Below are 55,604 nucleotides of genomic sequence, written 5' to 3'. Positions count from 1 at the left end.
ATCCTCACGGCATCCCGGGTTCTTGCTGCCTTCGCTGCGTGACGCAGTTGCCTCGGACCCTGCCCCCAGCGGGCTGGCCCTAGCCGAGGCATTCTGGTGCCGGATGTGTGCAGGCAGGCGCGAGGATGGGTCTGAAATTGCGCCAAACGACCCCCATTGGGACACTCTTCAGCACATCGCGCTGGCGTCCAGAGATGATCCGAAACTGTGGATCGAGCAGGATCAATATTACGGCGAGATTGGCCGTGATACCCGCTTTGGTCAGGACTTTTCTTTTTGGCTGACCAAGATCTGGAGACATGGCAGCCGCGCTGCGATAGCAGACTACGTCGCGCAGACGTCCACGTCAGAGTAACCGGTCAAAACACATGGAGATCAGTCGCGGGCCAAGACCGCGCAGTTCCGTGACGTATCACGTGCAAACGCGGCGCAGGGGTTCTGACACTGCAAATTGGCGCGCACCCATAAAAATTGTAGGTGTTCTCATAACGCTGCATCGCCGCCATTGATTTCACTCACAAAAATTGAAGACTTTTGCGCATAAATTTGCACGATTTGCCCATAACATTGCGCGGTTCGAGAAACGCGCTCAATTGATGGTAGTCACCAAACATCTTCTTCAACTAAAGCCGGGCGTTTCTCAATCAAGAGTAAATTCTTATTGGAAATATTCGACCCTGATCATAGGGAAGCAGTTCTTTCGAGGGCTTGTGATAGATCCTCGCTTCAAGAATGGATATTCCCGTAATTGCCAAGTGAGCGCGTCCAAACCGACGCGCTCACTTTGCTTGGTATTGCTTGTCACTACGGAGTTAAGAGCGATGTATCACTCTGCGGCAACAGCTTTCTCTTCCAGTACCGGGTAGTCGGTGTACCCTTTTTCATTGCCGCCGTAGAGCGTGGTTGGATCGAGCTCATTCAGAGCGGCGCCTTTCTCCAACCGGTTGACAAGATCAGGGTTGGAAATAAACGGCCGGCCAAAGGCCACCAGATCGACGGCTCCGGTTTCAACCGCTTCAACCGCCATTTCCCGGTCATAAGCGTTGTTGCCCATTTTCGCACCGTCAAACAACTCATAGAGCGCCTTCAGATCGCCACCTTCCGGAATTTCGCGGGGGCCGCCGGTCTGCCCCTCCACAAGATGGAGATAGGCCAGCCCATACCCATTCAGCAATTTGACCGCATGAGTGAATGTCGCCTGCGGGTCGCTGTCGGAGATGTTGTTGGCGTCCGAGAACGGGCTTAGGCGGACACCAACACGGTCGGCGCCCCACACGTCAACAACTGCGTCCATGACCTCTTTCAGAAACCGTGCTCTGTTCTCGACAGGACCGCCGTATTCGTCTTCACGCTTGTTGGATTCGTCCCGCAGGAACTGATCGATAAGGTATCCGTTGGCTGCATGGACCTCGACACCGTCGAAACCGGCCTCCTTGGCGTTTTCCGCGGCCCTCCGGTAGTCAGCAACAATGCCAGCAATTTCTTCGACGGCCAGAGCCCGCGGCTCGGATGTTTCGACGAACTGCTCACCATCAAAGGTCTTGGCCTTAGCGCCGATCGCAGATGGCGCAACAGGGGCACCACCATCCGGCTGTAAGCTGGTATGCGAAATCCGGCCCACATGCCAAAGCTGGATCACGATCTTGCCGCCCTCAGCATGGACGGCCTCAGTCACTTTTCTCCAGCCGTCAATCTGTGCTTCGGAATAAATGCCAGGTGTCCAGGCATAGCCTTTGCCTTGGGGCGAGATTTGCGAAGCTTCCGTGATGATCAATCCAGCACCCGCCCGTTGCACGTAGTACTTGGTCTGCAATTCATGGACGCTGTCATCTTCGGCTCTTGCCCGGTTGCGGGTCAGTGGCGCCATGACAACGCGGTTTTTCAGCTCGATTGCACCAGCTTTGATGCCGGAGAACAGTTTTTCATCAGCCATTGCTGCTTCCTTCTTTGGTAAACTTCGTTCAGATATTATTGGACCAATTAGTCCAATATTAGGATCACTGTCTCTTGTTTGAGTTTGTGTTACGTTTCATACCCTTATTTTTAGGGGAGGCCTTATGGCGAAATCACCAACCGGGCTTGTTTCAGGGTTTGTGATATCTGATCCGCGGGAACACCCGCTTTGCGCAAGGCTAGTGTGCCGATTGCAAGGGAGGCAAAGGCGCGTGCCTTGTTGAGTACCTGTCCCGGATCCGAAGGCTCAAGCGCTCTTGCAATAATCTCGTCAATACTCTCCAAATGCTGTCGCCCGAGAGCCGCCACTTCATTGTCATGCGGGGCAAGTTCCGTAAGGCAATTGATCAGCATGCAGCCGTCACGACCGCCTTGCGGGTTCGCCAAAGCTTCCATAATCGCACCAACGGGGTCATTTCCGCCCGCATCTGCAACGTCACGCAGATTTTTCAAACCACGCCTTGAATAGTGCCTGAGGGCTTTGTGAAACAAAGTCTGCTTGTTGACGAACGTTCCATAGAAGCTGGACCGGCTCAAACCCATGGCCTTGGTCAGATCATCCACAGATGCGGTCTCGTAGCCCTTGTGCCAAAAAACGCACAAGGCTTTTTCCAAAGCCTCAGCTTCGTCAAAGGCGCGAGGCCTACCCGGGCCTGCGGGTGATTTGATGTCGCCAACTGCGAGAGTTTCTTTGCTCATGAGCAAGATGTGGAATGGTTGGCCCAGAAATTCAAGGTGGCGGTAGGGAATTTTTGGAATGGTCAGTCCGTATTGTGACCAGAGAAAGGAATTTAGGTCCGTGGAAATGCAAAACCTCCCCGGCGCGCTTGGTGTCACGCTAATCTTAGGATCAGGACTGTTAGTCTTCTTGCGGGAGTGTCAGACGAAGAGGATCGTGTTCGTAGAAAAGAGAGGCCACGCTCGGTACTCGTTTCCAACACTGGACAGAGTGACTGGCGGCTTTGTCCAATACGTAGATGTTGATCACTCACAAACCAGAGATTGGTTCGGTAGATCCATGGCCAATGCCCTCAAATTGTGAGGATTACTACCCCAACGAGTAACAAAGCCACGAATTCAGAACTGGTTTTATGAGCATCAGTACGGCGGGCCGTTGTAAGCAAACCAACAATAATTTCAGCGCGCTAGGTTAAAATAGCGAGGTTAGCTGAAGTTTAATTCGCCCAATGTGAACTTCTTAACTTTGGCTAGAACGATTTTTTGTCAGTATCGTTTCATGAGTTGTTAGTGAGTTCGGTGAGTAAGTAGATGTATTTGCATAGTTTCGAGGGACATTGTAGCGCAGTCAATGACATCCGGATGGATGATTTTGCGCTTGAGTATCCGTTGTTGGACGATGCCGGCGTGCACGCACAATGGCAAAATGGCTCCTGGCAAATCACGCGGATAGCCGATATCTGGACAAGAACCGGGAAGGTACTTTCTTTGCCTTACAAAGGGGCCAACGCCTATCCATCTTTCCAGTTTGCTGAGGATGGAACCCCGCTTCCTTTGATGGAAAAAGTGTTGAAAGCCCTGCCACGTGAAATGACGCCGTGGCAATGCGCGTTCTGGTTAACCTCACCCAAATTGGAACTCGGAGGGGAAAGTCCGGCAATTCGCATTCAGACCGGCGATGACTGCATAGTCGATATCGCAGGCGAAGCTGGTTGTCTGATGGCAGCTTAGTTTTAGCTTTTGGTCACTCATACGTCGTACAACATCTGGCAAATTCGTGACTCCCCTGCTTTTTCTGCCACCGGCAAGAAAAGCAAGATCAGGGCACTCAACGCAGCACTCTTTAGCGTACTTAACTGAGTGTCTGACGTCAGCGCCAATGGGACAGTTTAGGTTGATTTGATAAGAGAGGGTTTCTGGCTCATCGTAACCGCCAAGGAGTGGAGATGGGAAAGAAACCCGGAACCAAGCAGAGCCACGGCGAGAAGGTTGTTAAAGACATCCGCCGCGCGACGCACAAACAGTATTCTGCCGAAGAGAAGTTCAGGGTCGTTCTGGATGGCCTGAAGGGCGAGGACAGCATTGCAGAGCTATGTCGTCGCGAAGGCATTGCTCAGAGCCTGTATTTCAGCTGGTCCAAGGAGTTCCCGGAAGCCGGAAAGAAACGTTTGGCTGGCGACACGGCACGTGCTGCGACATCAACCGAGGTCAAGGATCTGCGCCGTGAGGCGCGCGATCTGAAGGAGGTTGTTGTTGAACAGGCCCTTGAGCTGCGGCTTCTCAAAAAAAGCATGATCGCGGATGGGGACGACGACGAATGAGATACCCCGCATCTGAGAAGCTGGAGATCATCCAGCTGGTCGAACAATCCCATCTGCCGACCAAACGCACTTTGGAAAAGCTGGGTATCCCGATGACTACATTCTAACGCTGGTACGACCAATATCTTTCCGGTGGTCCTGAGGCGCTTGAAGACCGCTGCCCCCGGCCGTCACGGGTCTGGAACCGCATTCCCACGCCAGTGCGCGAGAAGATCAGGGATCTGGCCCTGAAGGAAAGTGAGCTTTCCCCGCGTGAGTTGGCTGTTCGCTTCGACGGGCCGCGCTGCACCATTCCGATAGAAGGGTGAATGTCCGGTAAGGGCCGGAAACACCAGTTCGGCAGATTGCCACGAACGGCAGAAAAGTCTGCATCTCGGAAACTGCAAAGACTAGTTTTGGATGTCCGCTTCGGGCTAGTAGCGGCTATCCGAAAATCTTCCCCGGTACTACGACTATGCTGCGAAACCAGCCAAGAATGAGACCCGAAGATATCGAACCTCAAACCAAAAAAGTTGTAGGTTAATGCGCCCAAGGTTTTGGACGAGTTGCAAAGCTATGGGCGCACAAAAAAAATTGTAGGGACGCGCATAACGCTGCGCTTCTGCTATTGATTTCAATCATTAAATTCAGATGTTCTTGCCCATAACTTTGCGTGGTATTTGCGCATAATTTTGCACGATTTACCCAAAAGTTTGCACACTCTCCCTATCTGTGTCCAACTACATCCTTCCGAAAGCCTCTTTGAGTTCTGCGACTTGTTCTACATCCAACATCCGGGTTCGCATACCCTGCAGTGCCACGAGCAGCTTGGCTGTTTCTTCCAACTCTTCCGCTGCACAGACCGCTGAAAAGAGATCCTCTCCTGATACGACGGGACCGTGGTTGGCCAGCAGAACAGCACTATACTTGCCGCCCAGTTCGCGGATCAAATCACCGGATTTTGGATCACCCGGCTTAATGTATGGAACCAGTTTAACCGTGCCTACGCGCATGACCACGTATGGTGTAAGCGGCGGAATACAGTCATTGGGATCGGTGTCTTCCAGACACGACAGCGCGGTCGCCCAGGTCGAGTGCAGATGAACCACGGCGCCCACTTCAGGTCGCGTCTCATAGAAGGCTTGGTGCAGAAAGATCTCCTTGGTCGGCTTGTCACCGGACAGGTGGTTGCCATCCAAATCAATCTTGGCAATTCGCTCGGGGTCAACATTGCCCAAAGTCGAATTCGTTGGCGTCATGAGAATCCCGTCCGGTAAACGCGCAGAGACATTGCCCGCGGTGCCAACGGAAAAGCCACGCACAAACAGCGAGGCGCACAGCTCGGACATCTGCCGTCGCAGTGCCTGTTCTTCAGAACTCATTTGCCTGCCTCCATCATTCTCAGTGCCTTCGAGAAGAAATCTGGAGCGCCAAAGTTGCCGGATTTCAAAGCCATTGCAATGGGTTCAGTTTTTCCAACGCTCAGGACAGGTACGCCCGGGTCAATCTCTGGCCCGATTGACATAGCCGGTGACCCCAGTGCCTCAGAGACAGCCTGGGCGACAGCTCCCGACGTCTCACCTCCAGCTACAACCAACCGCTTGTAGCCCTTTTGGACAAGTTCTCGCGCGGTATCTTCAAAGAGATTGTCCAGCTTTTCCGCTACGGCTTCCTGACCAAACTGACCTTGGATCGCACGCACATCATCCGGGCTCCCCGATGAATACGCGAGCGGCGCCTGACCCGAATGCTCTTCAAAGAAATCCAGAAGCGTTTGCGTGGTCACATCCCCGAACATAACACCCGAAACATCAATTGCGAAAGTCGGATGGGACTTCGCGTGAATTTCAATCTGCCTGCGGGTCGCACCTGAACAAGAACCCGCAAGGATCGCGGCAGGCCCTGCGATACCAGTGAACACAGTGCCAGCACTTTTGGATGAAGTCTCTCTCAGGAAGTTTCTTGGTAGTCCCAGTGCTATACCCGATCCCCCAGTAATGAGCTTGGCATCCTTTAGAGCTTCTCCCCAGGCCAACAAATCTTCATCCGAAATCGCATCGCCAATTACAAATCGTTCGCCGGCCTTCTGCAAAGCATCACCAATCGCCTCTGATCCTTGCTCCACGGCGTCAATTGACACCAACCCGACCGCTTCTTGGGTCTGATACTGCAACCATCGCCTGATGTTAGCATCCGTCATCGGAGTAAGAGGGTGATTTTCCATCCCCGACTCGTGCAACAGCTTACCTTGCACAAATAGGTGACCGTGATAGACGGTGCGCCCGGTTGTCGGAAAGGCCGGGCAGAAAACCACCTTTTGCGCGTCCAGCTCGTCGGCAAGCGCTTTCGCAACTGGGCCGATATTTCCTTCCGTCGTGGAATCGAAGGTCGAACAATACTTGAAGATGAACTGCTGGCATCCTTGATCCGCGAGCCACCGCAAAGCACTCAGACTGTCTGCAATGGCTTCTTCAACCGGTGCAGTGCGGCTTTTGAGTGAGATCACACCCGCTTCGATCTCTTCGTCGACCGGGATATTAGGAACACCCGGAAACTGCGCGGTTCGTATCCCACCTTCTGGCTCCATGCCCTTCGCCAAGGTGTTCGCAATATCACTCGCTCCAGTAAAATCATCCGCTATGACACCTATTTTCATAGTTCGATGTCCCTCGTCGGCCCTGGGTCTAGCCTATAGATATGCGGCGCTGCACCGACTGGAAAAACCTCACGCACAAGTGGATCATGGCCGGGCACGATAAGTCGAGGATGCGAGGCCAACCTCTCGAGTGTCTCGAAACCATCCATCATGTCCTGTAGGTCGACGACAATGGGAAAGGCTTTGCGCGCCATGAAATTCTCATAGTAATGCGAGGCATCAGAGGCGAGCACCATCCACCCGGCTTCCGTCCTTACGCGAACGCATTGCAACCCTCGCGAATGCCCACCAATGCAGTGCACCGTGACCCCATCTATAATCTCGGCTTCTCCATCGTAGAACACGACGTTCCCTGAATAGAGACGCTTTACGACCTCGCAAATATGGCTAGCCGTGAAAGGTGCGCGCAGATGGTCGTGGCACATGCAGGGGCCTGTGGCGAAGGCCATCTCCGCCGATTGCATATGCAACTTCGCGTTCGGGAACATATGCAGCCCCCCCGCGTGATCATAATGAAGATGGGTCACGATAACCTCGGTTACCGCTTCCGGTGAAATGCCTAGGGGCCGCAGAGCCTCGCGAGGATCCATCGCAATGGGACGACCACGGGCGGCGGCCTCATCGGAGTCGTAGCCAGTATCGACCAGAATGACTTTGTTGCCGCGTTTGAGCACCCAAACGAAGTAATCCATCGCATGAGGCGCGCTGTGATTATCATCGATGATGAAACTATCTGCTCGCGTCCGCGCATTTCGATCCGCGTATTTCACGGCGTGGATTTCCCAATCGTTCATCGGATGACCTCGGAGTACTGGTGAACTACCTTGGTGGCGATCATATCAGCCACTGCCGTATCGAAGGCCTGAAAATGCGCGCTTTCCAGGTGGGCGGAGAACGCCGCGCTGTCATCATAAACCTCATAGAGAAAAACTGTATCGGGATTGCCGCCGAGGCAAACGTCAAACTGCTGGCATCCGGCTTCTTCACACAAAGAGGTCGAAGCGTTTTCGACCATCAGCGGCAAAAAGGTGTCTCTCGTACCGGGCTTGAGAGTGAAGGTGACAGTAACCACAAACATCAGACGGAAAGTCCTTTCAGACGTGAGAAAGCGCGCTTCGCAACGGGCAGTTGGCTGAGGATCAGGCCAATGTTGAGCACCAGCAGAATGGCCGCACCCGGGCGTGAAAAGAAGACCGAAAGATCCCCGTCCGACAAGAACAGCGACCGGCGGAAGGTTTCGTCAAACAGACTGCCCAGAATAACCCCGATAACCAATGGCGCGATTGGGTATTTCATCAGGTTCATGAAATAGGCAACGGCGCCGACGCCAAGCATCAGGTAAAGATCATTGATGCCACCACCGACGCTGAAAGACCCAATTGTTGTTAGAACCATCACAACCGGCAAGAAGATAGTCTGCGGGATGGCGAGTATTCTGATGAAAACCCGAGCAGTGAACAGGCCCATCAGGAACATTGTCAGGGAGGCCAACACAAGTATTGCAACCACGCGCAGAATGATCTCGGGGTCTATCGTCGGACCTGGGATCACGTTGTTGATCTTGAAAGCCCCCATCAAAGCCGCGGCGGGTGGTGAACCGGGAATGCCCAACACCAAAAGCGGGATTAGTGCGCCCCCAATGCAGGCGTTGTTTGCCGTTTCAGAACACAGCAGACCTTCCAATGACCCTTTTCCAAACTTATCGCCCTCAGCAGATAAGGTCTTACCGACACCGTAGCTGACCCAACCGGCGACATCTTCGCCGACGCCGGGAAGTGCTCCTACCCCTGTCCCGATCACCCCTGACCGGCCAATGGTGGGCAGGTAGCGTCGGATGGAGCGTAGATTCGGAAGGATGCGACCTTTCAGGGCCAGAGCTTTCCCGGCCTCAACGTGCCTTAAACCGTCGATGATTTGGGGAATGGCAAATGCCCCCATCAAAACCGGCACGACCTGAAACCCGCTCATCAAGTAAGACCAGCCGAAGGTATAGCGCGGTTCAGACAACAGAGGGTCAAGCCCCACCATGGACATCGCAAGGCCGATCAGACCGGCGATCCATCCCTTGATCACCAGGTCTTCGCTCATCAAAGTGCCAGAAAGCAGAATGCCGAACAGGGCCAGCAGTGCTTTCTCCGGGCTTGCGATGTTTTTTGAAACCAAAAGCAACGCCCAGACAAAGATCAAAAGCGTGATGGTCCCGATAACTGTACCAATGAAACTGGCCGTTGTGGTCAGCCCTAGTGCTTCGCCCCCTCGACCCGCTTTAGCCAGAGGGTATCCATCCATGGCCGTCGCCGCACTGGCCGCCGTGCCCGGAATGTTCAGCAGGATTGACGGATAAGAGCCACCGTAAATCGCGCCGACATAGGCCCCGAGCAAAGCGATCAGCGAATAGTCCAATGGGATCTTGTTGCCGAAGAAACCCGTCAGGATCGTCACTGCCAGCGTTGCGGTCAGGCCGGGCAATGCGCCAAACGTTATACCCAGGAACACGGATGCAATCAAATACAGATAGGTCAGCGGGTCTACTGCCAGGCCCACGAATGTGGTCCCAAATCCAGCCAGTTGCGAAAGGATAAAGTCCATCCGGTCAATCTTTCCATAGCGGACGAAGCGTCACGTAGTAGTGGTACTCGATTTGCTTGAAGATCAGCCCGCCGCGCGCGGGCACGTTCTGTCGGAAAACAAAGGCCATCGCACAAACGAGGATGAGCGGGGCAAGTATTGCCACCAACGGAACGAACCGCAAAACGTGTTCGGAAGCCGCCTTGCTCAACACCAAAAGTGTAAGCGAGACCCATAGAGCCAGTGTAAACCAATCATCACTGAGTGCGTTCCAGTCCGCCTGCGCGGGGAAAACAGCAAACGCAAATAGCCCGGCAGAGACAACCGCGCTACAGGCCACCAAAGCACGCCGCGCATGACCCCCGTAGTAGCCGTAAGTCAAAGCTGTAATCAGCAACCCAGAACACAGAATGAAGTCCACTCTGGGAACCAGTCCGACGACATATGCAAGAAGGATCAGGCCTATTGTTGAAGCTCGATAGGCTTCCGACTTATCCCATCCGATGCCCAAAGCACTAAGCGCGTTTTGGGCACCACCTGAGCGGATTGAAATAGCAAGCAAAACGAAGGACAAGCCAAGCAATCCACCGAAGATGAACAGCGGTACAATTGCAGCCGAGTTGTACCAATCCGATCCACTTACACCTGCGCGGTTTTCGCCCCAAAGTGGAATGTCCGATGTCTTCCAAAGAAAAAAGACGGACACTGTTATAAGAACAATTGCTGCCCAAAAGTCGCGCGACCGCATGACCAGTGTTTCGTCAGGTTTGTTCATTGCCTGCCTCCTGAGGGAAAGGGCGCGATCAAGCGCGCCCCTTCAAAATTGATCGGATTAGGGCTGCTCGATACCCAGCGAGGCCGGATCCACTGTGGCAGCGCCAAGGTCTTGCAAGGTATAGGCAAAAGTAGCCTCGAGGTTCGCAAACAGTTCTTGAGCTTCTTCACCGTGTTGACCACCGACATCATAATTGTTTGCAAAGGCCCATTCGGCGACGGTGTCGGAGGCAATAGCTTGCTCGAAGGCATCACCAAGCGCGGCCTTTACATCGTCCCCGGCTGAACTGTGAACTGCAAACCCGATGGCCTGTTTGAGCGGCAAATACTGATCAAGACCGTCATAGATGCCAAAGGCAGAAGGCACTGTTGCCCCTGCAATCTGCGCATCTTCGGGCGTCAACATCGCGAGCGGTTTAAGTTGACCGCCTTCAATCAATGGAGCCTGTTCAGCCAGTGACGTCACAACCAACGCGACTTCGCCCGCTATCGCAGCTTCCTGACCGGGCGCTGAGCCTTTGTATGGAACAAACTTGAATTCTGCACCGGCCCCTTTTTCGATGGCTAGAAGATTCAAGTGGTGGATCGAACCCGCGCCGGAAGCCGCGGCTGGAATAGTGCCAGGAGCAGCTTTCGCAGCGTCAACCAATTCTTCCAGCGTATTGTAAGGGCTGTCCGCCGGGACCGAGATCAGATCAGGTGATCCACCAACAATGAACGGATACCAAAAATCAAATTTCTTATCCCAACCACCCTGCACAGCAGCGGTGACGTTCGACTCTGACAGACCAACCAATGTATAACCATCGTCTGGTTGGTTCATGACATAGACCATCCCGTTGGAGCCTGCGACACCACCTGTTTGATTGATCACATTGATCGAGACCGGAAGGTGTTTTTCCATCTCGGCCATGATCATTCGGTTGATCGTGTCCGTGCCGCCACCGGCCCCCCAGACCACAGCTGTAGTAATGTCACGATAGGGATAATCCTGCGCAATAGCTGCCCCCGTAATCCCGGTCGCCACCACGGCTGCGGCCGCCAACCGCCCTAGCTTTAGTTTCATTTCCAAGTCCTCCCAAACAACTTTGCGTTTATTATTGCATTTATTTGCGTATACATTAAAGAATGCGTTGTCAACGGACTGTAGTGAGAGCTGAAATCGCGCTATGAATGCGAAACGGGAAGGAAGCGGGCTAAGATGAAGAAAAATTATGATGTGGCAGTGTTCCAAGGGGACGGAATCGGCCCGGAAATCATGGCCCCTACGCTTGAAATTCTGCGCCAGCTTTCGCGCGGCAGTCCTTCCTACGAACTGGCGTTTACAGACGCACCAGCAGGCGCAGGCCACTACGCCAAAACTGGAGAATCGTTTCCGGCTGGGTCACTCGAAACTGCACGCAACGCCGACGCGATTCTGCTATCTGCAATGGGTTTGCCGGATGTGCGATATCCTGACGGAACCGAAATTTCACCGCAAATTGATCTGCGAAAGCAACTGGGACTTTTCGCTGGTGTGCGTCCTGTAAAAGTAAGCAGCGGACAAATGACCCCCTTGACGCTGCCCCCCGGAAAAGAGATCGACTTTGTCTTGATACGCGAAAGCACAGAAGGACTGTTCTTCACCCAAGGCGCTGGCGAAGTTACGGAACACGAAGCACGTGAAACTCTGCTGATCACTCGTGAGGTGTCCGAAAAACTGTTCCGTTTCGCGTTTGAACTCGCCAAGAACCGCAAGGCATCCGGTCGCGGCCAAGGACGGGTTACATGTGTCGACAAAGCCAATGTTTTCAGGGCCTTTGCATTCTTCAGATCTATCTTTGACTTGGAGGCCGCACGCCATCCCGATTTGAAAGCTGACCATGCCTATGTTGATGCCACCGCTCTATGGATGGTTCAAAAGCCTTGGGAATTTGACGTTTTGGTCACTGAGAACATGTTCGGAGACATCCTCTCAGACCTTGGTGCGGGTCTCATGGGTGGTCTAGGACTGGCGCCATCAGCGGATATCGGGTTGAATCACGCTGTATTCCAACCTTGCCATGGTTCCGCCCCGGACATTGCGGGACAGGGTATTGCAAACCCTTTTGCGATGATCCTGTCCGCGGCAATGATGCTGGAATGGTTAGGCTTGACCCATGATCACCCGGAACTGTCCAACGACGGCGCACGATTGCGCGAAGCCGTGGAAAAGGTGACTGCGAACGGTCAGAACCTGACGCGAGACTTGGGTGGCACCGCCGGAACGCAGGACGCAGCCTCATCGGTATTGGAAGCATTGCGGGTATGAACACTCGACAAACCATCAGAGTCGCGTGTGTGGGTGCGGGGTATTTCAGCAGGTTCCACTACGAAAGCTGGTCCCGAATGCCCGGAGCGGTTCCGATTGCATCCTGCAACCGTGATATCAACAAGGCGAAGGAAACAGGACTGGCCGCTTACGACGATCTGTCGAAAATGCTGGAGGCGGAAAAACCAGATCTCGTGGACATCATCCTTCCACCTGTGGCGCAGGCCGCCGCCATCCGAACGACACTGCGGTTTGGTATCAAGTGGCTGATCTGCCAAAAACCTTTCTGCATGTCATTGGATGAAGCTAAGAAGATCGTTTCCGAGGCTGAAGCATTAGGCGCAACTATTGTCGTGCATGAGAATTTTCGCTTTCAGCCCTGGTATCGTGCGATCAAGGTAGCGATGACCGAAGGTCGAATTGGAACACTTCTACAAGCGACTTTCCGGCTTCGGCCCGGCGACGGACAGGGACCACGCGCCTACCTTGACCGGCAGCCGTACTTTCAGGACATGCCACGTTTTCTGGTGCATGAAACAGCGGTTCACTGGGTAGACACATTCCGTTTTTTGTTCGATGCGCCCAGCGCAGTTTATGCGGATTTGCGCCAAGTTAACCCCGTTATCGCGGGCGAGGATGCAGGTTTCATCCTGTTTGATCACCCCAACGGTTTGAGAGCTCTGTTCGATGGCAACAGATGCCTTGACCACAGTGCCGAAAACCTGCGCCAAACCATGGGCGAAGCTCTCATCGAAGGAACGGAAGGTTCACTGCGTCTTAACGGCGACGGTTCAGTTGAACTCCGCGCATTTGGAAAACAGGAGCGACAGCAGATTCTACCTCCAAGCGATCATGATGGATTTGGAGGAGACTGCGTCCACGCCTTGCAAAGTCACGTCATTTCGGGCCTTCTACGGGGCACGCCGCTGGAAAACACGGCCCGAGAATATTTGGATGTGATCCGCATTGAAGAGAATATCTATCTCTCAGCTGCGGAAGGACGAAAAATCAACCTGGAGACCCCGTGAAGGATCAGGACGCAAAAACTCTTTCTAATACACAACGCGCTGTCAGGGATTTGCGACAGATGATCCTGTCCGGCGAACTTGCGGCCGGAACTGATCATCTGGAATCGGAACTCGCCGAAACCCTTGGCATGTCCCGCACCCCGATACGGGAAGCTGCGCTGATGTTGGAAAGTAAAGGGTTGCTTGAAATGCGGCCCCGAAAGGGCGTTCGGATACTGCCTGTTTCATCAGATGATATGCGCGAAATCTACGACATCCTAACGGAACTCGAGAGTCTCGCAGCACAGCGCGCTGCCGAAGCGGGCTACTGCGAAGATGAACTGGCGGTACTTGCCGGATCAATTGCAAAGATGGACCAAGCCATCGAAGCCGAAGACCTTGAAGCCTGGGCCGAGGCCGACGAGTTGTTTCACCAGGAGCTCGTTCGGTTAGGCGGCAACAAACGAGTCGAAGCGATTGTCGCCATGATGAGCGACCAGGTACGTCGCGCGCGCGCAACGACGTTGTTCATCAGGCCCCTGCCCGTTAAATCTAATGAAGATCACCGGGTTGTTTTTCAAGCGATCAGTGAAGGTCGTCCAGATGCCGCCCGTGAACGTCATCGAGAACACAGGCTGCAAGCACAGGCTATGCTTTGCGGGATACTCGAAAAGCATCGGCTCAACAGCCTCTGATCTTCTCGTATCCGGTCGTTAATCACCTAAAATAACTGCCTATTTTCGGCATTAAAGGCGCTCCGAATACTTGTCTTCAACGGCAGTCCGCAGGTGCGTCCGGCTGCAGCCCTAAGGTATATGCTGATCTTGTGGCGTATTGCACGCGCGACACCTGGGCAATGGTCGCAATTCATCAGGAATTGCTGGCGATGTGAACTGTGGCGCGTATCCGCAGGAATTTGAAGCCTAATTTATTTGATCACGCGGGCTTTATCAGTGTTTCCAGATATTCTCGAGTATCGGCGTCCCACGAACTAGGATCTTCTCCATGGGCGACTACCGCGTGCAGTTCCATGAGTTTCCATACTTCGTCCTTAGTCGCTGCAACCACTTTGCCTGGGCAGGCCTCCATGCCCTCGCAATCCTTGCAGGCATATGAGTATGCAGTGATCATCGCTTTCTCCTCCGTGCGCTCGGAAAGTTGGTTAGAACTCAAGAAACGTCGGCAGACCGTCGTCGAGTTTTATCCATGGCTGCTGATGTGACACGAAGACGTGGGCCTTGGGTTTCGCAATCGATGGGTCGTCCAACGTTACAGCAGAAAACCAAGCGTCAGCGCTCCAGTCTTGGCCCTCAATTTCATTTAGGGCGGCATAGGTCAACGTCGTTCCACAGTCCCGACAAAACCCGCGGCGAATACCCGGAGTTTTCTCAATGTGTTGGATTTCGCCTTTGATAACGGCGAAGTCTTCGGCGGCTACCTTAGCCCAAGTTACAAAGGCGCCGCCAAGGGCCATTTGGCATGAACGACAATGGCAATGTCCCGACCAGACAGGTGGTGTCGCGATCTGATATCGAACCGCACCACAGTAGCATCCACCTTGAAGTTTTTCCATCGTATGAAGATCTCCTGGCATGCGGCTAGGCTGACATCCATGATGATGCCTATACCTATTTTTCTTGGAGCTAATAAACAGATTTCGATATGAATATTGTCAAGAAAACCGATATCATGCGACTCAAATAGTTTAACCAAGCATTAGAAAATCTACAGTATGGATTGGTTGCACCTTCCCCCGATGAACGCTTTGCGCGCTTTCTCAGCAGTTGCGGAAGCAGGGAGTTACACCGTGGCGGCTGAACGCTTGAACGTGACCCAAGCGGCTGTCAGCCAGCAGGTGAAATCGTTGGAAAGACATTTGGGTGTAGCTCTCGTTGCCAGACGTGGGCGCAGCATTGAATTGACAGAGCCAGGCATCATTCTTTCACGTGAACTGGGTATCGGCTTTGAAATTATCGGAAGGGGTGTCGAACGACTGGCGGAACATGCAGCACACCGTCCCGTTCAAGTGACCATGTCACCAGCATTCGCGGTGGAGTGGCTATTGCCGAGAATGGCAGAGTTTCAACAACAACATCCAGAGATCACTTTGATGCTGAACCCAACTTCTGAACTGGTTCAGATAAAGCCAGGTGGTATCGATGTCGCCATTCGGTATCACGATAGACGCATGCCAAGAAAAGAAGAGGATACTGTCCTTGTATCCGACATGGTCGTGATCGGAGCACCTTCACTGGTGGAAGGCCAAGATCTGCGTGACCCGGCCTCTTTAACGAAACTGCCCTGGTTGCAGGAACTAGGCACAAACGAGGCGGCTGACTGGTTCACCTATCACGGGGTTGTTCCTGCCGAGCCATTGACCATAAATCACATGCCTGGGAACCTGATCATGACTGCGGTTCGCCGGGGTGACGGTATCACGTATTCTGCCAGAGCTTTTTTTGAGGACGATCTGTCATCTGGTCGGATGATTGAGTTGTTCTCTGAGCCACTCTTCGGCGTCTATTACATCCAGACTCAAGCAGAATTTCAGCGTCCCGAGGCTAAGGTGTTCGTCAACTGGCTTATATCTCAGTCGCAAGTCGTATCGAGACACAACTCTGGAAGCTGAGACGTATCTAATTCCCCCCCCTGCTCTGTTTGCTCAAGACCGTTGGTTTCGCCGTTTCTTAAGGCTGCTCTGTGGAGGAGCCAGCAGCGATCAGAGCCGCCATCCCTCCATCGATGAACTGCACGTTTTGAAAACCCATCGCTGTCAATACATTTGCCGCTGCCGCGCCTCGGTAGCTTGGAGCTCCGCCACAAGTGGTGAAAATTCGCCTTCCACGATCCTGTAACTCTTGAGATCTGTATTCACTTTCAAGGTCTGCCATCCAAGCGACGGCGCGACCAGGAGCCGGAATTGCTCTAGGGCTGATACCTGTAGCCGCCATTTCAGCGCTATCCCTCACGTCCACTACAAGTGCGTTGGGGTCTTCGATCAGTACTGCCAGCGCGTCAGTTGCTGAAATCGGATTTGCTTTGGATATTTCCTGAGCTTCCATTTGTGCGAATGTTAAGACCATATTGCCCCCCGACTGCAAATCCTGCGCTATGCTACCATGCGGCTGATTTACCGCAAATCGGCACCGAAGCGATGCTTGGCAGTCTTGTCGTCGTCCAGACTGTTGCCATCAACGAAGTTAAATAAGTCCCGGTCAACGGCAGAAGCGGGCCTCGCAAATACCCCGGCCATTGCTGTTGATCAGTGATTACTGGGCGGCCAAAGCCTTCTGCCTGCAATAACACGATGCCTTGATCGGCACCTCGGCGCGAGCAGTGGCCTTGTCCAGTTGTGGCTTAATGTGGGCGGCTTCGACCGTTTCACCGCGCCGGGTGAGACATTCGTGCAAGCCATGCAGGCTCCAGACGTTGCCCGGATGCTGACAGGCCCGGCTAAGCGTTGCATCCAGGCCAAGGTCTGCACGGTAAACAGCTTCGGCTTCCTCCATCTGGCCCTGCTCAAGAAGAAGAGCACCCAGCGCATGACGGGTGGGTTGCATCCAGCCCCAAGGCTCGTCGTATGGCAAGTTGTCGTCGATCTCGACTGACTTTCGCAGGTGGTCAAAGGCCGTTTCGTGCTCTCCTGCGTGATAGGCCAACTCACCCAGCATCATTTGCTCAGCGACCTTCAGAATGTCCCGGCATGTGTTGTTGAACAGCATTCGGGTCTCAGGAACTCTGGCCAGAGCATCATAGAACTTGGCTTTTTCACTCTCGGCTTCGGCGACCCTGTGTAGGTTGGCCAAGGCAACCGTCCTTGCATACCGCATCATGGCAATGGTCACGCTGTAAAGCTCTTCATCCTCTGGCAGATCCTGATCGAGAATATCCTGCCAGAGACCAAACCTGATCAGCACATGTTGCTTCATTGGAATGAAGCCTTCAAACCAGTCCGCCATAGGCCGAAGAGTGTCTGACGGCAAGGTGTCGATCAGCTCATCGGCAGCTTCGATTGCTGCCGATGGTTGCCCCAAGAACATCGCACCGTATATTTTAAAGTGATAGTTGTGGCACCGATAGACGGAATAGAAATTGTCAGGGCCTTCGCGCTTCAGAAACTTGCGATCTGCCAATATGGCTTTGTGATTGCGCAGTACCACGTTCATATAGTCTCCGCACAACACGTCGATATGGGTCGGCATGTGCAACAAATGCCCGGCCTCGGGCACCAGCGTGCTGAGCACATCGCCCTGACGCAGTGCCCGTTCGGGGTGGGGCGACATTTCCATAAGGTGAATGTACATGTGCAATAGTCCTGCGTGCTCCCATGCTCCGGAAAGTGTATCGAACGCATTTTCGAGCACGGATATTGCCTCGAGCGTATCGGCCCCTTCGGCGGGCTTTCCGGTCGGCAAATCCCAAAGCTGCCAGGGTGTCCGGTTCATGAGCGACTCGGCCAGAATCGCAGACACGTCCAGGTCCTGATCGAATTCGGTGTGAACCTTTCGCATCGCATCAGCGAAGGCGTCATTCCACGGGCTGAAATCCTCAATATCCGACGAGGATGGATAACGCTCTGGAATGGCATCGATTAGCGCGCGTTCAACAGGCGTCAGCCGGTCCTTTAACGACGCAGCAGCCTCGATTGACGCTTTCGCCAAGGCGATACAGTCAGGCTTCTCGTCTTCTTCGAATGTTTCCCAGGGCTTGTTGTAGTTCGGCCCAATACAATACGCGATGCCCCAGTGCGCCATTGCGCAATTTGGATCCGCAGCCACGGCATTCTGAAAGCATACAATCGCTTCTTCGTGGTTGTACGCGTAAGTCCAAGCCAAACCACGATCAAACCAAAGCTGGGCTTCGTCCGACGAGGTTGTGATCTTTCGGCTGTAGCGACCGAGATCATAGTATTCCATCACAATAACCCCCTAATTAAAGGGAGAAGTTTACCACAATGGGCTGTTTCTCGATACTGGCTACATCAAAGCCGACCTAAGGCATAGACCCGACTTATATGAGCCCCATTTGATCGAAGCACTCTTCTTGGCAACTGATAAACTTGTCGGCCGCGTGAGTGACGGACGGTCCAATCCCTCCACAGTAGCCCGCCGACAAGACCACAATCACCGCTTGCACACCTAAGACGGGCATTTGAGAAAGCTGATGTCAGCAGTCAGATTGTTCTTTTCCGCCAACTAACACTTTTGGGACCTAGTAGCGTCGTGCGACAGCTTCTGTTCTAACTGGCGTTGAAAACGTGTAATTTGGGCTCATTGCGGGCGTCAAAAATACGGGCACCCTATTCTTCTAGCGTGGCAACTGCATGGTCGTGAGAGGTATGCGGTCGATGCATGTTGAGGATACGTCGAGCTTCATTCGATTGTCCCGATATTGCCAGCGCATGCGCCAATGAAAACTCAATAATGTCGCGTTGCGCCCGGCTACCACCAAGGCGTTCGTGCTCAGACATGACATTTACGAATTTCTCAATCGCTTCGTCCGCATTTCCATCCGCCAACGCACGGAATGCGCCTGCTACCGAAGCAACGGTGGGGCCTGCGGGTCCCTTTGCGCCGTCAATGGTTGCTTCCAGACGCTCTCTTTGTCCCGCCATCGCATGCGCAATAGCCGCGTGAACATCCGCAAAAGCCAAGCCAGGCGAAGGAAAGAACTGAACAGCATAGTCGCTGAGTTGTTGCCAACGCTCCTGAGCAATTTGCTCGCCAGCCAAAAAGGCGCGGTGAACAATTGCTACACTATCAGTCAAAACGTTAAGTGGCGGCGCAGGAGGTCGGTCGGGGGAAACATAATCATCGAACAGCTTCCACATACCTGCCACATCGCCGCTCTCAAGCGCCCACAGAGCGACGTGCCAGCTGAGATGGCAGTGCAGATACGCTGTGAAGGGATAGTCTTGCCAGAACTCGCGAAGATAAGCGTAGCCAGCGTCCGTCTCCCCGTTCTCATAGTAGAGATGGGCCCTGACATGTGCACTGTGTGCGCTGTCTGGCTTCAACTCAAGTGCGCGCTCGATGTTTTCCGCGGCCGGGCCAATCTGTCCGGCCTCCATCTGGGCAAATGCATGCTGGCAGAGAAACCACCAGTCGTCGCCATAGTGTGGCTTTAACATGGTTGTGTACGCAAGCTGCTCTGCCTCGCGTCCAGCCTGACCTGAAAACCCTATTAAACCAAATACGCTGGTACATGTCTGAGCAAGCAAAATATCTCGCGGATGGTCTGCGACGTGATCTCGGATGCGCCTGTAGGCCTGCGGTGCACGCCCCTCAATGAGATCGCTGATAATGTCGATCTGGGCGGCTTCGCGCGGGCTGACGCCATGCGAAAGCTCTTTTGCGACGGCTATTTCACGCTTTGCATCTTGTCCACGCCCGACAGTAACAAGGTAGCGCGCAAACCCAACATGCGGCATAGCAAAACCATCATCTGCCCGCATTGCTGATCGGTAGGCTTCTTCAACATCATCAAAAGCACCCAGAAAACGGTCGATGCCTTCAACGTACGCGTCTCGCGCAGTTTGTGATGTGGTCGTTAGCGGGCTTCCGTATCGATCTTCAAGCATCCAAACCTTCCACTATCTGTACCAAACCTGTCCGTCAGTTAGCTATATGAGCATGCCTAGCCATAAACGAGTCAAAGGAAATCGACGGTACGAGGCGCCATGATTTCAGCATCCGTTTCTTTCAGAAGTCTCATGAAATCATCAACATGCCGTTTAAATCATATTTACTTTATCAAATCCCGATTTTCCAAAATTGGACTCCGAAAGCAATTTTGGGGATTATTCCGTACGGCTCGCCCCGCGTCCGGTTAGAGGAGAAAGTAGGTATGACAACCCAAACTCGCCCGCTCATTGATACGGCTTGGTTGGCAGATAACCTGACTGACCCGAAACTACGCATCATTGATGTTCGCTGGAAGTTTAGGGAGGAAAACGGCAAGGGCGTAGCCTATGACGATAGGAGCGAGTTCCAGGCCGAGCACATTCCTGGCGCCGTGTATGTTGGCATGTCGACGGAGCTTGCAGACAGCACTCAGAACACTCCCGACATGATGCTCGGCCCAGAGGACTTCGGGGAAAGGATGCGTGAGTTGGGTGTTTCCGACGACAGTCATGTCGTGGTCTACGATGACTCCGGGCTTCCATTGGCGTCTGCGCGTCTTTGGTGGGCACTTTCGCACTATGGCCATAAAAACGTGCAGGTCTTGGACGGCGGCTTGCAGCAATGGAAACTCGAAGGTCGACCCACTGAAACTGGCGATCTAACCGTTGAGCATGGTGACTTTGAACCAACAGTGCAGAGCAATTGGATTGCCCGCAAAGCTGATGTCTTGGATGCGATGGGTAAGCCCGGAGTCAGAATTGTGGACTTTCTACCAAACAACCTCTTCCGAGGCGACGGAGTTCACACATGGGGAGGTCGCTCGGGACATATTCCCAGTGCCGTCAACATACCGGCGATATCGAACATCGATCCGGATTTGGCACACATACCCATTGCCGAACGTGCAGCTAAACTAAAGGAACGTGGTTCATTCAAGTTGGCGGATCATTCCAAGCTCCTCAAGCACTATCAGGACAAGGGAATTCAAACTGACGATGAGGTCATCGCCTATTGCGGCCGTGGCATAGCTGCTTCTTGTGGGCTCCTTGCGTTGCGCCAAATGGGGTTCGAAAAGTCCCGCCTGTACGATGGTTCATGGGCTGAGTGGAGCGCCGATGAGAGCCTTCCGGTTGAAACCTCGTGAGATTACGATTTTGGGTCACTTTGGGTGGTCCAATTATTGACGCGTTGCTAGGAGGATATTTTGATGACGGACAATTTCCGGCTGACCAAAGAGGCTGCGCAGAAGTACAATAACCATAGTGTGCCTGCGATGTTCGGCCCATTGGCTGAAGCAACAATGCAGAAGGTTCAGCTTCGAAGCGGCACTTGTGTTATCGACATCGCATGCGGCACCGGGGCTTTGACGCGAGAGATTGCAAGGAAACTGACGGGCAAAGGCCGGGTTGTTGGCGTAGATCTGAACGAAACTATGATTGAAGTCGCGCAGTCCAATCAGCCGGATTGTCGTCATGTGCTCGAGTGGTATGCAGCAGATGTAACCGAGTTACCTTTCGAAGATGCTACGTTTGACTATGCCTTCATACAACAGGGGCTTCAGTTCTTCCCCGACAAATCCGCCGCTTTGCAGGAAGTTCATAGGATCTTACGCAATGACGGTCAGCTATTTTTGACATGTTGGCGCGCAGTGTCGCCCTTCAATGGAGCGCTTGCAAAAGCTCTCGAACGGCATGTTGGAACAGATGCCGCAGTAAAAGCCAGAGCGCCTTTTTCGTTTCGAGATGGGGACCTCATTTCTAAGTTGTTGGTCGATGCAGGCTTCAAGATAGCTCGTCACGAGCCATTGGTACTAGAGCGAAGATTTATTGACCTTCGTGCGCAAATCATGGCGCTGCCAATCGAAACTGATCTTAGGGATGCAGGTGCTGACGTCACCAACAAGGTCGTGGAAGAGGTTGCAGACGCTTTGTCTAGATATGACAAAAAAGGCGTATTGCACGTACCGCAAGAAGCGCACCTTTTTGTCGCCGCGGTATAGGTCAACGACCACTGGCTCAGTTCTCCAATACGATCTTTGCCATGGCCGAAAGATAATGCGGCATTAGTGGCGGCCGAGCCTGGCTCCGCGTTGACGGTTGAGTCTGCATCAAACTATACTTTTGCCATGGCTAGCGGAAAATACATCGACGATTTGTCGGTTGGCGAAACCTTCGAAACCGGAGGCGTTACGCTGACCGAGGGAGCGATTATTGACTTCGCACTGGTTCATGACCCGCAGCCCTTCCACGTTAACAAAGTGGCTGCCGCAGAGTCGATGTTCGGCGGTCTCATCGCCAGTGGATTTCAAACAATAGCGCTTACTTTCAGGTTGTTCCGCGACACTGGTGTACTTACCGGCACCAATCTGGGTGGACATGGTATGGACGAGGTACGGTGGCTGGCTCCGGTGTATTCCGGTGACACGATCAGCGTGCGCGTCACGGTTGAGGCAATTACACCGTCACGTTCGAAGCCAGACCGGGGAACGGTCAAATTCCGATACCAGACATTTAACCAGAACGATGTTGAAGTTCTTAACCTGGTCATGCACCACGTGATGGCATGTCGGAGTTAAGGCGGTTTGCAGCGACTGGGGCGCGGCGATCAATTCGACCTCCCTTTGTCATCTTCAAGAGTATCCTTGGGCTCGCCACATAAGGCTTCTATTCGCAATTGCGGTCGTGGCGTACATGCAAACTAGCTTGTTCGCGTGTTCTCAATCCTTTTTTGCCTAAATAACTACTTGTAGATTGCCGCATAGCGAGGTGCGAAGAACTTAACGAAGGCTCTAACCTCTGGCCGACGATAGGCTTCCGGCGAAATGAGCATTAGGTGCGGCACCGCAAGTTCGGGGATTTCGTCGAAACATCGGATAAAAGACATGTCTGTTTCCACCAGCTTGACATTGCTGATCCCAAGGCCTTGCCCTGACCTGATCGCCGCATGCATTAGCTCCAGTTCAGTGAAAGACATGACGATCTGGTCCGGCTCCACGTGATTGGTCAACCATTCGTGGAATACATTTGGTACATCGTCCCGCTGAAAGGTAACAAACTGATGCCCGGCCAGATCATTCGTTGACCCCGGTAAGCCAAATTTGTCCGCGTAATTTCTGCTGCCGAACAAAGACCAGCGGGCCGTGCTGATCTTACGACAGATCAGGTCAGGATCAGGTTCAGTTCTTGCAAGGCGCAAAGCAATGTCGGCCTCGCCCGCCATCAGGTCCAGCGCCCGAACGCTGGACAAAAACTCGAATGCGACATCCTGATTGTCGGCGGAAAACTCGTTTACGATTTCAATCATGCGTGCAGAGAAGTTTGCTGAGTAAGCGGTGATACGGATGGGTTGTGTCGACGTCAATTCTTTCGCGCAATCGGCAAATTCAAGGACTGAAGTCTCGATTGCTTCGGCGAGGGGAACGAGGCGAAGGGCTTCTGGGGTCGGTTTGAACCCGTGCGTACCGCGCTCAAAAAGCGTCAAGCCTGTTTCTCTTTCGAGAACATCAATGCGTCGGGCAACCGTTGGTTGGGAGACCTTTAGCTTTCTAGAGGCCGCAAGCGTCGACCCTTCTCTGAAGACAGAGAGGAACACACGAATATCCGACCAATTTCGGAACCCGTTCTTCATTTTTGTAGAACAGCACAATTTTGTGCCGGATACCAGAAAAACGGGAGAACAGTTACTGTTGTTGCGACAGCGCAATTAACTCGGAAAGGACCATGAGATGGCTTCCCATACAATGTCACCCAGCCTCTGGGCCGTATTTGGTGGACTGTTCGGTTGGACCAAAAGAGCCCTCCCCGAAACCCGGAAGCTGCGGCCTACAGCCAACGATCTTCACGCGGAACGCGACTATATTAATGACGTGATCTGGAGTAATCCCGATGCGTTTTCGAGTGAGCTTGACGTGCAGAACATGATGAACCTGTATCCAGGAAAGTTCTGACAACACTTGGTGACAATCGGCCGAATAAGGCGATTAGATCGCACCAAAATGCAGCTGCAAGCTGGAAGTGACAGCCACGCACCTGTGTTGTCGCCATAGAGTAAGTAGCAACACGAGACCTTCTGTCATCACACCTATCACTGCGGTCGTTCGAACGTCTGATCAATGCCTGCACGTCTGGCACTTCCTTGGGGCATCACCGACGACAATTAAGTATGGACAAAAGATTTGCAGCACCAATTGGGGCGACTGTGACACCAATGGGGGTCTCTTCAACCGCGACTTTCAGGAAGCCTGCGGAAGAACCTAGGCCGAGTTACTTCGCTCGATCACCCTTTTCTACGCGCCACGACGACAAATTGGGTCATCGAAAAGAAGAAGCGTCCAACTTTTGCAAGGCTGAACTGTTCGTCAAACCACGATTGCGCAACTGCGGGATCAACATAGTCATTTGCGACAGCGTATTGCTTCATGAGGTGCATCATCATGATTGCGAGGCCATCAGGCTTTAGCTGGTGATCTGTCATAGTGAACGACAAGACATCTTCCACATGGTCGCCGCGAGCCTTTATCAGTGCGGGCAGTCTTTCCGGGAGGGAACCACTCACAAAGTGCTGGTTCCAGGAAGTCAGCATCTTTTGCATTCTGTCGGGCTCATCGCTGAACCAAATCAAGCTACCAAAGTGCAGATCACTGATGACAAGCCGCCCGCCGGGTTTGACGCACCGCAGCGTGTCAGCCAACGCACCGTCTACGTCTTCGATGTACTCAAAGACTTGTACCGAGACCGCTTTGTCAGCACTCTCATCCTCAATGGGCAAGCTATTTGCGGCACCAGCACGAAACTCCACGTTTGCGTAGTCGCTGCATCGTTCTTTAGCGGCCGCTGTCATGTCAGTGCTTGGGTCGATCCCGATGACACAGCCATCCGAGCCAACTGCGCGAGCCAACTCTGCTGTCAACAGCCCGTTGCCACATCCGATGTCCAAAATAGTTTCACCGGGAGAAGGGCACAGCGCATCAAATGACACCTGTCGTCGCCGCGTCAATTCGGCTCCCTGATAGGCGGTTTCTAGTAATTTCGTTGTTTCAGCGTCAAACTTAAGCAACTCTCCACCCTTACAAAGCCCACCAGTCCCCGAAACTCTAGTCCGAAATGGCCCACAACATGGGGGCTAGACAGCTTCTTGGCAAGTTCGAGGTTCAGTAGGATGCGGCCTGTGGCAGGTTTACAGCTCCCCCAGCGGGTTTTCATCTTTTGAGAATCCTAGTTTCCGTGGGTACAACGCCCAAGCGTGCTGCCCATCCGTCGTTGTGATCAGACACAAACTGCTTCAGGTGCGCACGGTAGAATTTAGCCATTGCATTGGACCTAGTTGCCAAATCAGACCCAGGTCGTGCAGTCATCCGAAGCCGACCGTTGACTGCCAAAGGGTCACCTCAGGGTTCGATAGGTACAGCGCCCAACTGGCCGCGGTGATTTGTTGCCGCGATCAGTGGGCCTATTGGAGATTTCAAATCAGAGGATGCCGCAGCCGCCACGCATTCGCTATCGCCTAAAAGTTGAGTTCGCACTCAAGAAACTAAAAATTTCAACTCTTGATTGCATCGCCAATAGAACTTTGGGCAATTTAGTCAGAGCTTTGGGTCAAAACAGGAATTTGGGCGATCCTACACAAAAATTGTAGGGACGCGCATAACGCTGCATTCTTATCATTGATTTTATTCAGAAAATCTGGGTGTCTTCGCCCATAATTTTGCACAGCATTTGCGCATAGGTTTGCACGATTTTCCCATAAGATTGCACGGTTCACTATACGCGCTCAATTTTCGATTGTCGTACAGTGGCTTGATCAACTTGAACGCACCATAACTCAGCCAAAAGTGCGTTATTCTTGGAACAATTCAACCCAAAACCGAACAAAACAACTCAATTGCGAGGCTATGGTAGATTCCTTTCAATTTAGCTCGGCTCGGTTGGTTTAGATAAAAACTATTTAACATCGGCAATTCGACGCATGGGAACAGACGGCAGCAAGCTGTTTAAATTCTAGGGATGCGTCTCATTAAGACTGCATAGGGTGATTAGCCATCGACCATCTGGTTGTCGCTCAAGCACATTCAGCGAAACGCCTTCACCTGTCGTGCCTTCGCTAAATTCTGCAAGACACCAGCCGAGTTCGCCGTCTCGACCTGCACTAGAGACATTGATTCTTTTGTCTTCTCCACCTTCCGCGACCCACTCTGCATGTGTGTCTTCAATAGCTTGCCTTCCAATGGAAGGTGGGCCGAAGGGAGAGTACATCTCTGCTTGCGCTGCAAACACGGAAGCGCATCCATTGGCGTCCCCTTGTCGGTAGCAGGCGACATAGTGGTCGAATACCTCCTGGCACTGTTGTTTGAAGGACATACAAACACTCCTAATTTCGCTGTCCTAGCATCAGGTTCTGCAATTCTACTGTCAAATCAACCTCGATCAGATTGTTTGCGTCGCTTCTACCTAGGACAAACCCGTCTTTGGTTTTGCGCCTGGGAACTGACATCTAAGCAAGATGCAGCATTTGACTCTTTGGGCTCAAGTAGACAATCGCTGTACAAGGCATAAATGACTGCTATGCGGACTTTGCCGCCGTTGCTCTTCCGAATGTTTGCTGACGCAGCATTCGCTCGCCTGTGCGGCACGTTCATCGCTGCAGAGCAGCTGAAGTCGCCAGACCGGTCTTCCCTGACCAGATCGTTAATAACCAGTCGCACCGAGTCACAGGTGCGCAGTCTGCACGATCGTAAGCACTGTTTGACCGATGATCGCGTGGGGGGTCCAAGGAATGCGTTCTGCCGTGGTTCGAGCCACCGTGGCCAGACTCTGGTCCGCATCAGGCGCTCAACATGCGTCCACCTTTGTCGGAAATCCATATCGAGAAACGCCAACTAGGTAGCCCGACCGCGCGGGGCTGGATAAAGCTCTAACATGCGGGAGCAAAGCCTAATGCTCAGCCGTCTTCGGAACCGACCTGCATGAGTAGAAGCCGCTTCTTTCTGTACGTCGACGCTGGCATTCCAACATATCGCCGGAACGCATTTCGAAAACTCGACGTTTCTGTGTACCCAACCTCTCCGGCAATTTCGTCAATTGGCAGATCCGTTGTTTCCAGCATTTGTTTAGCTTCTTCGATCCGCAGTGTTTGAACGTAATCAACCGGGGTTTGCCCTGTGGCTTTTCGAAAACGGCGTAAAAGGCTGCGTTCAGTCAGGCCGCTTCTTGCTGCCATGGCGGCGACCGGTTTGGGTAATGCATAGTTATCAGCGGCCCAAACCTGCGCGTCTGCAACCAGTGCATCATCGTGCTGTGTGCCGGCCGTCAGCGAGGCATAGTGCAACTGTCCTTCCGTATGGGGCTGCAACAGATAGATCTTGGCAATGCGACGGGCCTCGTCAGGGCCTGCGATGCGCCCGATCAGATAGAGCACGAGATCGCCCCAGGATGATGCGCCACCCGCTGTCACGATCCGGTGCCCTTCTCCCGCCGGAACCAGAATTCGTTCGCGACGCACTTTTATGTCGGGATACTGCCGCGCAATCACATCACAGAAACTCCAGTGGCTTGTCGCATCAAGACCGTCCAGCATCCCGGCCTCGGCGAGCAGATAAGCGCCGGAACAGACCGAGGTGATCAAGGCTCCGTCATCGCGTGCTTTCTTAAGCCAGGTAATCATCGGGGCGAATTCATCCGGGACACCAGTTCCCGGTGCGAAGTGAAAGTCTGGGACGATGACGAGATCGGGCTTTACAAAACTGTCCAGCGATCCATCCGGTGTGATGCGCCGTCCGTTGATGTCCTGATAGGCGGCGCCGTCACACGATATCAGAGCCGCATCAAAAACAGGCGGTTTAGGGGCCGTACCATGCAACATTTCCCAGTCACGTCCGACGGACGCCAGCGCGTCAAGAATGCAATAAGCGGTTGAGGTGCCGACACAGGGCATGGTCAGAACTGCAGTTCGGCAGGTGGATTTCTCTTGCAGCATCAGAGTGTCCGATATTCACCTATTTTGGAGTTTATTGGGCGTTACATCAAAAAACCTCGTTACGCAACGCCTCGTTCCTGACCAAAACGCGCACGATTGAGTGCCTCCAAGGGAGGGCGCTGGTCCGTAGCACAAGGGTGAGGGTGTCTGTAATTCACCGTTATTGGCATATCTGAGCATATCGCGACTCGGCCGCGGCTGCCAAACAGTCTCCAGCATTTAAGCCAAAACCCTGTCAGACCGGAGAATTCCAATGAACAAGCAACCCGCAATCACATTTGATACGGCCAAGGCTGAAGGATTTGCCGAACTCATGGGTGGCGCGCTGAACGCAGCCTCGCTGGCGCTTATGTCTTCGATCGGCCATCGCTCCGGCCTGTTTGACGCATTGGCAGCATTGCCCAATTCAACCTCGCGCGCGTTGTCTGACGGCGCGGCCCTGGCAGAGCGCTACGTTCGCGAATGGATGGGCGTGATGGTGACATCCGGGGTTGTGGAATATGACGCGAAGGCAGGAACCTATTTTCTGCCCCCTGAACACGCAGCCTTTCTCACCACTGCGGCGGCGCCCGACAATATGGCGGTCACCTGCCAGTTTATCGGCGTGATGGCGTCGGTCGAAGAAGAGATGGTTGCCCGGTTCCGCGATGGCGGTGGGACGCAGTATCACGATTACTGTCGCTTTCACGAAGTCATGGCCGAAGACAGTGCGCAGCTTGTGGTATCCGCGCTGATTGAACACATTCTGCCTCTAGACCCCGGGCTGATTGCACGGCTGGAAAGCGGCATTGACGTGCTTGACGTCGGGTGCGGCGCAGGCCGGGCGATGATGGAATTGGCCAAAGCCTTTCCAAACAGCCGGTTTGTCGGTGTCGATCTTTGCCCCGATGCCTTCGCGGTAACGCAGGTCACGGCACATCGGAACGGGCTTTCCAACCTATCCTTTCGTGGACAGGATCTGTCAGGCGTCACAACAATGGGCAGCTACGATCTGATCACTGCTTTTGACGCGGTCCATGACCAAAAGGACCCGCAAGGCCTACTGGATCTTGTGAAAAACTCTCTGGCCGATGACGGGCTGTTCCTGATGCAAGACATCGGCGGGTCACGTGATCTGGAAAAGAACATCGAGAACCCTTTTGCACCGCTGCTGTACAGCCTGTCTTTGATGCATTGCACGCCGGTTTCAATTGGTCAGGGCGGCCCCGGTCTTGGGGCGATGTGGGGGGTTGAAACCGCGCAAGAATACCTCGCCCGCGCGGGGTTTGATCGGGTTGAAACCCATCGCCTGCCTCACGACCCGCTCAACGCCTATTTTCTTGCGCGCCCTTAGCCTCAAAGCATCAACGGAGACACAAAATGACTATTCCCCCTAACGCACATGCCATCGTTATCGGTGCCGGATTGTCCGGCATGGCTGCGGCCACGGAACTGCTCAAACGCAGCGTCCCTGTCACCATCCTTGAGGCATCCGATCGCGTCGCTGACCCTTGGCGCGCGCGTCATCCTAGGCTTCGACTGAACATCCATCGCAATTTTACCCGCCTGCCGGGGCACCATGAGCCACGCGCAATGGACAGGTTTTTGCCTCGTGACGCTGTGGTTGACTATCTGGGCGACTACGCGGACGGGCTGAAAGAACACATTGTGTTTAATACGTCTGTCTTGTCCGTGCGTCGTGATGGCGATCATTGGCAAGTCAACACCAACAACGACAGATATACGTGCACTGATGTTGTCGTGGCCACAGGTCGCGAAAAAGTGCCCGAAATGCCCGTTTGGCCGGGACTGGAGGACTTTGGCGGCAAGGTGATCCATGCTGCAGAATTTGGCGATCCGTCGGACTATGACGGCAGGAATATCGTTGTTGTCGGGGCCGGAAACTCTGGTTCCGATGTGCTGAACCACCTCTCGCGCAGCAACCCCGGCCGGGTCTGGGTCGCCGTTCGTCATGGACCTTCGATCCTGCCGTCCAAAATTCTGGGCTTTTCACTGCAACGCATGGCGAACCTGTTTGCGCGTTTCCCAAAGTGGTCGCTCGATCCGGTATTTGGCTTCATGCAATGGACGTTTTTTGGCAATCTGCGGCGCCATGGCTTGCCGCGCCATAAGCTTGGCGGCGGCTCTCGCATGCTCAAGGATGGCGTGACATTTGCGCTGGATGACGGGTTTGTGGCTGCGCTGAAAGCGGGGCGCTTTGAGGCCGTGCCTCAGGTCGTTGGTTTTGGCGACTACACCGTCGAACTGGCCAATGGCCGTAAACTTCGCCCAGACGTTGTGATCTGTGCAACAGGCTACAGGCCTGATCTTGAGCGGCTTTTTGGTGAACTTGGTGCACTGGATGCCAAGGGCTATCCGCGGCAGCCGATGGGGCAGGAAGACGTCAACAATCCCGGCCTGTGGTTCACAGGCTATGCTCCCGTGTTTCAGGGGTTTTTCCATGCCGCCGGGGTAAGCGCGGTTCGCATCGCTTCGCAGGTGGCCGCCCGCACGGAAAGGGCACCCAATGCGCCGCACCAGCGGCAGGTTGCCCATCGTCCCCAGATGCAGCCCCGCTTCGCAAAAGGAGCAGAACAATGAGCATCACAAACAGCACCCATGTGCCCTATTCCAAACCAACAATCTTCTACAACGTTATGGCACGTTTTTGCATGTGGAGGGATCGGCGACGGCTTGCCCATAGGGGCCGCAGATTCGCAGAGCTGCCTCTCGGTCTGTTTCGGGATGTCGGGCTTGAACATCTCAGTGATCTCAAAACCGATCCAAAATTCCCGCATCGCATACTTTAGCAACGCAAGTCTCAATCGCCCCAAGTCCCAAAGGAAACCAAATGTCTATCTACAAGACTTGTAAATTGGCCACCGCCCCTGGATCAATCGGTTCGCTTACCGCAGCGACGCTGACGGGATACATTGCTGTAGCGGGTACTTCGCTGGCGCTGGTCTTGCTGCTGGCGCCAGGATCTACTCGGGCGGAAAACCTGATGCGAGCGCAATGGCCGGATAGCCTTCGGGACAGTGATTTCCTTTTTGAAGGCGCACCAGACGAAGCCCTCGTTGAGCTCGGGCGCAATCTGTTCTTCGACCCGATCCTTTCGGGCAATCGCAATATTTCCTGCGGGACCTGCCATGATCCGGCGCGCGGCAGCGGCGATGGCGTCGCCTTGTCTATAGGCGAAGGAGGGACCGGGTTTGGCCCGGAACGGCGGACCAAAGATGGCATCACCGAACGTATTCCGCGCAATGCACAGGCGTTATGGAACATCGGCGCTAAGGAGTACCTGTCGATGTTTCATGACGGGCGGGTGGAGCCTGATCCGGCGCACACCTTTCAAAGCGGGTTCTGGACACCCGCACGCGAACATCTGCCACAAGGGCTGGATAATCTGTTGGCGGCGCAGGCCATGTTCCCGGTGCTTTCTGCGTCTGAGATGGCAGGACAAAAAGGCGAAAACCCCGTGGCAACCGCGGTCGCCGAAGACCGCGTTACGGACGCCTGGGATCTGCTGGCAGCACGCTTGCAAGCCACACCAAAATACCAGGAATTGGCCCGCGCCGCCTTTCCCGATCTGGACGCCATCACCATGGTGGCAGCGGCCAATGCGTTGGCCGCGTTTCAGTCCCATGCTTTCCGCTCAGACAACAGCCCGTTTGATGCCTTCTTGCGCGGCGATCTTACGGCTTTGTCCGAGGACGCTCGCGCCGGGGCTGATTTATTTTTTGGCAAGGCAGAATGTGCGGCCTGCCACGCGGGCAAATTGCTGACTGATCACGAATTTCATGCCATTGCCGTGCCGCAAATCGGGCCGGGCAAAGGCCACGGTGAGGACAAGAGCCTTTGGTGGGCATCCGGGTTTGCCCGTGCCACAGAGGATGAGGGTCGTTATCGTGTATCATTCGACCCGACTGACCTCTTTGCATTCCGCACGCCGTCCCTGCGGAATGTCACGCTCACGGGGCCATGGGGGCATGACGGAGCTTTTGCTGATCTGGAAATGATGGTGCGCCATCATCTCGACAGCGTGGCCTCGCTGGAGGCATATGATGCCAACGCCGCCGAATTACCGGTCGTTGACCAGTTCATTGAACAGACCGGCAATGGATCGTCTTTGATCTTTCGCCCTGTGAATCCGAAACGACGTACGGCCTTTGATCTGCGTGACACATGGGTGCAGAAATCTGATGCGTTGCGTGGAAGGATTGCACAGGCAAATACCCTGGCACCTGTGACGCTGAGCGATCGCGAAGTGGCCAGAATTATGGCCTTCCTCGAAGCATTGACGGATCCTTCAGCCAAAGATCGTTCTGATCTTATTCCGCGAAGCGTTCCCTCAGGACTTACTCCGCAGCCAACGCCGAAATTGCCGGACGGCTAAAGGCCCACTCCGCGACCTCCCAGCCCCATCTGCAATTTCACCAGAGCTCCGGCACCCGTACCCGCCGGTTCACCAGGCAGATTTGCCTCCCACCAACCAAAAGGACCCTAAAATGAAACCCATCTTTCTTATCAGCGCTGCCGCGCTTACCCTTACCACTGCGACCCAATCTGGCGCAGAGGACGCCACCAAGACCAGTTATGATCCGCCGGAAAGCATGTCGCTGACCTTTATCTTTCACATTGACGACGGCATGGCCGAACAGGATGTGTTCTATGAAAAAGTCCCGGGCTCAGGAGAGGTGTTCCGTCCCACAGCGGCGACCCGCGATATGGACACGCCGCTCTATGCGCCGGGGGTCGAAGTAAAACACAACTTTCTCGACACCAGTGACACGGGCCCATACCCCAAGGGCCGTCCGCTGGGACTGACCCTTGGTGAATGGTTCGCGGCCAAAGGCAGCGGCACATACACCTGTGAAAATGGCGTCGGCACCGTCGATCTGGCCTTTGAAAACCTGATCCCGAATGGGGTTTACACGATCTGGCATGACTTTATGGTCTGGCCGCCAACGGACCCGTTCATCGGCACCTACGATCTTCCATTTGGAGCGCGTGACGGGTCTGAAAACACCTTTGTTGCCAATGCCGAAGGGTCCGCTGATTTTGAGCGCACGATCACACCCTGTCTTCAGCTCAGCGGCGAGCATCTTGCTGCCGACTTGGGTCTGGCGTGGCATTCCGATGGCAAGACCTATGGCCCGCTGCCGGGCGAGTTCTCGACTGTCACGCATGTTCAGATGTATGTGGCTCTGCCTGAACGCACTGGTCTCTGAGGCGGCTTTTTGGGGCGGGTCTCGTGCCCGCTCCGAATTTGCAAGCAGGAGAAATCTCTCACGTTGATAAGACACAGCACTTCTGTGTCATGCCCTACTCAACAGGAATAGAATGCATCGATAGATACCGACAACTGGTCGTTGAGGGCACAAACCGAGCAAACCGCCTGCAGTTTGGAAAGGCTTGGCTACGAGGCCACGACATGACTGCACCGGCAAGAATACCGCCCCGCTAAGGAGCCCTGCCATGAAAATCATTTGCATTGACCAGGATGAAACCGGAGGCTCACGATTTTCGGATCATGCCTGGGTTCTTAAAGAAAGCAGTTTCACGCCGCCCTCTCCATCCGGATACCGCATCTCGCCATCGCTGGGCGCCGAGAGCATTCTGATGATGCATCATCCCGCAGGTTATGTGGATGCATGGCACACCGCGCCAGCCGTGTTTCTTGGGACGGTCCTGCGCGGGACCGTGCGCATAGAAACCAGCAATCTGGATACGCGGATTTTGCAGGTTGGGGATCAGTTTCTGGCGCGTGATCTTCAGGGGAAAGGTCATCGCATGTTTGAGGTGAATGAAGGACCTTATGATCTGGCTCTTGTTGTACTCACACAAGCACCCGTCGCGGACGATTGTTTCCAATGAAGCTGTATTACTACCCAGACGCCTGTTCACTTGTCGTCAATATTGCCCTGCGGGCGGCAAACATTCCGTTTGATTTGATCGAAGTTGACTACGCTTCTCGTCAATTGCGGGATGGTTCCGACTTTTCCAAAATCAACGCAAAGGCCTATGTCCCGGCATTGGTGCTGGATGATGGGAGTTGCCTGACAGAGGTGATTGCCATTCTGGACTGGATCGACTTCAAAGCACCAAAGGCCGCGCTGCTGGGCCTGCAAGGGACCACTTGGCGACAAGAGGCCATGACTTGGCTTGTTTTTGTTGCGACAGAAATCCACAAAAGCTTCAGCCCGCTATTTCGCCCGAACACCCCGCGAGAGTTCCTTGTGCCCGGTCAACATCACCTGAAAAACCGGTTGTCCGTCATTGAGACACAATTGACGGGGCGGCAATATTTGTGTGCAGACACTCCCAATGGTGCAGATTATTACATGTATGTTATGTCTCGCTGGATATGCGACTCTGGGCTTTGCACCCGGAATTGGCCTGCCATAGGAGCCCACGCAAATCGGATCGAAACGCTAACTTACGTTCAGGATGCGCTTGCCTCTGATATCAGATGACGCAGAGTCTGTTCTCGCAAGGTTTTTGCTACACAAGAGAAATGAACCATGGATATCGCGGAAGTATCGGCCCGCCTGATGGGTATGGATGACGCCACCTGGCAACGACATGCGAACCCGTGGAGTGGTTGGTCGCGCATGACAATCCTTCCGCTCTTTTGCCTGGCTATCTGGAACCGGGTCTGGCTGGGCTGGGGCGCACTTTGGTTTGTTCTGGCCGTTGTCATTTGGACCTGGCTCAATCCACGCTTGTTTGGCCCGCCGCAGCATCACGACGCCTGGATGACCAAAGGTGTGCTGGGTGAGCGTATTTGGCTTAATCGCAAAACGGCGTCGATCCCCATCCATCATGCACAAGTCATAAGTCGTTTGACATATGCCGCCGCGCTCGGGGTCGTCATTCTCGCAGTCGGGCTTTGGCGGCTCGAATTAGGTTGGGTATTCGTAGGCTTGACGCTGGCTATAGGTGCAAAGCTCTGGTTTCTGGACCGCATGGTTTGGCTGCTGGCTGACACGAGTGACTGAGCCCTCAATCCTCATTTCTGCAGACAGAACTGAGGAAATCGGTGCATCAGCCGAACTTGACCGTCAATGTCTTACCAGCGCTTTCGCAATCTCTCGCAGGTGTCTGTGCCCTGTTCCACAGCAACCGCCGAAAATGTCCATATGCGGGTAGCGTTCCGTCAGGCTGAACAGTTGTGAGCCAAGTTCGACAGGATCGCCATCCTCAATGTGGTGCAATTTGCACAGGGCCAGCTTCTCCATCTTCGACGCATTCGGGCGCACGCCGCGCAGCCGTTTGATCCAGTTTCCGTTCTCAAGGGCCGGTTCGTATTCAAGCGGGTGGGAACAATTGACAATGTAGTACTCCGGCGCCGCCTCTCCGGCCTGCATGTCGATTTCAACTATGGCCTCGGCAAGCGTGGGGCCTGATTTCAGCCTGCACGTACTGTCGAGCGTCAAAGAAACCGACAATGGCAGGCCGATCCGTTCCGCCGCGCGTAGGGCACCAACAGATTCCTCGATATTGTTGAATGTCAGTGCGCTGACGAAATCCACATCTGCCCGCTTCAATGTCTCCAGTTGAACAGCGTGATACTCTTCGGCGGATTCTGCGGTGATTTCCTGATTGAGGCTATAGGCATCGCCGCGTGGCCCGAGAATTCCGCCAATCAGAAGGTTTGGAATATCACCTTCATACCCTTTTGAAATTTCGCGGAGAAGCTCAATTGCGGCAATATTTGCATCTGCCAAGCTTGACGCTGAATAGCCCAGTTTTGCACCCCAGTCCGGGCTGGCGCGATAGTCAAAGCCGGTCAGCAGAAACGACAAGCCAAATTCGGCAGCAACATCAAGCTGCTGAGAAATCACATCTCGCATTGCGGAAACAGCCCGAGGATTGTCCATAAGCGGTAGCATTGAAAACTCGGGCAATTCAAACCCATGGCGATACATGATTTCTGTTTCTGTACCACCTTCGGTCAGAAAGAACTCGCCGGAACCCATTGGTGGAAGTGGGGATTGAACGGTCATATTAGACCTCCGGCTGAATGTTCTGGTTAAAGCGAAACCGGTTATCAGGGTCATATTTGGTCTTGATCTTGACCAACCGCTGATAATTCGCGCCGAACGATGCCCGCGTCAGCGCGTCCCCGTCCTCTCCATGGCCCGGAAAGTTCAGATAGGCCCGGCCGTGATGACCGTACGGTTCAGCGCTTTCCCAGCCCTGACGTGACCAGCCAATATTGGCCGCATCGTCACCCGGATCTGACCACACGCCATCCAGGGAATACATCCAGCCCATGGATCGGTCACCAAAGGCCGTTGCCTCTGCCGCGACCGCTGCCGTGGCACCACCAAAGTTCCACAAAGACGATATCGAGTTGTCCGAAGGGGCGGCGGAAGCGTTCTTCATCGCCAGATCAATCATTTCATCCGACAATTCCGACAGGTAGCGCGCCTTCCAGTAGCACCGATATTCTCCGGCTGGCATCAGCGTGTCAAAGAGCTGTTGCACATCACAATAATTCATTCGGCTCGAGAAGTCGGTCACCATATTGCCGAGTTCACGAAGGGGTTGCAGCAACGCCTCTCCCTCGGCGGCATCTCCGTTGTAGACACAAGCCAAAGTATAGACGCGTTTTCCCCAGCTTTCCTCGGGGAAGTCTTCACCGCCCGCCGTTGAAAACTCGCACAGTGATCCAACTAGATCACCGTGTTTCGCCAGAAAGTCGCGCCATGCCCGGATGGGTACAGGCCCGTCCTCAACCGCATAGATTGGGGCGGCAAACATGACTTCGGGGCCGATGGGATGCAGCGCAAAGTCAAACCGGACAACCACTCCAAAGTTGCCGCCACCGCCCTTGAGTGCCCAGAGCAGTTCAGGGTTTTCTTTTGCATTCGTGTGAACCAACCTGCCATCGGCGGTCACCACATCTGCCGCAACAAGATTGTCAATCGACAACCCATGCTTGGCCCTCAGCCAGCCGATCCCACCTGACAGGGTCAATCCGGCGACACCGGTATCCGAGATCAGGCCACCGGGTGTTGCCAAACCATGGGCCTGGCTTGCGGCGTCCACGTCCCGCCATAGCGCCCCGCCTTCTACCGATGCGATGCGATTGTCGGCATCCACAGTCACATTGCGCATCAGTCTGAGGTCGATCATCAGACCCTCGTCGCAAACTGCATGGCCCGCAACGTTGTGGCCCCCCGCGCGAATAGAGATTGGAAGATCGTTGTTGCGCGCGTGATTAACAGCGGCGACAACGTCATCTGCATTCCCGCAGCGTACGATCATTGCAGGCTTCCGGTCGATCATCGCGTTCCACACGGCGCGCGTCTCATCAAACTCTGCCATGCCGGGCATCAGTGTCTCAGCTTTGAGTCCGACAGGTGATAAATTCTGATCTGTATCCATACTGTTCATAATGCAGTTCCCTTTGCGATCTTCTGGAATGCTATGCCACTGGCGGCACCCACATCAGTGGCAAGATGGCCAAAGATGCGGCATACTGGACAAACGAATATGGCAAATTTGCCAAAACCATGCCATTTCAGACAAGAGGGTTACATGAACACCGCCAAAAAACCGCTCATCGTGCTGCTCGCCGCCCCGGAAACATCCGCATCGGTCCTCTATGGGCTCTACGATGTCCTGATGTCAGCAGGTGCAGTTTATCCGGATATGGTGACCGGTGCCCCGGGTGATGAACTTCTGGATGTCCGCATCGTATCCGCAGATGGCAAGCCTTTTCACTGTATCGGCAATATCCCGGTGGAGCCACAAAGCTCCATTGGCGAAATTGACGATGCCGACGCTGTTGTGATCTGCGACCTGTACACATCGATTTATGATGTGCCCAAAGGTCGATATCCACGCGAAGTCGACTGGCTCAAGCGGATGCACCAGCAGGGGGCGTTACTGACATCGGTGTGTTCCGGCTCCTTGTTGCTCGCGGAGTCCGGGTTGCTGAATGGCCATCAGGCGACTGCACATTGGGCCTATCGCGATATGTTTCAGCGCCATTTTCCCAAGATTACATTTCGCAATGAAACAGTACTTTGCCTGGCAGCTGAGGCTGACCGGATCGTAACCGCAGGTGGGGTCACCGCCTGGCATGACCTCACGGTCTATCTGATTGCACGATATTGTGGTTACCAAACCGCGATTGAAACCGCCAAGGTCTTCCTGTTCAGCGGGCACGCCGAAGGTCAGTCACCCTATTCGGTGATGACCCGCCCGATGGAATCAAACGATGGTCCGATCTCTGATTGCCAGGTTTGGATCGCGGATCATTACGCCTCTGCCAAGCCGGTTGAGAAGATGGTTGAGCGGTCGGGGTTGAATGCACGGACCTTTTCCCGAAGATTTCGCATGGCGACAGGCTTTGCCCCGATCGAGTATGTTCAGGCGCTTCGCGTCGAAGAAGCCAAACAAATGCTGGAGACTGATAAGCTTTCAAATGACGATGTCGGAGCGGCTGTTGGATATGAGGATCCGGCATCCTTTCGGCGCGTATTCAAACGCGGCACCGGTTTGTCGCCGGCGGCATACAGGAAGAAATTCCAGCGTATCTCTCAAATCGCACGTCCGCATTGAGTATTGCTTAAACCCGAAGTGAACCAAAGATCTTTCACACAAGTGCTACGAGCTCATAGATAGTTTGTCGCCATGTAAATCTGAAGTTTCAGATTTGGCGGGGCCCGCATGAATGACCCGTTGTCCTGCTGCGTCGCAGCGCACCAGTTTGTGCTACTTCGACATTTCTTATGATGCGAGCGTACGCAACGAGAATTCGACAGTTCCGTTGTGGGCTCGAAGCAGACGTTCGGTTAATTCCGCTGAATGTCCGCCTTGCGGACCAAGCCGCCCTCAGATGGTATCGCTTGCATGTCTGCGTTACATTGGAACGGTCGTCGCCTAGAACAGCTTGCAATTCTATCGCGACGGAAACCCGAATAGTGGATGTCCATGTCCGACACAATCCTAGCTGCTGAACCAACTATCCGCATTATTGCCTTCCTATCCGTCCTGGCGGCGATGGCACTTTGGGAAGTGGCCGCACCCCGGCGAAGTCGGGATATTCCGCGCGTTATCCGATGGACAAACAACCTTGCGCTCGTGGTGCTCGACACCGCCATCCTGCGGCTGACCTTTCCAATCCTCGCAGTTGGTCTCGCAGCCATGGCCGAGGATCGCGGATGGGGGCTCTTCAATAACATCGAGGCGCCGGTTTGGGTTGCCATCGTGGTCTCCATGCTGCTTCTAGATCTCGCAATTTATCTTCAGCATGTGATGTTCCACGCCGTACCGGGGCTTTGGCGTCTGCACCGGATGCATCACGCCGACCTTGATTTTGACGCGACTACTGGCTTGCGTTTCCATCCGGTAGAAATCCTCATCTCGATGGGGATCAAGCTAGCGGTCGTAGCAACCTTGGGGCCGCCCGCTGTCGCCGTGCTCCTTTTCGAGGTGACCCTGAACGCTACCGCGCTCTTCAATCACGCAAACATTGAATTGCCGCGTCCGGTGGATCGAATTCTCAGATGGATCGTCGTCACTCCAGACATGCACCGAGTCCACCATTCAGTCGATCCAAGCGAGACCAACTCGAACTTTGGCTTTAATCTACCGTGGTGGGACCGACTTCTAGGCACTTACGTTGCGCAACCCAAGAAGGGGCACAAAAGCATGGAAATCGGCATCAAGCAGTTTCGCACACGCCGAGACCTCTGGCTCGACCGAATGCTGATTCAGCCGCTGCGCGGCCCGGCGAGCGGAGGTGCCCTCGACGCCGCGGGCCAACAGATGCGATCTTCATCTGTCTCGTCCGGGCAAACCAAGCTTGGCAATGACCAAATAGACCAATAGCGCTGATGCGGCCATTCTCCGCGGCTTGCATGTTTGGCAGGTCCAGCCCAATCCGGGCACTTAATCCAAGACTTTGCAATTCCGACTTGCGGTCAAAACTGACCTTGGCGTCTACACCTTCGCTGACGCAGGATCCACCGCACTGGCAACAACAGCTCTTCCCTTCAACAGGGAAAATCGCCAAGGCGGCCGTTCCACAACGGGCTTTGGAGCTCCTTGGTCGCTCTTTGACCAGACGGCGCTCTGGCATGGAAACAAAGGGGCTTGGCTCAGCGCATAACCAAAGCTAGCGAATAGGCGTCAGGATCATGAAATTGGGCTTCTTCGCGCAAGGAGGGCGAAGACAGGCAACATTGTTACGATCCAGACCACGCTATAAATTGCGGATGGTATGGCATATTCGCTTAACCCATTGGTGTTAGGCAACAGCAAAGTAGCAATTGCGATTCCCAAAGCTCCGTTTTGAACGCCGGTCTCAATTGAAATCGTCTTCGCCTCGATGTCTGTGCATCCGAGCATCCCTGAACTCATGATGCCAATAAACGTGAGTGACGCACCTACAACAAAAAGTGCGGGTCCAAGCCTAAGGTAGTTATCCGCGACCACCACCCAGTTTGAAATGATAGCGCCTCCGATGACCATCGCAAAAAGTAGCATAGAGACCTTGCTAAAGATTGGTTCGACCGCAGCTACAATTCGCGGCGCCAAGGATCGCGCGATCACCCCGGCTAGGATCGGTGAAGCTGTTAAAAAAAACATTGCTAAAGCCGTCGAAGAAATGTCGATAGCGGGCGCAGTTGCCCCCATGAACATCTGCATCGAAAACCCCAGGATGAGCGGTACGGTAACGACACAAGTCAGACTGAAGACTGCTGTAAGAGTAACGGACAAAGCGACATCCCAATTCGAAAGCTTGGTCACGATGTTACTGATCACCCCGCCCGGACAGGCCGCTAAAATCATGATGCCAACGGCTGCCTCAGCGGAAATCCCAAAGATAAAAGTCACCATCAAAGCGATGCAAGGCAGCAAAATGATCTGGTTGAGAGCGCCGACGCAAAAGGCCCGTGGACGTCGTCCGATGCGTTGAAAGTCAGCCGCTGTGAGTCCGAGGCCAAGGCAGAACATGATGACAACAACTGCGAGCGGCAGCAGCACAGATATGAAAATTTCGCCCATCTACCATGACCTCTATGGCTGCATGCTTCCGCACGCTTTCGGACGATACCGTTCAGAAAACCTGATGACGAGTGTTATCAGTTTGGCGCATTTATCCTCAAGCGCCCGAAGATCGAGGCTGTCTCTATTTATTATACCTATCACAGGGTTGGACGATCTGGCGTGAAAGAGCTTTCCAGTGCTAATCTCACTGTATGGCAAGTGTAACTTACGCATTCGCCCGCGCGATGGCCAACGCCGCCGGGATGACGCTAAACGACGATGGCGCCCTGATTTCAAATGGCGCTGTCGTGCTGCGTCTACCAGAAGCTCAAGACGGCCAATTGGCGGATGATGCGTATTTCGATCTGATCGATTGGATTCGTACGCAACAAGCGGACGAGGCCGCGTTGGTTGAGGCCTATGCGAACGCGATTGCGACCGATGATCTCGGCGTCCTTGGCCTAGCCGTAAAGACAGCTCCGACCTTGCGGCAATCTTTGCAACGGATCGAGCGTTATTTTCGTCTCGTAACGGACACCGCAGTTTACAGACTTGATGAAACCGGCGATCCGGTCCTTTGGATTTTTGAGGGACAAACATCACATCGCGCTGCCTTGGAGCTGCGCAACGAATGCGCGCTTGCGGCCTTTGCGAGGAACATGCATCGGTTTGTGGGTGATGGGTTGTCGCTCGCATATGTCACGTTTCAGCATCCATGCAGACAAGAACCAGAGCGTTACGCCGAATATTTCGGGTGCCCGGTTCGATTTGGGAGCGCCCACAACGCCATTGCTATGCGCCCTGCTATGCTGGAAAGCGAAAATCGTCTTGGCGATCCGGGCTTGTCAGATTTCATGACGAAGCACCTGAATGAGGAGTTCAACTCTCGCGATGACGACACCTCACTGAGCCAAGCAATTGTCCACCGGCTTACACCGGCCCTGAGTAACGGCGCGCCGCAAGCAGCGCATGTCGCACAAGAGATGGGAATGAGCGAGCGCACGCTTTACCGCAGGTTGGCCGAGGAAGGGCTGACCTATCGCGACGTTCTTGGTCAGGCACAAGTTGCACTTGCTCGTGACCTGCTCCGTGACGGTAAGGCTTCCATAGCCGAGATCGCCTTTATGACCGGGTTTTCGGAACAGAGCACGTTCAGCCGCGCCTTCAAGCGCTGGGTTGGCCAGGCTCCGGCACGATTCAGGCAGCAAGCGACCTCCGACTAGGCACACACCTCAAGACCACATGGCAGGTTCGGCCAAAACCTTGGCAGGGCGGGCCGATACCTCAATCGATGTGGTGCATAACTTCTTCTTTGTCAGATCCACCTGGGGCGCTGCCGAGTAAAGCAAACCCATTTGCCCCTCTCAAACAAAGGAAATTTGCAATGAGCAATCATGACCACAAACATGGAGCAAGCTGCGCTTGCGACGTCACGCCCGAACGCGTTGATATGGCGCGCCGGCGACTCTTGCAACAAGCCGCCGGTGCGGCCGCGGCAGGTACAACAATAGTGGCTGGCGGGCAGGCCCTTGCCGCGACCGACGAAGCACGCGCCTACTATGCTGACCCGGAAAATCCAGGCCTTCCCCAAATCGACATGACCATCGAGCCGGGGCGTACTGCACTTGTGGTGACCGACCCCCAGATTGATTTTTTGTCAGAAGACGGTGTGACGTGGGGCGTCGTTGGCGAAAGCGTGACCGAACAGGGCACGGTCGACAATATCGAACGGCTTTTCATTGCCGCCAAGGCTGCGGGGATGCCGGTCTTCATCTCGCCCCACTATTACTACCCACATGACCACAAATGGGAGTTCGAGGGCACTCTGGAAGCGACGATGCACAGCATCGGCATGTTTGACCGCCTGGGACCGCTCAATTTGGACAACTTCGAGGGCTCAGGTGCCGACTGGATGCCGCAATACAAGAAGTACATCGAGGATGGCGAAACCATCATTTGCTCACCACACAAGGTTTACAGCCCTGCTCAGAATGACCTGAACCTGCAATTGCGTAAACGCAAGATCGACAAGGTGATCCTCGCGGGGATGTCGGCGAACCTGTGTACGCAGGCGCATCTCTACGAGCTGCTGGAGCTGGGCTACGAAGTCGCTGTCGTTCGCGATGCCACAGCCGGGGCCAAGGTGCCTGAAGGTGACGGGTATCTCGCCGCCATCATCAACTTCCGCATGGTCGCCAACGGCGTCTGGTGGACCGACGACGCGGTTGAGCGCATTGGCCAATCGGCCTGACCCAAATCGATCTTCAAATTTGATCCTAGCATCCTGAAAGGACATATCATGACACGCATCTTTACATTTCCCACGCTTACAACAGCGTTGACTCTCGCCCTGGCGGCGGCGGCATTGGCTGACGATGAATACAACGTTTCGAACAGTCTTACCTTGACTGGGCAGCCCCTCGGCATGCATGGCGTCGATCCTGTTTCGATGTTTGAAGCCGAAATACCCGAAATGGGCAACGCCACTTTTACATCGGCCCATGATGGAGTGGACTACTATTTTGCGTCGCAGGCAGCGAAAGCCACATTCGAGGCGGATCCGACGGCACATCTGCCTCAATTCGGCGGGTTCTGCGCCTTTGGCGTCTATGTAGGCAAGAAGCTTGATGGCGATGTTCGGTATGCCGATATCGTGGACGACAAGCTCTATCTCTTTGTGAATGAAGAAATCTTCAAGAAGTACCTTGAGGACAAAGAGACCGTGATCCAAGGCGCCCATGCCAAGTGGGCAGACATCCACCACACGCCTGTCGGCAGCCTTTGATCGAGGAATTTGGTGGCTTTTGCCGGTCGGAGCCACCGCTGCCTCTCCCCTCCCCAAAAGGCCGGCATTTCTCCAAGACACCCTGTCCGCAATGACAATTCGCGTGTGTCGAAAACTCTTCCCAATGGAAACCAGACATGACTGATTTTGAGACATATACAATCGCCTCAGCCCCTGATGCCGCGAAACCAATTCTGGAAGCATCGCTGAAAGGATATGGTTTTGTACCCAACCTTTATGCGGCCATGGCCGAAGCGCCCGCAATTTTGGAAGGCTATACGACACTTTCCAGCATCTTTGGAAAGACCAGCCTGTCAGAGACTGAGCGCCAGATCATCCTTATGACTAACAACCGGTTGAACGGGTGCAAGTACTGCATGGCCGCCCATACCACTCTTTCACAGATGGCCGGTGTCCCCGAAGACGTGATCGCAGCGTTACGCGATGGCAGCCCTATCGCCGACCCCAAATTGGAAGCACTGCGCAAATTCGCCATCGTGATCAACGAAAGCCGAGGCTGGCCCAGCGACGCACAGGTCGAAGCGTTTCTGACGGCTGGTTACACACGCCGATCTATGCTGGAAGTCATCCTCGGCACAGCGTTGAAAACCCTGTCGAACTATACGAACCATGTGGCGGAAACCGCGTTGGATGATGCCTTTGTGCCAAATGCATGGATCGCCTCGGTCGCGGCAGTGGCTGAATAGCGCGACGCCCGCCCATTTGTTAATCTTGCTTTTGGACCTGTGTTTGATTCCCGACAAGAAGGGGATCTGATTTTAGACGTCCGATAGCAAAGTCAACAAAGGTGCGCACCTTCGCAGACACGGTTCGTCCCTCTTGATGCACAAGATGGATGGGGACTTCGGGTGGTTCATACGACTTTAGAACAGTCTTGAGCCGCCCATCTGCAATGTAGGGTGCGACTTGATAGGACAGAAGCCGCCCGACACCATGACCTTGCAAGGCCAACTCGATCACAGCGTCATTTGTGTTCATGCTGATGCGTGGGCTCATGCGTTTGGTGACAGTCTTTCTGCCCCGTTGAAAATGCCATTGGGCCGATGCATTCAAGGCAGTTGAATTAATGATTGCATGGCAGGATAAATCATCGGGCGTATCTGGTTCGCCATATTGGTCAAGATATTTACGGGAAGCAAACGCGACCTGCCTCACAGTACCACACCTGACAGCCATCAAACTGGAATCAGCGAGGTTGCCAATTCTGATCCCGACGTCGAGACCCTCATCAATCAGATTGACCACTCGGTCCACATAGAGCGTGCGCGCTGAGAGCTTTGGATACAGATCCAGAAATTCGCCCAAAATTGGAGTGACGAACATACGGCCAAACAGGACTGATGCAGTAACACTAATTTCCCCGGTCGGTTCGGCATAGGAACCGACAGCGGCGCGCTCGGCCTCTTCAAGGTCAGCCAGAATACGTCTGGCATCCTCAAAAAACCTTTGCCCGCTATCAGTCAGCATCACTGAGCGCGTTGTGCGTACAAAAAGACGTAGCCCGAGGCTGTCCTCAAGCATAGAAACCATTCGGGTCACTGTCGGTGGTGACATGTTGAGGTCGCGGGCCGCAGCAGCGAAACCTTTTAGTTCGGCGACCTTCACAAAGACTTTTAACGCGTGAAATCTGTCCAAGATATTATTCCATATTTTTGAATAATATATTGCCAAGTATCCAAATTCCGCAACTTGAAAGCTCCAATTAACTTCACCTCAGTCCCAGGGCATCGCCCAGGCCGAGATGGAGAATTCAATGGCACGACCCTTTGCAGAGATCAGCTTCACGCCCTCCGTTCGCGAAACGCAGGCCAAAAACGGGTCAGCTAACGGCTACGCGAAGTTTCTGGACGGCACGCGTCAGGAGGACTCAATCAGCCCGGTCGAGGCCAGGTTCATCGGGCAAAGAGACGGCTTCTATCAGGCAACAGTCTCGGAAACCGGCTGGCCCTATGTACAATTTCGCGGTGGACCAGCGGGTTTTCTGAAAGTGTTGGATGAACGGACACTTGCCTACGCCGATTTCCTCGGCAACCGGCAATATCTCAGCACTGGGAATCTGCTGGGCAATGACCGAATCTCGCTGATCCTGATGGATTATCCCAATCAGCGACGCCTCAAGATCTGGGGTCGGGCGAAACTCATTGATGCCAATGCCGATCCGGCGCTGATGCAACGCCTGAGTGAGCCGGGCTATCGCGCTCATCCTGAGCGGGCGATTGTGATCAAGCTTGAGGCGATGGACTGGAACTGCCCGCAGCACATCCCCCAACGCCTGACCCTTGAAGAATTTGAAGATTACCTCGTCCCGCTTCGCACTGAGCTGGAAGCACTGAAAGCTCGAAACGCAAGGCTCGAAGAGGCACTGGGTCAGCGAAACTGACCGATATCAAGCCCCCGCGTTCAAGCACGCACGCCGTAACCTGAAGAAAGGAAACATCCATGTCGCGCAATCTGAAATCCGTCCTGAGCGCCAGCATTCTCGCACTTTCCATTGCTGCGCCATTTACACCGGCGCCAGCATTCGCCGCAGAGACTGGAATTGAAGCTACGCAGGCTGTCAGCTTCCGCACGGAAGAAATCGGCGACATCGCTATCGCCTATCGTGAAGCAGGAGATCCAAACAGACCTACTGTCCTGCTGCTTCACGGCTTTCCGACCTCATCACATATGTTCCGCAACCTTATCCCTGAACTGGCCAAGCACTACCACGTGATCGCACCCGATTTTCCCGGATTTGGAGCGTCGGAGATGCCAAAGGCCGAAGGCTTCGAGTATTCCTTCGCGAATATCTCCGAAATGATGACATCGCTGCTAGACCGGAAGGGAGTCGAACAGTACTCGGTCTATTTGATGGACTATGGTGCCCCGGTTGGTTTCCGAATGTTTGCGGAACAGCCCGAGCGGGTAACCGGCTTCATCATTCAAAACGGGAATGCTTACGAGGAAGGGCTGCGCGAGTTCTGGGATCCAATCAAAGCCTATTGGGCCGAGCCATCGCAAGAGAACGGCGACCAGCTTCGTGGATTCCTCACTCTGGATGCAACCAAATGGCAGTTCACCCACGGCGTTAAAAAACCGGAACTGATCAGTCCCGACAATTATTGGCATGTCCAATACCTGCTCGACCGCGAAGGTAATCAAGAGGTGCAACTTGAACTCTTCCTAGACTACGGCACCAATGTTGCCGAGTACCCAAAATGGCAAGCGCTGTTTCGGAAGCATCAACCCCCGGCGCTACTGATGTGGGGTAAGAATGATCACATCTTTCCGGTCGAAGGCGCCTATCCCTATGAACGCGATCTGAATGATCTCGAGTTTCATCTGCTCGATACGGGTCACTTCGCGCTGGAAGAATATGGGCCCGAGATTGCGGCGCAAATGACCGCCTTTCTGAACCGCATCACCGCCGCCAGCAACTGACGTAAAACTGGCCGCACCATGCTCAAAGGTGCGGCCGACGTATGGAGAAAACCAATGAATACGCAAGCAAATACTGTCAGGCAGGTAACGGTTGAAATCGTACACGGCTTTGTCGACGGTGGCGCCGGTGGAAATCCCGCAGGCGTCGTCCTGGATGCTGATGAATTGGGCGAACAGGATATGCAAACCGTCGCGGCAAGGGTTGGATTGTCCGAAACGGCCTTTGTGTCGCAGTCCAAGACAGAGGGCTTCAAACTGGATTTCTTCACACCGAACAGGCGCATCGCTCATTGCGGTCATGCAACAATTGCCGCCTTCTCTCACCTTGACGCGCTGGGCCGGATTCCCAATCCCAACACCTCGAAGGAGACAGTTGATGGGCCAAGGCGCATACTAATGAAAGAGGGTGCCGCCTATATGGAACAGCTGGCCCCAAAATACGCGATACCAGAGGACTGGGTGGAAAAAGGTGTAAGCATCGACGATGTACTGAACTCCCTTGGGATCAACAGACATCATCTTGATCAGGAAATACCACCGGTTTTAGTCAATACCGGTAACAGTTTCATTGTCATCGGCCTCGCTGATGCCGATGGTCTTGCCAATGTGAAACCAGATTTTGCCAAAATCACGCAAATCAGCGAACGACTGGATTTGATCGGCTACTACGTCTTCACAAGAGACCCATCGGCGACCGACCGAGACGCTACAACCCGCATGTTTGCGCCCCGATACGCGATTGAGGAAGAAGCCGCGACGGGGATGGCTGCGGGGCCCTTAGCATGTGTATTGCACGACTTTGTCGTATCATCTCAACGATCATTTCAAATCGAACAAGGGGTGTTTATGAACCCGGCGAGTCCGAGCCTGATAAAAGTCGATCTGGAAATCGACAATGGAACAATCTCTGGCCTCTTGGCAGGTGGTTTCGGCAAGGTCATGTGCTCGCGTCGAATTAGTTTCTAGCGTTGCGCTCGCGGCGAATGGCTGGCTTGGCGGGCCGCACCGCAGCAACGACGCCCATTGGGCCACGTCCGAATTGGGCCGTCCGCTGAATTTTGCAAAGTCCGGATTCCTGCGCATCGCTGACCTTACGGCACGGACAAGCACTTTGTGTTCTCGGCTCAACGCTACAACTGATCTAGATTTCACGACTGAGCTGATTGAACGGAATAGTTTCTCCCGCTTGAACTTTAGTGCAGTTTCGAATGTTTGTTGTGAGCTCTTTTAGGCTTTCACCGTCAATGCAGCCATCAACAAGTGGAGGACGGTATTCAGCAGCAACCTCGTGGATCAATTCTGACGCGCGAAGCAGATCAAATTGCTTTCTTGTAACACCAAGGTAGTCTCTGGCCTGCAACCCATCCCAATACCGCTTCCTATCCAGATAGATGTTCGAAATTTCGAAGCGTGGAATCATCGTATGCCGGTGCCCATACCCGCTACGGGCTTGCTTTCCGGCAATTTGACCTGACTGAACCTCAGCCACCAAGCGCTGTGCAGAAATTCCCAGTTCCTTGGCCGCTTGTTTAGCCGAGACCCATTCCCGAGCTTGCAACGGCGTTAGCTTTCCCAGGTAGGTTCCCTTGAACTCGGTTGAAGCAGCACGCGACACTGCATCTCTGAAAGGCTGGTACGCATCATCTTCGAACCTCATAAGTCTTTGATACCAGCTTCCGAGCATGGACGGCACAGAGTTGGATTCTGAATTTCCTGCCAGTATCAACCCTCGAACGTGTTCTTCGAACCCATTTGGCCAATGGTCAAATACAGTTGCCAACGGCTCAATCAGTTCCAACGAATCTGCAACGCTTTTGGGTGTTTGTGTTTTCCCAGACTTGCCCGTGCGGTTCTGAGCGAAACCACTCGCTAGGAAATTAATAAAAGCGCCAATGTCTTTTGGGACCTGACGCCCTCCTGCAAGGTCAAGAAACCGCTTGCCAACCGTTGAATCTCCCGCAATCAAGGCGGAGATGATCACTTCGTGGTCCTTTGCTGCCACCCGTGGGAAATTGGAGTAGCTAAAGCCACATCTGCATTTATCAAAGCCGCCGGACGTCGGACGCAATGTGGTTTTGCAGACAGGGCAAACATCTTGAAGACGCGTTTTGTGATGGTGACAGGCTGTCACCAAGTAATGACGCCAAGTTTGTTGAAAGGGGAAGCCATCGGCAAGACATGAAGGGCAAATCGGATCGCTATGATGCCGCTCGAAACGCCAGTTTAAGCTGGGTGACTCAGGTTTGGCAGAAGGGGAGATAGCAACCAACAAACCTTTCTCTAAGCCCATCTCTTGCTCAAAGTGCTCGATGTTCTCGACTAGAATTCGCCCATACTTCCGCCGGAACCGTGTCAAAAATTCAGAGACATCTCTGTATCCATTTACATGGGCTAGACGACGCAAGTATCCGATAAGGCTCTCGCCTTTCAATGGTGGTACTGCAAACAAACCCGGCACCTCATACACCTCGCATAATCGCAAGCTCATGCGACGTCATAGGCTCTACTTCGAGACCAGCATCTGCCATGACTCTGATGTATGACCTGATCAGCTCAGTATCCGATGGTGGTTCTTCTTGAAAAAACGACTGATACGGATCTCGCTCCAGGCCTGAATCCGTCGCTGCCCTGGCAATCGTTTTGGTGCTGTATTGTGAATTTTGGGCACCCAATGCCAGGCGCGCGCGCAGCACTTCCAACGCCACTGGCACACGTCCGCCGGAAACACCGTACAATCGCCGTACCATATCGTCTTGGTCAAACTCCAAAAGGATGCCGGACTCCTCAAGACAATAGAAGGCAGCAAAGATTGCATCGCAGAACGCGATACGATCAGCCTCAACGCTCCACCAATAGAGGGCGCGACGGACCCAATGATGCTTGGTTTTGTTTGGGACAGTCCACTTGGCACCGCCGCGATTTGGCGAGGAATGGGTGAACTCGCGATATTGGCAATTCTGCTCCCGCGCGTCGGGCAGTGGATCGCTTTGGCGGGCAGCCTTGCCATAGCGATTTCCTTTGCTCAGGTGGGACACTCGCTCGGAGAGCCCAGGGGGCTTCTCGCAGTCTTGCTGGTTCTGCATCTGCTGGCTGCCGCGTTTTGGGTCGGTGCTCTCCTGCCCTTACGCAAAGCAGCGCTCGCTTCCACTGGGGCCGATCTACTGCACCACTTTGGTAGTGCCGCTGCTTATGGAGTTGCCGTCCTGATTGTTGCGGGCGCAGCGCTCGCGTGGTTGCTTTCGGGTTCACTGGCCGCCTTGTTCGGAACGGCCTATGGATTGGTGCTTTTGGTCAAGGTAGTGATCGTTTCCGCCCTTCTTGGCATCGCGGCGCTGAACAAGCTGAGATTTGTTCCGGCTCTCAGGGCTGAGACGCGTGGCGCGACACTTGCTCTACGACGTTCGATTTCGATAGAGATTCTCGCTGTTGTTCTGATCCTGCTTGCAACGGCGACCCTAACCAGTGTGACGACACCTCCCATCAATCTCTGACGGCTTTGGGTCCGAAGCAGGAGCTGCAAATCCTTGTTACGAATGTCTGCTTTGGGCTGGAAGCGGCCATCCGAAAACCTTCCCCGGCAATACGGCGATGGCGCGAAACAAGCAAAGAATGAGACCCGAAGATATGGAGCCTCGAACCAAGAAAGTTGAAGGTTAATGCGCCCAAAGTTTTGGGCTAAAAATGCAACTCTTTGGGCGAAATGCAAAGCTATGGGCGCACCTACAAAAATTCAGAAGTCCAGATTTTCGACGCTCAGAGCATTTTTCTGTATGAATTCACGGCGCGGTTCCACGACATCCCCCATCAATTTAGTAAACAGGTCATCAGCTTCGAGCATATCATTCACCCGAACCTGCAACAGCGTCCGTGCATCCGGGTCCAACGTGGTTTCCCACAGCTGATCTGGGTTCATCTCGCCCAGTCCCTTATAGCGCTGCAGGGACAGGCCCTTTTCACCCTCTTCCAGAATGGCACGCAACAGATCCAGCGGACCGTGGATGGCCTGCGCCCGGTCGCGGCGGATCAGGGTTGCGGATGTGTTATAGATCTCCTGCAGGCTTTGGGTAAAGCTGCCGGTCTTGCGCGCTTCGCCCGAGCGCAGCATCGGGCCGTCCAGCGTACGCACCTCTTCAACGCCGCGCAGAATACGAGCCAGGCGGATGCCGTGATCCTGCGTGATCCGACCTTGCCAGCCACGTTCGTATTCCAATGCGATCAGGTCAAGACGGGCTGCGACCTTGTCGGCCACGCCTTGCAGATCGGCATCAACCGCTCCGGGGACAAAGGCACCGGCCACGGCGGCCTGTTCCAGAATGTGGCGCGGATAGTGCGTCGGGAATGCATCCAGAACGCGTTTCAGCTGGCGCGCTTCGTCAACCACGCGCGCCAGGTCCTGGCCGGACAATTCCTCGCCCGAACCCAGTTTCAGCACCGCACCCTCGACGCCCTGATTGATCAGGTAGTCATCCAATGCCGCCTGATCTTTCAGATACACCTCGGACTTACCGCGCGCGACCTTATAAAGCGGCGGCTGCGCGATATACAGGTATCCGCCCTCGATCAGCTCTGGCATCTGCCGGAAGAAGAAGGTCAACAACAGCGTCCGGATATGTGCACCATCCACATCCGCATCCGTCATGATAACGATCTTGTGGTAACGCAGCTTTTCGATATTGAACTCATCGCGGCCAATGCCCGTGCCCAGCGCCATTACCAGATTACCGATTTCCTGGCTCGACAGCATCCGGTCGAACCGTGCACGCTCCACGTTCAGGATTTTCCCACGCAGCGGCAACACGGCCTGTGTCAAACGATCCCGACCTGTCTGAGCCGAGCCGCCAGCCGAGTCCCCCTCGACCAGGAAAACTTCGGTCTTTGACGGGTCCTTCTCGGAACAATCCTTCAGCTTGCCGGCCAGATAGTTCACATCCATCGCCGTTTTGCGGCGGGTCAGTTCACGGGCTTTTCGTGCGGCTTCACGGGCCAGAGCAGCCTCGATGATTTTGCCCACGATGATTTTGGCTTCATTTGGGTTTTCCTCAAACCATTCAGCCAGCTTCTCGTTCACCATTCCTTCGACCGCCGGGCGGACCTCGGAACTGACCAGCTTGTCTTTGGTCTGTGAGGAAAACTTTGGATCCGGTACTTTGACCGACAACACGCAGGTCAGACCCTCGCGCGCGTCATCGCCCGTAAAGCTGACCTTTTCCCTTTTCGCAATGCCGCTAGATTGGGCATAGTTGTTGATCGTGCGGGTCAGCGCACCCCGGAAACCCGCAATATGAGTACCGCCATCGCGCTGAGGGATGTTGTTGGTAAAGGGAAGAACTGACTCGTGATAGCTGTCATTCCACCACATCGCGATTTCGACACCGATATCGTCCCGCTCACCCTTGATATAGATCGGCTCGGGCATGGCAGACGACTTTGATCGGTCGAGGTATTTGACGAATTCCTTCACGCCGCCCTCATAAAACAGCTCAGTTTCCAGCCGTTCTGCGGGGCGTTCGTCGACCAGGATGATCCGCACACCCGAATTCAGGAAGGCAAGCTCGCGCAGGCGCTTTTCCAGCGTCTCGAACGAGTATTCGAGGTTCGAGAACGTATCGGTCGAGGCCAGAAAGCGCACCTCGGTCCCCGTACGGTCGCCACATTCGCCGACCACTTTCAGATGCTCGACGGTTTCGCCCCCTTCGAACCGGGCGACATGTTCTTTTCCGTTGCGCCAGACGCGCAGTTCCAACCAGTTGGACAGCGCATTCACAACCGAAACGCCCACGCCGTGCAGACCACCAGACACTTTGTACGAGTTGCTGTCGAACTTACCGCCCGCATGCAGCTGGGTCATGATGACCTCGGCGGCGGACACGCCTTCTTCGTGATGGATATCCACCGGAATACCACGACCGTTGTCGCTGACTGAGACGCTGGAATCGGCGTGAATTTTCACTGTCACATGGTCGGCATGACCGGCCAGAGCTTCGTCAATTCCGTTGTCGACAACCTCATACACCATATGGTGCAGACCCGAGCCGTCATCGGTGTCGCCGATATACATGCCTGGGCGCTTTCGAACTGCCTCTAAGCCTTTGAGAACCTTGATTGAATCCGCGCCGTATTCTTGCGGTGCCTGTGCGTCTTCGGACATGCCGTTAGTACCTATATTATTTTGGTAACTTATACGTTCTCTGGTGGGGAATGTCACGCGATCCCCCAATATTTTGTGCCAGAGTTTGAATTTTCAGCCGATCAAAGCTGATCGAGGTCTGCGGCGATATCTGCGGCGATTTCCTTGGCGTCGACGTCGCTGCGTTCAGCGGACAATCGCAGGCCCAATAGGTCGGATTGATAGCGCGCCGCAAGCCGCTCTGGATCGTGGTGAGGACCGATCTCTCGGGCCTGTTGCGCCTGTCTAAACAGCGTTGCAAAACATTGCTTCATCTCAGCCATATGCCGGCTGGCTTTCTGCGCTAGCTGGTGATCCCTGGCCTGCAATTCGGCAAAGGTCTTGGCGAGCATACAGGCCTGCACCGGCGTTTGGCTGGAATCGATCACAATCTGCGGCTGCGTCTTTAACGCGGCCAGTGGCCCGATGTCTTCTGCCAGCGCTGTCAGCCGCGCTACACCGTCCTGCGTGTAACGTTCCAGCGCCAGCGCATAAAGCGCGTCTTTTGACCCAAAGGCCGCATAGAAACTGCCTGGCTTCAACTTCAGCTCGCGCTCCAGATCCTTCAACGACGTCCCAGCCCAGCCGTAGCGCCAGAATATGTCGCAGGCCCGGGCGACCAGCGCGTCTCGGTCATAGGTAGGTTTGCGGGGCATCGACATCACCAATTCTTGAACGGTCACTCAAATATATACTTGAGTGATCGCTCAAGAAAGACTATTTCCGACTCAGACATCAAAAAATGGAGCATCCACATGGCCGATTTCCCATCCCACGACCTGACCACCGCCCCCGGAGGGTCCAAACCTCTGTTGGAAAAATCTCAGGCCGCGTTTGGCCGCTTGCCCGGCCTGCATAAGGTGATGGCCGAAAGCCCACAGCATCTGGAAGGCTACCAGGTTCTACATGGCCTCTTCATGCAGACCGATTTCGACAATGACGAAAAAACCGTCGTCTGGCAGACCATCAATGTCGAGAACGAGTGCCACTATTGCGTGCCCGCCCATACCGGCATCGCCAAGATGATGAAGGTGACGGATGACATCACCGAAGCGCTGCGCAACGAAACCGCGCTGCCCAATGCCAAGCTCGAGGCGCTGCGGACATTTACGCTGCAGATGATGCAGACCCGTGGCAATCCCACCGAGGCGCAGCTGCAAGCCTTCTTTGACGCTGGTTATTCGCACCGCGCCGTGTTGGACGTGGTGCTGGGCCTGGCGCAGAAAACCATGTCGAATTACGTCAACCACATGGCACAGACCCCAGTCGACGAAGTAATGCGCGGCTTCTTGTGGGAACGTAAGGTCAGCGAACCGGCCTAATCGACGATCGAGCCCTCATCACCTTCGGTGACAACCAAGGTCTGGGCGCGGTCCCCCAATTCTGCAAACAGTTCAGGCCCGGTGCCCGTCATCCAGGCCTGAGCCCCCAACGCGCAAATCTCTTCATAAAGCGCGGCGCGGCGCCCGGCATCCAGATGGGCGGCAACCTCATCCAGCAATACAATCGGCGGTGCCCCGATCATCCCGGCCAAAGCGCGCGCGTTGGACAGGATCAGCGAGACCAGCAGCGCCTTTTGCTCACCGGTCGAGCAATCCTTGGCCGGAACGCCCTTGGCAGCAAAGACGCCGTACAGGTCAGACCGGTGTGGCCCGACCAGTGTGCGCCCCGCCGCCAGATCGCGAAAGCGGCTTTCATTCAGCCCCTCTCGCAGATCATCCGCCGTTTCCGGCATGGCACCTTCGGTTTGAACCAGTTCAAGATCAGCCGATGGAAAACCCGTTTCGGCCTGATCCTGTGCTGTGCGCAGATGATCCAGAGCGGCCATGCGCGCCACATGGATGCGATGTCCGGTTTCGGCCATCTGCCCCTCGAGCGCGGCGTACCAATGGGCATCGCGCACCTGTTCTTTCAGCAGCCGGTTGCGTTCGCGCATGGATTTTTCATAAATCAGCGATGCTTCGGCGTGGGCAGGATCAAAGCTGAGCGCGATGCGATCCAGAAACCGCCGCCGCCCCTCGGCGCCTTCAATCCACAGCCGGTCCATCGACGGGATCAGCCAGACGACCCGCGCCAGCTTGCCCAGATCGATCTGACTGGCGGATTTGCCATCTATCCGAAC

The 55,604-nt window shown here is 54.3% G+C and carries 57 protein-coding genes and 1 pseudogene (1 of these 58 running past the window's edge); 30 read left to right on the top strand and 28 right to left on the bottom strand.

Going from position 1 to position 55,604, the window contains the following annotated elements; genetic code table 11:
* Positions 1-355, top strand: the 3' end of a protein-coding gene (locus tag AC2FJV_RS17385; RefSeq protein WP_496714175.1) for a mannitol dehydrogenase family protein. It extends 1,157 nt beyond the left edge of the window; the window shows 355 of its 1,512 coding nt (coding positions 1,158-1,512); the start codon falls outside the window, past its left edge; it ends in the stop codon at positions 353-355.
* A gap of 471 nt (positions 356-826) precedes the next feature.
* On the opposite strand, the gene AC2FJV_RS17380 is transcribed toward AC2FJV_RS17385, so the two are convergent.
* Both AC2FJV_RS17380 and AC2FJV_RS17375 read right to left on the bottom strand, forming a co-directional pair.
* Entirely contained in the window at positions 827-1,933 is a 1,107-nt protein-coding gene (locus AC2FJV_RS17380) for an alkene reductase (RefSeq protein ID WP_496714174.1), read from the bottom strand.
* A gap of 122 nt (positions 1,934-2,055) precedes the next feature.
* Positions 2,056-2,652: a TetR/AcrR family transcriptional regulator gene (locus AC2FJV_RS17375; protein ID WP_496689819.1), complete on the bottom strand. Its 597-nt coding sequence runs from the start codon at positions 2,650-2,652 to the stop codon at positions 2,056-2,058.
* A 621-nt stretch (positions 2,653-3,273) separates the two neighbouring features.
* Here AC2FJV_RS17375 and AC2FJV_RS17370 point away from each other — a divergent pair.
* Complete coding sequence (locus AC2FJV_RS17370) at positions 3,274-3,642, top strand: hypothetical protein (protein WP_142639554.1); 369 nt, start codon at positions 3,274-3,276, stop codon at positions 3,640-3,642.
* Between the two features lie 215 nt (positions 3,643-3,857).
* Positions 3,858-4,516, top strand: a pseudogene (locus AC2FJV_RS17365) (transposase); the annotation flags it as partial.
* A gap of 435 nt (positions 4,517-4,951) precedes the next feature.
* On the opposite strand, the gene otnC reads toward AC2FJV_RS17365, so the two are convergent.
* From otnC to AC2FJV_RS17330, 7 genes are read right to left on the bottom strand one after another with little or no spacing between them, the layout of a single operon-like run.
* The gene (gene otnC / locus AC2FJV_RS17360; RefSeq protein WP_496689821.1) at positions 4,952-5,593 is read right to left on the bottom strand and encodes a 3-oxo-tetronate 4-phosphate decarboxylase; all 642 of its coding nucleotides are present in this window, start codon (positions 5,591-5,593) and stop codon (positions 4,952-4,954) included.
* Positions 5,590-6,867: a 3-oxo-tetronate kinase gene (gene otnK, locus AC2FJV_RS17355; protein WP_496714173.1), complete on the bottom strand. Its 1,278-nt coding sequence runs from the start codon at positions 6,865-6,867 to the stop codon at positions 5,590-5,592. The genes otnC and otnK overlap by 4 nt, the downstream gene beginning before the upstream one ends.
* On the bottom strand, positions 6,864-7,661 hold the full coding sequence (locus AC2FJV_RS17350; RefSeq protein ID WP_142639560.1) for an N-acyl homoserine lactonase family protein: 798 nt from the start codon (positions 7,659-7,661) through the stop codon (positions 6,864-6,866). The genes otnK and AC2FJV_RS17350 overlap by 4 nt, the downstream gene beginning before the upstream one ends.
* The gene (locus AC2FJV_RS17345) at positions 7,658-7,945 is read right to left on the bottom strand and encodes a putative quinol monooxygenase (protein ID WP_142639562.1); all 288 of its coding nucleotides are present in this window, start codon (positions 7,943-7,945) and stop codon (positions 7,658-7,660) included. The genes AC2FJV_RS17350 and AC2FJV_RS17345 overlap by 4 nt, the downstream gene beginning before the upstream one ends.
* Positions 7,945-9,456: a tripartite tricarboxylate transporter permease gene (locus tag AC2FJV_RS17340; RefSeq protein WP_496714172.1), complete on the bottom strand. Its 1,512-nt coding sequence runs from the start codon at positions 9,454-9,456 to the stop codon at positions 7,945-7,947. The genes AC2FJV_RS17345 and AC2FJV_RS17340 overlap by 1 nt, the downstream gene beginning before the upstream one ends.
* A gap of 4 nt (positions 9,457-9,460) precedes the next feature.
* A complete protein-coding gene (locus tag AC2FJV_RS17335; protein ID WP_496714171.1) occupies positions 9,461-10,210 on the bottom strand; it encodes a hypothetical protein in 750 nt (249 codons plus the stop codon).
* Positions 10,211-10,267: 57 nt separating this feature from the next.
* Positions 10,268-11,275 (bottom strand): Bug family tripartite tricarboxylate transporter substrate binding protein, encoded by a 1,008-nt coding sequence (locus AC2FJV_RS17330; protein WP_496714170.1) that lies wholly within the window; start codon positions 11,273-11,275, stop codon positions 10,268-10,270.
* A gap of 135 nt (positions 11,276-11,410) precedes the next feature.
* Between AC2FJV_RS17330 and AC2FJV_RS17325 the strand changes: the two genes are divergently transcribed.
* The 3 genes from AC2FJV_RS17325 to AC2FJV_RS17315 are packed head-to-tail and all read left to right on the top strand — an operon-like array spanning position 11,411 to position 14,201.
* Positions 11,411-12,499, top strand: coding sequence for an isocitrate/isopropylmalate dehydrogenase family protein (locus AC2FJV_RS17325; RefSeq protein WP_496714169.1), 1,089 nt, complete (start codon positions 11,411-11,413; stop codon positions 12,497-12,499).
* Positions 12,496-13,527, top strand: a complete 1,032-nt coding sequence (locus AC2FJV_RS17320) for a Gfo/Idh/MocA family protein (RefSeq protein ID WP_496714168.1) — start codon at positions 12,496-12,498, stop codon at positions 13,525-13,527. Before AC2FJV_RS17325 ends, AC2FJV_RS17320 begins: the two co-directional genes overlap by 4 nt.
* The gene (locus AC2FJV_RS17315; RefSeq protein WP_142639574.1) at positions 13,524-14,201 is read left to right on the top strand and encodes a GntR family transcriptional regulator; all 678 of its coding nucleotides are present in this window, start codon (positions 13,524-13,526) and stop codon (positions 14,199-14,201) included. Before AC2FJV_RS17320 ends, AC2FJV_RS17315 begins: the two co-directional genes overlap by 4 nt.
* Before the next feature lie 241 nt (positions 14,202-14,442).
* Here the strand turns inward: AC2FJV_RS17315 and AC2FJV_RS17310 are convergent, their stop codons facing one another.
* A complete protein-coding gene (locus AC2FJV_RS17310) occupies positions 14,443-14,637 on the bottom strand; it encodes a DUF1059 domain-containing protein (protein WP_496689825.1) in 195 nt (64 codons plus the stop codon).
* A 31-nt stretch (positions 14,638-14,668) separates the two neighbouring features.
* Entirely contained in the window at positions 14,669-15,079 is a 411-nt protein-coding gene (locus AC2FJV_RS17305) for a GFA family protein (RefSeq protein ID WP_496694116.1), read from the bottom strand.
* Between the two features lie 183 nt (positions 15,080-15,262).
* Between AC2FJV_RS17305 and AC2FJV_RS17300 the strand changes: the two genes are divergently transcribed.
* On the top strand, positions 15,263-16,135 hold the full coding sequence (locus AC2FJV_RS17300) for a LysR family transcriptional regulator (protein WP_496710123.1): 873 nt from the start codon (positions 15,263-15,265) through the stop codon (positions 16,133-16,135).
* A gap of 58 nt (positions 16,136-16,193) precedes the next feature.
* On the opposite strand, the gene AC2FJV_RS17295 is transcribed toward AC2FJV_RS17300, so the two are convergent.
* The 3 genes from AC2FJV_RS17295 to AC2FJV_RS17285 form a co-directional block, all read right to left on the bottom strand.
* A complete protein-coding gene (locus AC2FJV_RS17295; protein WP_109313327.1) occupies positions 16,194-16,589 on the bottom strand; it encodes a rhodanese-like domain-containing protein in 396 nt (131 codons plus the stop codon).
* 186 nt (positions 16,590-16,775) lie between these two features.
* On the bottom strand, positions 16,776-18,422 hold the full coding sequence (locus AC2FJV_RS17290) for a tetratricopeptide repeat protein (protein ID WP_282027846.1): 1,647 nt from the start codon (positions 18,420-18,422) through the stop codon (positions 16,776-16,778).
* Between the two features lie 383 nt (positions 18,423-18,805).
* Positions 18,806-20,086: a tetratricopeptide repeat protein gene (locus tag AC2FJV_RS17285; protein WP_496714167.1), complete on the bottom strand. Its 1,281-nt coding sequence runs from the start codon at positions 20,084-20,086 to the stop codon at positions 18,806-18,808.
* A gap of 266 nt (positions 20,087-20,352) precedes the next feature.
* Here AC2FJV_RS17285 and AC2FJV_RS17280 point away from each other — a divergent pair, with 266 nt between their 5' ends.
* The 3 genes from AC2FJV_RS17280 to AC2FJV_RS17270 all read left to right on the top strand — a co-directional run bounded on the left by AC2FJV_RS17280 (position 20,353) and on the right by AC2FJV_RS17270 (position 22,704).
* Positions 20,353-21,273 (top strand): sulfurtransferase, encoded by a 921-nt coding sequence (locus AC2FJV_RS17280; RefSeq protein WP_496714166.1) that lies wholly within the window; start codon positions 20,353-20,355, stop codon positions 21,271-21,273.
* 63 nt (positions 21,274-21,336) lie between these two features.
* The gene (locus tag AC2FJV_RS17275) at positions 21,337-22,128 is read left to right on the top strand and encodes a class I SAM-dependent methyltransferase (protein WP_170666545.1); all 792 of its coding nucleotides are present in this window, start codon (positions 21,337-21,339) and stop codon (positions 22,126-22,128) included.
* Positions 22,129-22,254: 126 nt separating this feature from the next.
* Positions 22,255-22,704, top strand: coding sequence for a MaoC family dehydratase (locus AC2FJV_RS17270; RefSeq protein ID WP_170644971.1), 450 nt, complete (start codon positions 22,255-22,257; stop codon positions 22,702-22,704).
* A gap of 164 nt (positions 22,705-22,868) precedes the next feature.
* On the opposite strand, the gene AC2FJV_RS17265 is transcribed toward AC2FJV_RS17270, so the two are convergent.
* Positions 22,869-23,831 carry a LysR family transcriptional regulator gene (locus tag AC2FJV_RS17265; RefSeq protein WP_142639591.1) on the bottom strand — a complete coding sequence of 321 codons (963 nt, stop codon included), beginning with the start codon at positions 23,829-23,831 and terminating at the stop codon, positions 22,869-22,871.
* Between the two features lie 22 nt (positions 23,832-23,853).
* Between AC2FJV_RS17265 and AC2FJV_RS17260 the strand changes: the two genes are divergently transcribed.
* On the top strand, positions 23,854-24,075 hold the full coding sequence (locus AC2FJV_RS17260) for a hypothetical protein (RefSeq protein WP_496714165.1): 222 nt from the start codon (positions 23,854-23,856) through the stop codon (positions 24,073-24,075).
* Positions 24,076-24,404: 329 nt separating this feature from the next.
* Here the strand turns inward: AC2FJV_RS17260 and AC2FJV_RS17255 are convergent, their stop codons facing one another.
* The 4 genes from AC2FJV_RS17255 to AC2FJV_RS17240 form a co-directional block, all read right to left on the bottom strand.
* The gene (locus AC2FJV_RS17255; protein ID WP_271951929.1) at positions 24,405-25,184 is read right to left on the bottom strand and encodes a methyltransferase domain-containing protein; all 780 of its coding nucleotides are present in this window, start codon (positions 25,182-25,184) and stop codon (positions 24,405-24,407) included.
* On the bottom strand, positions 25,148-25,330 hold the full coding sequence (locus AC2FJV_RS17250) for a hypothetical protein (RefSeq protein ID WP_496694109.1): 183 nt from the start codon (positions 25,328-25,330) through the stop codon (positions 25,148-25,150). The genes AC2FJV_RS17255 and AC2FJV_RS17250 overlap by 37 nt, the downstream gene beginning before the upstream one ends.
* A 795-nt stretch (positions 25,331-26,125) precedes the next feature.
* Positions 26,126-26,485 carry a YybH family protein gene (locus AC2FJV_RS17245; protein WP_496714164.1) on the bottom strand — a complete coding sequence of 120 codons (360 nt, stop codon included), beginning with the start codon at positions 26,483-26,485 and terminating at the stop codon, positions 26,126-26,128.
* A 580-nt stretch (positions 26,486-27,065) separates the two neighbouring features.
* On the bottom strand, positions 27,066-28,100 hold the full coding sequence (locus tag AC2FJV_RS17240) for a GlxA family transcriptional regulator (protein ID WP_496714163.1): 1,035 nt from the start codon (positions 28,098-28,100) through the stop codon (positions 27,066-27,068).
* Between the two features lie 253 nt (positions 28,101-28,353).
* Here AC2FJV_RS17240 and AC2FJV_RS17235 point away from each other — a divergent pair, with 253 nt between their 5' ends.
* From AC2FJV_RS17235 to AC2FJV_RS17200, 8 genes are all read left to right on the top strand, one after another.
* A complete protein-coding gene (locus AC2FJV_RS17235; RefSeq protein ID WP_496714162.1) occupies positions 28,354-29,433 on the top strand; it encodes a class I SAM-dependent methyltransferase in 1,080 nt (359 codons plus the stop codon).
* 26 nt (positions 29,434-29,459) lie between these two features.
* Positions 29,460-30,680: a flavin-containing monooxygenase gene (locus AC2FJV_RS17230; protein WP_496714161.1), complete on the top strand. Its 1,221-nt coding sequence runs from the start codon at positions 29,460-29,462 to the stop codon at positions 30,678-30,680.
* Complete coding sequence (locus tag AC2FJV_RS17225) at positions 30,677-30,889, top strand: hypothetical protein (RefSeq protein ID WP_496714160.1); 213 nt, start codon at positions 30,677-30,679, stop codon at positions 30,887-30,889. Before AC2FJV_RS17230 ends, AC2FJV_RS17225 begins: the two co-directional genes overlap by 4 nt.
* 41 nt (positions 30,890-30,930) lie before the next feature.
* Positions 30,931-32,475, top strand: coding sequence for a cytochrome-c peroxidase (locus tag AC2FJV_RS17220; protein WP_496714159.1), 1,545 nt, complete (start codon positions 30,931-30,933; stop codon positions 32,473-32,475).
* Positions 32,476-32,587: 112 nt separating this feature from the next.
* A complete protein-coding gene (locus AC2FJV_RS17215) occupies positions 32,588-33,310 on the top strand; it encodes a hypothetical protein (RefSeq protein WP_496714158.1) in 723 nt (240 codons plus the stop codon).
* Between the two features lie 247 nt (positions 33,311-33,557).
* Positions 33,558-33,956, top strand: coding sequence for a cupin domain-containing protein (locus tag AC2FJV_RS17210; protein WP_496714157.1), 399 nt, complete (start codon positions 33,558-33,560; stop codon positions 33,954-33,956).
* Entirely contained in the window at positions 33,953-34,555 is a 603-nt protein-coding gene (locus AC2FJV_RS17205; protein ID WP_496714156.1) for a glutathione S-transferase N-terminal domain-containing protein, read from the top strand. The genes AC2FJV_RS17210 and AC2FJV_RS17205 overlap by 4 nt, the downstream gene beginning before the upstream one ends.
* A gap of 48 nt (positions 34,556-34,603) precedes the next feature.
* A complete protein-coding gene (locus AC2FJV_RS17200; protein ID WP_496714155.1) occupies positions 34,604-35,080 on the top strand; it encodes a DUF6653 family protein in 477 nt (158 codons plus the stop codon).
* Between the two features lie 63 nt (positions 35,081-35,143).
* Here AC2FJV_RS17200 and AC2FJV_RS17195 read toward each other — a convergent pair whose 3' ends face one another.
* Together AC2FJV_RS17195 and AC2FJV_RS17190 are read right to left on the bottom strand one after the other, a co-directional pair.
* Positions 35,144-36,088 (bottom strand): homocysteine S-methyltransferase family protein, encoded by a 945-nt coding sequence (locus AC2FJV_RS17195; RefSeq protein WP_372574881.1) that lies wholly within the window; start codon positions 36,086-36,088, stop codon positions 35,144-35,146.
* Between the two features lies 1 nt (position 36,089).
* On the bottom strand, positions 36,090-37,484 hold the full coding sequence (locus AC2FJV_RS17190; RefSeq protein ID WP_496714154.1) for an FAD-binding oxidoreductase: 1,395 nt from the start codon (positions 37,482-37,484) through the stop codon (positions 36,090-36,092).
* Between the two features lie 144 nt (positions 37,485-37,628).
* Between AC2FJV_RS17190 and AC2FJV_RS17185 the strand changes: the two genes are divergently transcribed.
* Positions 37,629-38,657 carry a GlxA family transcriptional regulator gene (locus tag AC2FJV_RS17185; RefSeq protein ID WP_496714153.1) on the top strand — a complete coding sequence of 343 codons (1,029 nt, stop codon included), beginning with the start codon at positions 37,629-37,631 and terminating at the stop codon, positions 38,655-38,657.
* A gap of 372 nt (positions 38,658-39,029) precedes the next feature.
* Positions 39,030-39,929: a sterol desaturase family protein gene (locus AC2FJV_RS17180; RefSeq protein ID WP_496689894.1), complete on the top strand. Its 900-nt coding sequence runs from the start codon at positions 39,030-39,032 to the stop codon at positions 39,927-39,929.
* A 306-nt stretch (positions 39,930-40,235) separates the two neighbouring features.
* On the opposite strand, the gene AC2FJV_RS17175 is transcribed toward AC2FJV_RS17180, so the two are convergent.
* The gene (locus AC2FJV_RS17175) at positions 40,236-41,108 is read right to left on the bottom strand and encodes a bile acid:sodium symporter family protein (protein ID WP_142639611.1); all 873 of its coding nucleotides are present in this window, start codon (positions 41,106-41,108) and stop codon (positions 40,236-40,238) included.
* Between the two features lie 227 nt (positions 41,109-41,335).
* Here AC2FJV_RS17175 and AC2FJV_RS17170 point away from each other — a divergent pair, with 227 nt between their 5' ends.
* From AC2FJV_RS17170 to AC2FJV_RS17155, 4 genes are all read left to right on the top strand, one after another.
* Entirely contained in the window at positions 41,336-42,313 is a 978-nt protein-coding gene (locus AC2FJV_RS17170; RefSeq protein WP_496714152.1) for an AraC family transcriptional regulator, read from the top strand.
* Between the two features lie 161 nt (positions 42,314-42,474).
* Positions 42,475-43,341, top strand: a complete 867-nt coding sequence (locus tag AC2FJV_RS17165; protein ID WP_058282012.1) for a cysteine hydrolase family protein — start codon at positions 42,475-42,477, stop codon at positions 43,339-43,341.
* A 48-nt stretch (positions 43,342-43,389) separates the two neighbouring features.
* Positions 43,390-43,875, top strand: coding sequence for a YHS domain-containing (seleno)protein (locus AC2FJV_RS17160; RefSeq protein ID WP_142639615.1), 486 nt, complete (start codon positions 43,390-43,392; stop codon positions 43,873-43,875).
* A gap of 137 nt (positions 43,876-44,012) precedes the next feature.
* Positions 44,013-44,582 (top strand): carboxymuconolactone decarboxylase family protein, encoded by a 570-nt coding sequence (locus tag AC2FJV_RS17155; RefSeq protein WP_142639617.1) that lies wholly within the window; start codon positions 44,013-44,015, stop codon positions 44,580-44,582.
* A 19-nt stretch (positions 44,583-44,601) separates the two neighbouring features.
* On the opposite strand, the gene AC2FJV_RS17150 is transcribed toward AC2FJV_RS17155, so the two are convergent.
* Positions 44,602-45,567 (bottom strand): LysR family transcriptional regulator, encoded by a 966-nt coding sequence (locus tag AC2FJV_RS17150; protein ID WP_496714151.1) that lies wholly within the window; start codon positions 45,565-45,567, stop codon positions 44,602-44,604.
* Between the two features lie 82 nt (positions 45,568-45,649).
* On the opposite strand from AC2FJV_RS17150, the gene AC2FJV_RS17145 reads away from it, so the two are divergent.
* Genes AC2FJV_RS17145 through AC2FJV_RS17135 form a run of 3 tightly spaced genes read left to right on the top strand, consistent with a single transcriptional unit; the run spans position 45,650 to position 48,282 of the window.
* The gene (locus AC2FJV_RS17145; protein WP_496714150.1) at positions 45,650-46,276 is read left to right on the top strand and encodes a pyridoxamine 5'-phosphate oxidase family protein; all 627 of its coding nucleotides are present in this window, start codon (positions 45,650-45,652) and stop codon (positions 46,274-46,276) included.
* Positions 46,277-46,335: 59 nt separating this feature from the next.
* Positions 46,336-47,316 (top strand): alpha/beta fold hydrolase, encoded by a 981-nt coding sequence (locus AC2FJV_RS17140; protein ID WP_496714149.1) that lies wholly within the window; start codon positions 46,336-46,338, stop codon positions 47,314-47,316.
* 18 nt (positions 47,317-47,334) lie between these two features.
* Positions 47,335-48,282, top strand: coding sequence for a PhzF family phenazine biosynthesis protein (locus tag AC2FJV_RS17135; protein ID WP_496714148.1), 948 nt, complete (start codon positions 47,335-47,337; stop codon positions 48,280-48,282).
* Between the two features lie 175 nt (positions 48,283-48,457).
* On the opposite strand, the gene AC2FJV_RS17130 is transcribed toward AC2FJV_RS17135, so the two are convergent.
* The gene (locus tag AC2FJV_RS17130) at positions 48,458-49,804 is read right to left on the bottom strand and encodes a TniQ family protein (protein ID WP_496714147.1); all 1,347 of its coding nucleotides are present in this window, start codon (positions 49,802-49,804) and stop codon (positions 48,458-48,460) included.
* Positions 49,776-50,399, bottom strand: coding sequence for a hypothetical protein (locus AC2FJV_RS17125; RefSeq protein WP_496714146.1), 624 nt, complete (start codon positions 50,397-50,399; stop codon positions 49,776-49,778). The genes AC2FJV_RS17130 and AC2FJV_RS17125 overlap by 29 nt, the downstream gene beginning before the upstream one ends.
* Between AC2FJV_RS17125 and AC2FJV_RS17120 the strand changes: the two genes are divergently transcribed.
* Positions 50,385-50,807 carry a CopD family protein gene (locus AC2FJV_RS17120; RefSeq protein WP_496689841.1) on the top strand — a complete coding sequence of 141 codons (423 nt, stop codon included), beginning with the start codon at positions 50,385-50,387 and terminating at the stop codon, positions 50,805-50,807. The two genes, AC2FJV_RS17125 and AC2FJV_RS17120, sit on opposite strands and share 15 nt — an antisense overlap.
* Positions 50,808-51,046: 239 nt before the next feature.
* On the opposite strand, the gene gyrB is transcribed toward AC2FJV_RS17120, so the two are convergent.
* Positions 51,047-53,464: a DNA topoisomerase (ATP-hydrolyzing) subunit B gene (gene gyrB / locus AC2FJV_RS17115; RefSeq protein WP_496714145.1), complete on the bottom strand. Its 2,418-nt coding sequence runs from the start codon at positions 53,462-53,464 to the stop codon at positions 51,047-51,049.
* A gap of 101 nt (positions 53,465-53,565) precedes the next feature.
* Entirely contained in the window at positions 53,566-54,138 is a 573-nt protein-coding gene (locus AC2FJV_RS17110; RefSeq protein ID WP_496694132.1) for a TetR/AcrR family transcriptional regulator, read from the bottom strand.
* A gap of 99 nt (positions 54,139-54,237) precedes the next feature.
* Here AC2FJV_RS17110 and AC2FJV_RS17105 point away from each other — a divergent pair, with 99 nt between their 5' ends.
* On the top strand, positions 54,238-54,804 hold the full coding sequence (locus AC2FJV_RS17105; protein WP_496714144.1) for a carboxymuconolactone decarboxylase family protein: 567 nt from the start codon (positions 54,238-54,240) through the stop codon (positions 54,802-54,804).
* Here the strand turns inward: AC2FJV_RS17105 and AC2FJV_RS17100 are convergent.
* On the bottom strand, positions 54,801-55,604 hold an 804-nt coding region (locus AC2FJV_RS17100; protein WP_496714143.1), incomplete at its 5' end, for a DNA replication/repair protein RecF. The genes AC2FJV_RS17105 and AC2FJV_RS17100 overlap by 4 nt on opposite strands.

Source organism: Ruegeria sp. CDSA241 (assembly GCF_059611265.1).
The sequence above is the reverse complement of the archived record's forward strand: the minus strand, read 5'-3'. Positions and strand labels throughout refer to the sequence as shown.

Excerpts from the sequence above, each read along its gene's own strand:
- AC2FJV_RS17380 (WP_496714174.1), bottom strand. The coding sequence starts at position 1,933 with ATGGCTGATGAAAAACTGTTCTCCGGCATCAAAGCTGGTGCAATCGAG.
- AC2FJV_RS17375 (WP_496689819.1), bottom strand. The coding sequence starts at position 2,652 with ATGAGCAAAGAAACTCTCGCAGTTGGCGACATCAAATCACCCGCAGGC.
- AC2FJV_RS17370 (WP_142639554.1), top strand. The coding sequence starts at position 3,274 with ATGGATGATTTTGCGCTTGAGTATCCGTTGTTGGACGATGCCGGCGTG.
- otnC (WP_496689821.1), bottom strand. The coding sequence starts at position 5,593 with ATGAGTTCTGAAGAACAGGCACTGCGACGGCAGATGTCCGAGCTGTGC.
- otnK (WP_496714173.1), bottom strand. The coding sequence starts at position 6,867 with ATGAAAATAGGTGTCATAGCGGATGATTTTACTGGAGCGAGTGATATT.
- AC2FJV_RS17350 (WP_142639560.1), bottom strand. The coding sequence starts at position 7,661 with ATGAACGATTGGGAAATCCACGCCGTGAAATACGCGGATCGAAATGCG.
- AC2FJV_RS17345 (WP_142639562.1), bottom strand. The coding sequence starts at position 7,945 with ATGTTTGTGGTTACTGTCACCTTCACTCTCAAGCCCGGTACGAGAGAC.
- AC2FJV_RS17340 (WP_496714172.1), bottom strand. The coding sequence starts at position 9,456 with ATGGACTTTATCCTTTCGCAACTGGCTGGATTTGGGACCACATTCGTG.
- AC2FJV_RS17335 (WP_496714171.1), bottom strand. The coding sequence starts at position 10,210 with ATGAACAAACCTGACGAAACACTGGTCATGCGGTCGCGCGACTTTTGG.
- AC2FJV_RS17330 (WP_496714170.1), bottom strand. The coding sequence starts at position 11,275 with ATGAAACTAAAGCTAGGGCGGTTGGCGGCCGCAGCCGTGGTGGCGACC.
- AC2FJV_RS17325 (WP_496714169.1), top strand. The coding sequence starts at position 11,411 with ATGAAGAAAAATTATGATGTGGCAGTGTTCCAAGGGGACGGAATCGGC.
- AC2FJV_RS17320 (WP_496714168.1), top strand. The coding sequence starts at position 12,496 with ATGAACACTCGACAAACCATCAGAGTCGCGTGTGTGGGTGCGGGGTAT.
- AC2FJV_RS17310 (WP_496689825.1), bottom strand. The coding sequence starts at position 14,637 with ATGATCACTGCATACTCATATGCCTGCAAGGATTGCGAGGGCATGGAG.
- AC2FJV_RS17305 (WP_496694116.1), bottom strand. The coding sequence starts at position 15,079 with ATGGAAAAACTTCAAGGTGGATGCTACTGTGGTGCGGTTCGATATCAG.
- AC2FJV_RS17300 (WP_496710123.1), top strand. The coding sequence starts at position 15,263 with ATGAACGCTTTGCGCGCTTTCTCAGCAGTTGCGGAAGCAGGGAGTTAC.
- AC2FJV_RS17295 (WP_109313327.1), bottom strand. The coding sequence starts at position 16,589 with ATGGTCTTAACATTCGCACAAATGGAAGCTCAGGAAATATCCAAAGCA.
- AC2FJV_RS17290 (WP_282027846.1), bottom strand. The coding sequence starts at position 18,422 with ATGGAATACTATGATCTCGGTCGCTACAGCCGAAAGATCACAACCTCG.
- AC2FJV_RS17285 (WP_496714167.1), bottom strand. The coding sequence starts at position 20,086 with ATGCTTGAAGATCGATACGGAAGCCCGCTAACGACCACATCACAAACT.
- AC2FJV_RS17280 (WP_496714166.1), top strand. The coding sequence starts at position 20,353 with ATGACAACCCAAACTCGCCCGCTCATTGATACGGCTTGGTTGGCAGAT.
- AC2FJV_RS17275 (WP_170666545.1), top strand. The coding sequence starts at position 21,337 with ATGACGGACAATTTCCGGCTGACCAAAGAGGCTGCGCAGAAGTACAAT.
- AC2FJV_RS17270 (WP_170644971.1), top strand. The coding sequence starts at position 22,255 with ATGGCTAGCGGAAAATACATCGACGATTTGTCGGTTGGCGAAACCTTC.
- AC2FJV_RS17260 (WP_496714165.1), top strand. The coding sequence starts at position 23,854 with ATGGCTTCCCATACAATGTCACCCAGCCTCTGGGCCGTATTTGGTGGA.
- AC2FJV_RS17250 (WP_496694109.1), bottom strand. The coding sequence starts at position 25,330 with ATGAAAACCCGCTGGGGGAGCTGTAAACCTGCCACAGGCCGCATCCTA.
- AC2FJV_RS17245 (WP_496714164.1), bottom strand. The coding sequence starts at position 26,485 with ATGTCCTTCAAACAACAGTGCCAGGAGGTATTCGACCACTATGTCGCC.
- AC2FJV_RS17240 (WP_496714163.1), bottom strand. The coding sequence starts at position 28,100 with ATGCTGCAAGAGAAATCCACCTGCCGAACTGCAGTTCTGACCATGCCC.
- AC2FJV_RS17235 (WP_496714162.1), top strand. The coding sequence starts at position 28,354 with ATGAACAAGCAACCCGCAATCACATTTGATACGGCCAAGGCTGAAGGA.
- AC2FJV_RS17230 (WP_496714161.1), top strand. The coding sequence starts at position 29,460 with ATGACTATTCCCCCTAACGCACATGCCATCGTTATCGGTGCCGGATTG.
- AC2FJV_RS17225 (WP_496714160.1), top strand. The coding sequence starts at position 30,677 with ATGAGCATCACAAACAGCACCCATGTGCCCTATTCCAAACCAACAATC.
- AC2FJV_RS17220 (WP_496714159.1), top strand. The coding sequence starts at position 30,931 with ATGTCTATCTACAAGACTTGTAAATTGGCCACCGCCCCTGGATCAATC.
- AC2FJV_RS17215 (WP_496714158.1), top strand. The coding sequence starts at position 32,588 with ATGAAACCCATCTTTCTTATCAGCGCTGCCGCGCTTACCCTTACCACT.
- AC2FJV_RS17210 (WP_496714157.1), top strand. The coding sequence starts at position 33,558 with ATGAAAATCATTTGCATTGACCAGGATGAAACCGGAGGCTCACGATTT.
- AC2FJV_RS17205 (WP_496714156.1), top strand. The coding sequence starts at position 33,953 with ATGAAGCTGTATTACTACCCAGACGCCTGTTCACTTGTCGTCAATATT.
- AC2FJV_RS17200 (WP_496714155.1), top strand. The coding sequence starts at position 34,604 with ATGGATATCGCGGAAGTATCGGCCCGCCTGATGGGTATGGATGACGCC.
- AC2FJV_RS17195 (WP_372574881.1), bottom strand. The coding sequence starts at position 36,088 with ATGACCGTTCAATCCCCACTTCCACCAATGGGTTCCGGCGAGTTCTTT.
- AC2FJV_RS17190 (WP_496714154.1), bottom strand. The coding sequence starts at position 37,484 with ATGAACAGTATGGATACAGATCAGAATTTATCACCTGTCGGACTCAAA.
- AC2FJV_RS17185 (WP_496714153.1), top strand. The coding sequence starts at position 37,629 with ATGAACACCGCCAAAAAACCGCTCATCGTGCTGCTCGCCGCCCCGGAA.
- AC2FJV_RS17180 (WP_496689894.1), top strand. The coding sequence starts at position 39,030 with ATGTCCGACACAATCCTAGCTGCTGAACCAACTATCCGCATTATTGCC.
- AC2FJV_RS17175 (WP_142639611.1), bottom strand. The coding sequence starts at position 41,108 with ATGGGCGAAATTTTCATATCTGTGCTGCTGCCGCTCGCAGTTGTTGTC.
- AC2FJV_RS17170 (WP_496714152.1), top strand. The coding sequence starts at position 41,336 with ATGGCCAACGCCGCCGGGATGACGCTAAACGACGATGGCGCCCTGATT.
- AC2FJV_RS17165 (WP_058282012.1), top strand. The coding sequence starts at position 42,475 with ATGAGCAATCATGACCACAAACATGGAGCAAGCTGCGCTTGCGACGTC.
- AC2FJV_RS17160 (WP_142639615.1), top strand. The coding sequence starts at position 43,390 with ATGACACGCATCTTTACATTTCCCACGCTTACAACAGCGTTGACTCTC.
- AC2FJV_RS17155 (WP_142639617.1), top strand. The coding sequence starts at position 44,013 with ATGACTGATTTTGAGACATATACAATCGCCTCAGCCCCTGATGCCGCG.
- AC2FJV_RS17145 (WP_496714150.1), top strand. The coding sequence starts at position 45,650 with ATGGCACGACCCTTTGCAGAGATCAGCTTCACGCCCTCCGTTCGCGAA.
- AC2FJV_RS17140 (WP_496714149.1), top strand. The coding sequence starts at position 46,336 with ATGTCGCGCAATCTGAAATCCGTCCTGAGCGCCAGCATTCTCGCACTT.
- AC2FJV_RS17135 (WP_496714148.1), top strand. The coding sequence starts at position 47,335 with ATGCTCAAAGGTGCGGCCGACGTATGGAGAAAACCAATGAATACGCAA.
- AC2FJV_RS17130 (WP_496714147.1), bottom strand. The coding sequence starts at position 49,804 with ATGAGCTTGCGATTATGCGAGGTGTATGAGGTGCCGGGTTTGTTTGCA.
- AC2FJV_RS17125 (WP_496714146.1), bottom strand. The coding sequence starts at position 50,399 with ATGCAGAACCAGCAAGACTGCGAGAAGCCCCCTGGGCTCTCCGAGCGA.
- gyrB (WP_496714145.1), bottom strand. The coding sequence starts at position 53,464 with ATGTCCGAAGACGCACAGGCACCGCAAGAATACGGCGCGGATTCAATC.
- AC2FJV_RS17110 (WP_496694132.1), bottom strand. The coding sequence starts at position 54,138 with ATGCCCCGCAAACCTACCTATGACCGAGACGCGCTGGTCGCCCGGGCC.
- AC2FJV_RS17105 (WP_496714144.1), top strand. The coding sequence starts at position 54,238 with ATGGCCGATTTCCCATCCCACGACCTGACCACCGCCCCCGGAGGGTCC.